Annotated in this window: 41 protein-coding genes and 1 tRNA gene; 14 read left to right on the forward strand and 28 right to left on the reverse strand. The window is 64.2% G+C overall.

The window, feature by feature from the left end:
* The coding region (locus tag ABEI27_RS12650; protein WP_375799764.1) for an NAD-binding protein at positions 1-1,257 on the reverse strand (1,257 nt) is incomplete at its 3' end.
* 173 nt (positions 1,258-1,430) lie between these two features.
* On the opposite strand from ABEI27_RS12650, the gene ABEI27_RS12655 reads away from it, so the two are divergent.
* Positions 1,431-1,721 (forward strand): ubiquitin-like small modifier protein 1, encoded by a 291-nt coding sequence (locus ABEI27_RS12655; RefSeq protein WP_375799765.1) that lies wholly within the window; start codon positions 1,431-1,433, stop codon positions 1,719-1,721.
* 27 nt (positions 1,722-1,748) lie between these two features.
* Here ABEI27_RS12655 and ABEI27_RS12660 read toward each other — a convergent pair whose 3' ends face one another.
* Genes ABEI27_RS12660 through ABEI27_RS12675 form a run of 4 tightly spaced genes read right to left on the reverse strand, consistent with a single transcriptional unit; the run spans position 1,749 to position 9,451 of the window.
* Positions 1,749-3,761, reverse strand: coding sequence for a SpoVR family protein (locus tag ABEI27_RS12660; RefSeq protein WP_375799766.1), 2,013 nt, complete (start codon positions 3,759-3,761; stop codon positions 1,749-1,751).
* Positions 3,758-5,104, reverse strand: a complete 1,347-nt coding sequence (locus ABEI27_RS12665) for a YeaH/YhbH family protein (RefSeq protein WP_375799767.1) — start codon at positions 5,102-5,104, stop codon at positions 3,758-3,760. The genes ABEI27_RS12660 and ABEI27_RS12665 overlap by 4 nt, the downstream gene beginning before the upstream one ends.
* Positions 5,095-7,380, reverse strand: coding sequence for a PrkA family serine protein kinase (locus tag ABEI27_RS12670; RefSeq protein WP_375799768.1), 2,286 nt, complete (start codon positions 7,378-7,380; stop codon positions 5,095-5,097). The genes ABEI27_RS12665 and ABEI27_RS12670 overlap by 10 nt, the downstream gene beginning before the upstream one ends.
* A 1-nt stretch (position 7,381) precedes the next feature.
* Positions 7,382-9,451: a PrkA family serine protein kinase gene (locus ABEI27_RS12675; RefSeq protein WP_375799769.1), complete on the reverse strand. Its 2,070-nt coding sequence runs from the start codon at positions 9,449-9,451 to the stop codon at positions 7,382-7,384.
* 339 nt (positions 9,452-9,790) lie between these two features.
* Between ABEI27_RS12675 and ABEI27_RS12680 the strand changes: the two genes are divergently transcribed.
* The gene (locus ABEI27_RS12680) at positions 9,791-10,201 is read left to right on the forward strand and encodes a DUF5820 family protein (RefSeq protein ID WP_375799770.1); all 411 of its coding nucleotides are present in this window, start codon (positions 9,791-9,793) and stop codon (positions 10,199-10,201) included.
* Positions 10,202-10,226: 25 nt separating this feature from the next.
* On the opposite strand, the gene ABEI27_RS12685 is transcribed toward ABEI27_RS12680, so the two are convergent.
* Genes ABEI27_RS12685 through ABEI27_RS12695 form a run of 3 tightly spaced genes read right to left on the reverse strand, consistent with a single transcriptional unit; the run spans position 10,227 to position 13,857 of the window.
* The gene (locus ABEI27_RS12685) at positions 10,227-11,825 is read right to left on the reverse strand and encodes a hypothetical protein (RefSeq protein ID WP_375799771.1); all 1,599 of its coding nucleotides are present in this window, start codon (positions 11,823-11,825) and stop codon (positions 10,227-10,229) included.
* Positions 11,826-11,871: 46 nt separating this feature from the next.
* On the reverse strand, positions 11,872-12,969 hold the full coding sequence (locus ABEI27_RS12690) for a hypothetical protein (RefSeq protein WP_375799772.1): 1,098 nt from the start codon (positions 12,967-12,969) through the stop codon (positions 11,872-11,874).
* Between the two features lie 45 nt (positions 12,970-13,014).
* Positions 13,015-13,857 carry a PspA/IM30 family protein gene (locus tag ABEI27_RS12695; RefSeq protein WP_375799773.1) on the reverse strand — a complete coding sequence of 281 codons (843 nt, stop codon included), beginning with the start codon at positions 13,855-13,857 and terminating at the stop codon, positions 13,015-13,017.
* Between the two features lie 215 nt (positions 13,858-14,072).
* Here ABEI27_RS12695 and ABEI27_RS12700 point away from each other — a divergent pair, with 215 nt between their 5' ends.
* Positions 14,073-14,588, forward strand: coding sequence for an AcvB/VirJ family lysyl-phosphatidylglycerol hydrolase (locus ABEI27_RS12700; protein WP_405002942.1), 516 nt, complete (start codon positions 14,073-14,075; stop codon positions 14,586-14,588).
* Here the strand turns inward: ABEI27_RS12700 and ABEI27_RS12705 are convergent.
* From ABEI27_RS12705 to ABEI27_RS12730, 6 genes are all read right to left on the reverse strand, one after another.
* Positions 14,567-14,995, reverse strand: coding sequence for a hypothetical protein (locus ABEI27_RS12705; protein WP_375799775.1), 429 nt, complete (start codon positions 14,993-14,995; stop codon positions 14,567-14,569). The genes ABEI27_RS12700 and ABEI27_RS12705 overlap by 22 nt on opposite strands.
* 56 nt (positions 14,996-15,051) lie before the next feature.
* Positions 15,052-15,381 carry a transcription factor S gene (locus tag ABEI27_RS12710; protein ID WP_375799776.1) on the reverse strand — a complete coding sequence of 110 codons (330 nt, stop codon included), beginning with the start codon at positions 15,379-15,381 and terminating at the stop codon, positions 15,052-15,054.
* Positions 15,382-15,438: 57 nt separating this feature from the next.
* A complete protein-coding gene (locus ABEI27_RS12715) occupies positions 15,439-16,608 on the reverse strand; it encodes a lycopene cyclase domain-containing protein (RefSeq protein ID WP_375799777.1) in 1,170 nt (389 codons plus the stop codon).
* A gap of 86 nt (positions 16,609-16,694) precedes the next feature.
* Positions 16,695-17,264, reverse strand: coding sequence for a hypothetical protein (locus tag ABEI27_RS12720; RefSeq protein ID WP_375799778.1), 570 nt, complete (start codon positions 17,262-17,264; stop codon positions 16,695-16,697).
* Positions 17,261-18,235 carry a CopG family transcriptional regulator gene (locus ABEI27_RS12725; protein WP_375799779.1) on the reverse strand — a complete coding sequence of 325 codons (975 nt, stop codon included), beginning with the start codon at positions 18,233-18,235 and terminating at the stop codon, positions 17,261-17,263. Before ABEI27_RS12725 ends, ABEI27_RS12720 begins: the two co-directional genes overlap by 4 nt.
* A 268-nt stretch (positions 18,236-18,503) precedes the next feature.
* The gene (locus ABEI27_RS12730) at positions 18,504-19,868 is read right to left on the reverse strand and encodes a RimK/LysX family protein (protein WP_375799780.1); all 1,365 of its coding nucleotides are present in this window, start codon (positions 19,866-19,868) and stop codon (positions 18,504-18,506) included.
* Positions 19,869-19,987: 119 nt separating this feature from the next.
* Here ABEI27_RS12730 and ABEI27_RS12735 point away from each other — a divergent pair, with 119 nt between their 5' ends.
* The 7 genes from ABEI27_RS12735 (at position 19,988) to ABEI27_RS12765 (ending at position 25,240) form a co-directional block, all read left to right on the forward strand.
* Positions 19,988-21,019 carry a succinylglutamate desuccinylase/aspartoacylase family protein gene (locus ABEI27_RS12735; protein WP_375799781.1) on the forward strand — a complete coding sequence of 344 codons (1,032 nt, stop codon included), beginning with the start codon at positions 19,988-19,990 and terminating at the stop codon, positions 21,017-21,019.
* A 123-nt stretch (positions 21,020-21,142) separates the two neighbouring features.
* Positions 21,143-21,538 (forward strand): succinate dehydrogenase, cytochrome b556 subunit, encoded by a 396-nt coding sequence (sdhC, locus tag ABEI27_RS12740; RefSeq protein ID WP_375799782.1) that lies wholly within the window; start codon positions 21,143-21,145, stop codon positions 21,536-21,538.
* A complete protein-coding gene (locus ABEI27_RS12745) occupies positions 21,538-21,909 on the forward strand; it encodes a succinate dehydrogenase hydrophobic membrane anchor subunit (protein ID WP_375799783.1) in 372 nt (123 codons plus the stop codon). Before sdhC ends, ABEI27_RS12745 begins: the two co-directional genes overlap by 1 nt.
* Positions 21,910-21,913: 4 nt before the next feature.
* A complete protein-coding gene (locus ABEI27_RS12750; RefSeq protein WP_375799784.1) occupies positions 21,914-22,798 on the forward strand; it encodes a succinate dehydrogenase/fumarate reductase iron-sulfur subunit in 885 nt (294 codons plus the stop codon).
* 14 nt (positions 22,799-22,812) lie between these two features.
* Complete coding sequence (locus ABEI27_RS12755) at positions 22,813-24,651, forward strand: FAD-binding protein (RefSeq protein WP_375799785.1); 1,839 nt, start codon at positions 22,813-22,815, stop codon at positions 24,649-24,651.
* A gap of 53 nt (positions 24,652-24,704) precedes the next feature.
* Positions 24,705-24,798: transfer RNA gene (locus tag ABEI27_RS12760), tRNA-Ser, on the forward strand.
* Positions 24,799-25,000: 202 nt separating this feature from the next.
* Positions 25,001-25,240, forward strand: a complete 240-nt coding sequence (locus ABEI27_RS12765) for a TrmB family transcriptional regulator (RefSeq protein ID WP_375799786.1) — start codon at positions 25,001-25,003, stop codon at positions 25,238-25,240.
* A 102-nt stretch (positions 25,241-25,342) separates the two neighbouring features.
* Here ABEI27_RS12765 and ABEI27_RS12770 read toward each other — a convergent pair whose 3' ends face one another.
* The gene (locus tag ABEI27_RS12770) at positions 25,343-25,492 is read right to left on the reverse strand and encodes a hypothetical protein (protein ID WP_375799787.1); all 150 of its coding nucleotides are present in this window, start codon (positions 25,490-25,492) and stop codon (positions 25,343-25,345) included.
* A gap of 290 nt (positions 25,493-25,782) precedes the next feature.
* Between ABEI27_RS12770 and ABEI27_RS12775 the strand changes: the two genes are divergently transcribed.
* Entirely contained in the window at positions 25,783-26,580 is a 798-nt protein-coding gene (locus ABEI27_RS12775; RefSeq protein ID WP_375799788.1) for a class I fructose-bisphosphate aldolase, read from the forward strand.
* Between the two features lie 107 nt (positions 26,581-26,687).
* Here the strand turns inward: ABEI27_RS12775 and ptsP are convergent, their stop codons facing one another.
* The 11 genes from ptsP to ABEI27_RS12830 all read right to left on the reverse strand — a co-directional run bounded on the left by ptsP (position 26,688) and on the right by ABEI27_RS12830 (position 38,020).
* The gene (gene ptsP / locus ABEI27_RS12780) at positions 26,688-28,388 is read right to left on the reverse strand and encodes a phosphoenolpyruvate--protein phosphotransferase (protein WP_375799789.1); all 1,701 of its coding nucleotides are present in this window, start codon (positions 28,386-28,388) and stop codon (positions 26,688-26,690) included.
* 4 nt (positions 28,389-28,392) lie between these two features.
* Positions 28,393-28,662, reverse strand: coding sequence for an HPr family phosphocarrier protein (locus tag ABEI27_RS12785; protein ID WP_375799790.1), 270 nt, complete (start codon positions 28,660-28,662; stop codon positions 28,393-28,395).
* Between the two features lie 158 nt (positions 28,663-28,820).
* Positions 28,821-29,594 carry an HTH-type transcriptional regulator GlpR gene (gene glpR, locus ABEI27_RS12790; RefSeq protein WP_375799791.1) on the reverse strand — a complete coding sequence of 258 codons (774 nt, stop codon included), beginning with the start codon at positions 29,592-29,594 and terminating at the stop codon, positions 28,821-28,823.
* Positions 29,595-29,867: 273 nt separating this feature from the next.
* Positions 29,868-30,848: a 3-isopropylmalate dehydrogenase gene (leuB, locus tag ABEI27_RS12795; protein ID WP_375799792.1), complete on the reverse strand. Its 981-nt coding sequence runs from the start codon at positions 30,846-30,848 to the stop codon at positions 29,868-29,870.
* Positions 30,845-31,453, reverse strand: a complete 609-nt coding sequence (gene leuD, locus ABEI27_RS12800; protein ID WP_375799793.1) for a 3-isopropylmalate dehydratase small subunit — start codon at positions 31,451-31,453, stop codon at positions 30,845-30,847. The genes leuB and leuD overlap by 4 nt, the downstream gene beginning before the upstream one ends.
* The gene (gene leuC / locus ABEI27_RS12805) at positions 31,453-32,877 is read right to left on the reverse strand and encodes a 3-isopropylmalate dehydratase large subunit (RefSeq protein WP_375799794.1); all 1,425 of its coding nucleotides are present in this window, start codon (positions 32,875-32,877) and stop codon (positions 31,453-31,455) included. The genes leuD and leuC overlap by 1 nt, the downstream gene beginning before the upstream one ends.
* Position 32,878: 1 nt before the next feature.
* Positions 32,879-33,922: a ketol-acid reductoisomerase gene (gene ilvC / locus ABEI27_RS12810; RefSeq protein ID WP_375799795.1), complete on the reverse strand. Its 1,044-nt coding sequence runs from the start codon at positions 33,920-33,922 to the stop codon at positions 32,879-32,881.
* Between the two features lie 3 nt (positions 33,923-33,925).
* On the reverse strand, positions 33,926-34,621 hold the full coding sequence (ilvN, locus tag ABEI27_RS12815; protein ID WP_375799796.1) for an acetolactate synthase small subunit: 696 nt from the start codon (positions 34,619-34,621) through the stop codon (positions 33,926-33,928).
* Positions 34,618-36,375 (reverse strand): biosynthetic-type acetolactate synthase large subunit, encoded by a 1,758-nt coding sequence (gene ilvB, locus ABEI27_RS12820; protein WP_375799797.1) that lies wholly within the window; start codon positions 36,373-36,375, stop codon positions 34,618-34,620. Before ilvB ends, ilvN begins: the two co-directional genes overlap by 4 nt.
* 157 nt (positions 36,376-36,532) lie before the next feature.
* A complete protein-coding gene (locus ABEI27_RS12825) occupies positions 36,533-36,664 on the reverse strand; it encodes a hypothetical protein (protein ID WP_375799798.1) in 132 nt (43 codons plus the stop codon).
* A gap of 111 nt (positions 36,665-36,775) precedes the next feature.
* Positions 36,776-38,020 carry a LeuA family protein gene (locus ABEI27_RS12830; RefSeq protein WP_375799804.1) on the reverse strand — a complete coding sequence of 415 codons (1,245 nt, stop codon included), beginning with the start codon at positions 38,018-38,020 and terminating at the stop codon, positions 36,776-36,778.
* Positions 38,021-38,367: 347 nt separating this feature from the next.
* Between ABEI27_RS12830 and ABEI27_RS12835 the strand changes: the two genes are divergently transcribed.
* Entirely contained in the window at positions 38,368-38,652 is a 285-nt protein-coding gene (locus tag ABEI27_RS12835; RefSeq protein ID WP_375799799.1) for a DUF5779 family protein, read from the forward strand.
* Positions 38,653-38,691: 39 nt separating this feature from the next.
* Here ABEI27_RS12835 and ABEI27_RS12840 read toward each other — a convergent pair whose 3' ends face one another.
* On the reverse strand, positions 38,692-39,183 hold the full coding sequence (locus tag ABEI27_RS12840; RefSeq protein WP_375799800.1) for an Lrp/AsnC family transcriptional regulator: 492 nt from the start codon (positions 39,181-39,183) through the stop codon (positions 38,692-38,694).
* Positions 39,184-39,399: 216 nt separating this feature from the next.
* Between ABEI27_RS12840 and ABEI27_RS12845 the strand changes: the two genes are divergently transcribed.
* Positions 39,400-39,822, forward strand: a complete 423-nt coding sequence (locus ABEI27_RS12845) for an NAD-binding protein (protein WP_375799801.1) — start codon at positions 39,400-39,402, stop codon at positions 39,820-39,822.
* Positions 39,819-41,996, forward strand: a complete 2,178-nt coding sequence (locus ABEI27_RS12850; RefSeq protein ID WP_375799802.1) for an amino acid permease — start codon at positions 39,819-39,821, stop codon at positions 41,994-41,996. The genes ABEI27_RS12845 and ABEI27_RS12850 overlap by 4 nt, the downstream gene beginning before the upstream one ends.
* Before the next feature lie 18 nt (positions 41,997-42,014).
* Here ABEI27_RS12850 and ABEI27_RS12855 read toward each other — a convergent pair whose 3' ends face one another.
* Positions 42,015-42,785, reverse strand: a complete 771-nt coding sequence (locus tag ABEI27_RS12855) for a VOC family protein (RefSeq protein ID WP_375799803.1) — start codon at positions 42,783-42,785, stop codon at positions 42,015-42,017.
* Positions 42,786-42,864 lie beyond the last annotated feature (79 nt).

Below are 42,864 nucleotides of genomic sequence, written 5' to 3' on the forward strand. Positions count from 1 at the left end.
CCCGTCAGGTTCGCAATCGCCCGCGTCGCCGCCGTCCGTCGCAGACTCCGGCACGTCACTGACTGCCTCTGCGGCGGCCTCCAGGTCGTCGGAGGTGCCGCCAGCCCCGAGCAGGCGCTGCTCGAGCGCTTCGGCTCCCTGGCCGCCGAGCGCGGACTCCGCGAGGAAATGCGCGCCGAGCGCCGCCGGACTGATAACGGTATCCGCCCCGGCGCGCTTGAGTTTGGCCACGTTCTCGCGCTGGGTCGCGGCGGCGACAATCGTCACCCCCGGATTGAGTTGTCGAGCCGTCAGGATCGCCAGCGCGTCTTCGGCGTCGTCGTTCGTCGCCGCCACGACGGCCTGTGCGACTTCGACTCGGCCACGGTACTGGGCTTCCTCGTCGCTCGGGTCGTCCGTGAGGACGGTGTAGCCTCGATCGGAGAGCCGACGCGCGCGCTCCTCGTCCGGCACGACGACGAGGACATCGGCCTTCGACGAGAGTTCTTCGAGAATCGGTTCCGTCAGGTCCCCGTGCCCGAGCACGAGGACGTGGTGTTCCAGCACGTCGAGTTGCTCTTCTGTCATATTTCCGAGTGCTTTTGAGAACTGCGCTTCGATGAGTGGCGTGAAGACGACTCCCAGCACCACGGCAAACGACGAGACGGTTACTAAAAGAACCGACATCGCAAACAGTTCGCCGATTGCTGAGTTCGGTGTGATGTCGCCGTAGCCGACGGTGCTACCGGTGACGAGCGTGAAGTAGAACGCGTCCAGCGGCGTCGAAACGCCGTTGAAATGTTCTTGCAGACTAAAGGCTCCCGCGGTCCCGTATCCCTGTGCACCCGCCAGCGCTGTCAGCGCCGCGATCTGCGTCGTCGTCAGCGAGACCTCCCGGTCGAACGCGCGGACGTTGGGTCCCACTACGAGCAGCGCGACGACAGAGAGCACGACGAGCGGTAGGGAAAACTGCGAGGACTGAAGCACCCCCTGCACCGCGGTGATCGGGAAGAGGACCAATCCCGCATACCACGCGGCCCGGAGACGTCGTCGGAGTCCGAACGCACACAACAGGAGGACGAACCCCGTGAGCGTCCCGGTGAAGGCGGCCACCTGCCTGGCGACGCCGGGGACGAGAGCGCCGAACACGACGAAGTCCGGACCCGCACCCGTGCCGATGTTGGCGATGCCCGTCACGACCGAGAGGGCACCGACGAGTAGCGTCAGCACTACTGCGGCACGAGCGCCAATCCAGTCCCAATCCCATACGGTCGCCATACCTGCTCATCTATTGTCGCCATCTTAAGCGTCTCGTCATTCACCCCATCGGTGGGAGACCCGAAGGTCACAAGTCGGGCCAGAGGCGCAGTAGACGATGATCGGATCGCGTGACGAGCGCAGTTTGCGACCGACTGCGTAACGCTCAACTCCGCCGGGACGAGAAAGGGGGTATGGACACGGTACACTGGCGGCTGTTCGCGGATCTCGCCGAGGTTGCTGGCGGCCGAGAGCACACGGTGTCGATCGAATCCGGCGCTACCGTCGAGGACGCCCTCGCGGCCCTGTTGAACGGTCGAGAGGACCTCAGTCAACGGATTCTCGACGGCGACGACCTCGCAGACGACGTGAACCTGATGCGGAACGGGACGCCGGTCTCCGAGTCGGACGACGTCGAAGAAGGTGACGAACTCGCAATGTTCCCGCCTGTCACGGGCGGGAGTCGGACGCGAGCCGGCTGGTAATTCGCTCGGCCGCGTCGGCGACTGTCGTTACGACAGCCACTCGTCGGGCTTGGTGTCGTAGTCGATGTCAGACGCCTGGATCCGCTCTTCCAGTTCCGGATCGAGGTCGAACTCCTCGAACTCCGAGCCGTCGTACCGGATCCGCACGCCGACCTCGGACGGTTCGGGCTCGCGGTTCCGGCGTCTGGCCACCTCCACGTCGTGTTCGTCGTACTCCTTCCGGATCGTCATCAGGTTCACCGGGCGACCCCACAGTTGGTGGACCCGTTCGAGGACATCCTCGGCCTGATCGAGATCCAGCATCACGCCGTTGTACCGGTGGCCCAGCAGGAGTTCACCACGGTTCTCGAAGTTGTCGTCGAAGACGGCGACCGTCGGCTTGCCGAAGTTGGTGAACCGGAGCAGGAGCTTCTTTTTCACGTCGTCGGGATCGGTCGAGGCGACGCGGAAGTCGCCGGTCGAACGAGTGTACTCGTACGTGAAGTAGTCGTTCGACTCGACGAACTCCGGCGAGAGGAACGCGTCGACGAACGTCACATCGTTGTGGCTCTCACGGACCTCGCGCATCCGTTCCCAGCCCGCGGTCCGGTCGACGGCGGCGACTGCCGCTTCGACGCTCTCGAACCTCGCGTCGTCGAACATGTATCTGGAGAGCTGTTCGAGTTCCGAGCGCCGGATCCGTTCGAGAAAGCCCCGGTACTGAGGCTTCACCAGCGAGAAGTGCCGCTCGGCTAGCCCCTCGTAGGCCAGAACCTTCCACGGATAACTGTCCACGTCCACGGCGTCCGGATCCGAGAGTGCCCGGTCCAGCGTTTCCCAGTCGACTCGCGAGTCGTCGTCCGGGAGCGCTGCGAGGTCCGAGAGGGTGTCCGAGCGGATCTCGTTGATCGCCGGCGCAGGCTCCAGCAGGGACTGCACCGCTTCGAAGTCGACCGCGTCGTGGAAGTTTCGCCAGGTGATCCCCTCGACGCGGAGCAGTTTGTCGGCGACCTCTCGCCTGTTGGTCGTGTTCTCGACGTACTCCCACAGTTGTTTCCCGAGTTTGTAGGGGTTCATCCCCGGCGAGCCGAGAACTCGCGACTGGTGGTCGGCGTAAGTGAGGAACTCGTCTTTGCCGGCGAAGCGCTCTTCACCCATCATCAGCGACTCCCAGTAGGCCGCCCACCCCTCGTTCATCGTCTTCGTCATCTTCTGGGGGGCGAAGTAGTACGCCTCGCGGCGGAGTAGGTCCAGAACGTCCTTCTGCCAGGACTCCATCTCGGTGGCCTCGCCCGCTTCCTCGTCGTAGACCATCCCGTGATCGCTGAGGAAGCCGAGCACGTCCGATCTGGGACGGTCGAGGTCCGCGGCGGCAGCCTCTGCCTCGGCGAGTTCGTCGAGCCACTCGTCGTCGAACACCTCACCCTGGACCGTATCGGAGAGGTCCATCCCGTCGAGCCGTTCGCGGAGATCCTCGGGTTGTGTCCGCTCAGTGTCGCGATCGGCCGAGAGCGGTTGGTGCTGATCGATCGTATCTTCGAGACAGGTGACGGCGTCGACGAACCGCTCGATGTCCTCCTGATCGATGTCGGGATCGTCCACGTATCGCTGGATGGTCTCGGCGTGGCGCTCCAGCATCGCGGCGGCGTCGAGTTCGCTGTCGCCGGAGAACCGCGAGAACCACTCGTTGTTGCGGAAGAAGTCCGCGTGGGCCTCGACGTGCGTGATGACGGCTTTCTGGTCCGCCAGCGAGTTCGACTCCTGCAGGAAGGCGTGGCTCGGGTCGTCGTTGTTGACGATCTCGAACGCCTTGCCCATCCCGAACTGGTCTTGTTTCTTCTGCCGGTCGTAAGTCATTCCCCACCGCCAGTGCGGATAGCGGCGCTGGAAGCCGCCGTAGGCGATCAACTGATTCATCTCGTCGTGGTCGACCACCCAGTAGTTCACCGGGTAGGGGTCGAGCCCGAGTTTGATAGCGAGGGCAGCGGCCTCTTCGACCGGCTCTTCCAGCCGGGTGGCCTCGTCCCTGGCGATCCGTCTGAAGCGATTCGGTGGCGTCATCGGGTCCCTCCTGTAGCGTTGGATTCCGTCTGCAGCACGTCGTAGATCGCGCCAGTCACGTCTTCGGCCGCGCCGACGCGTGCGACGACGACGTCGCCGCTGTCCTCGAACGCGTCTTCGACTTCCTCGGCGTGGGTCGCGTTGATCGCGGTGCCGCCGGGTTGCGTCTCCACGTACGCGTGAAGGTTCGCGGGGATCTCCTGCATCAGCGGGATCACCCGCTCTGTGGTGTCGTTCGAGGAGTTCTCGGAGTCGCCCGCGGCGAAGACGTATCGGTTCCACTCCGACCAGGGGTACTCTTCGAGAATCTCCTCCGCGAGTTCGTACGCGCTTGAGATTCGCGTACCGCCGCCGGAGCGGATGCCGAAGAACTCCTCGCGGTCGACTTCCCAGGCGTCGGCGTCGTGGGCGATGTAGACGAACTCGGCGTTGTCGTACTTGCCCTGGAGGTACCAGTCCAGCGGCGTGAACGTCCGTTCGACCAGTTCGCGCTTGGTCTCGCGCATCGACCCCGAGACGTCGCGGATGTTGACGACGACGACGTTCTTCTGCTTCTTCTCTTCGATTTCGGGGTGACGGTACCGCTCGTCGTCCCGGCGGAACGGGACTTCGTCGAGTCCCTTCCGACGGATGCGCTGAACCGACGTCGTGCGCTCGACGTTCTCAGTCATCTCCTCGAAGGAGGCCCACCGGTCGCGTTCGTCCTCGTCGATCTCCTTCCACTCGGACTCGATCCACGCGAGCGAAACCAGGATGTTCTTCTCGCGACACCACTCGTAGACGGACTCCGGCGTCGTGCCCTCGATGCGCATCGCCTCGCGCACGAACTCCTCGTCGAAGTCGGTCGCGAGTTTCCGTTTGAGCCCCTGTTTGAACAACCGCTCGAAGTCGAGAGTGCTGTTGGGGCCCGTCCGCGTGACGTCGGTGAAGTCGCCCTCAACCTCCTCGATCACCTCTTTGCCTTTTGGTTCGAGGTCGAGGCCGAGTTCCTCGTCGAGTTCCTGGGCGAACTCCTCGGGATCCATCTCGTAGTGCCCGTGCTCGCCCCCTTCTTCGCCAGGGTCGCCCTCCTCGCCGTCTTCGTCACCGTCTCCGTCGCCGGGTTGCGGTTCGGGCTGGCCGATCGGCTGACCGACGTCCGGCGTGCCGTCGCCTCCCTGACCGACGCCGCCTTTGTCCAGGCGGTCGTACGCGAACTCCGGAAGGTCGACGATCTTGATCGGGATCTGGATTTTGTCCGATTGAGAGCCGCTTAAGTCGCCGTAGCGGATGAACGACTCCAGATCCTCACGCCGCTCCTCACCGATTTCGCGGAACCGTTCGAGATCTTCTCTCAGTCCCATCGGTGACGCACCTCCCGGACCACCGCGCGACTCGTCAGTTCGGCGGACGCCTCGGTGTAGCCGCGATCAGTCAGTTCGTCGATCGTCTGTGCCTTCAGCCGCGCCGTCTCGGTGTTCTCCGGCGGATCTTCCCACTGATCCGGATCGAAGTCCTCATACAGCCGCTTGACGTCGTCCCAGTCGTAGGCGTCGAGCACGGATCTGATGACGGGGATCTCCGAGAGTTCCACGTCGTCGACGGTGAAGCCCTCGTCGCGGTTCTCCCAGGCGTAGCGGTTCAGCGCCGTGATGACCTTATCCCGACGGAAGTCTTTGACTTCCTTCGTCGGCTGATTCGACAGGTAGTCGCCATCGGTGAAGCGACCTAACTGTTCGGTCTCGAACAGTTTCATCAGGAGCGGGTCGGGATCGACCGGCCCGCGTGCTGTCTCGACCTGCTCGTCGCCAGCCCAAGCGTACACGTGCTCGACATACTCGGCGACGGTATCCCGATCGACCGAGCGGTCCGCTAACAGCGCCGAGAGGACGTCTGACTCCTGTTGTTCGAGGACGTGCTCTTTGGCCTGGGTCACGCGGCCCTCGTACTCCGCGCGCTCAGAGCGCGAGAAGACGGGGGCATCGCGGAGGCCGTCGGCCATCGCATCGAGGACATCCTCGGGGAGGACGACGCGCTCGACGTCGAGATCAGCGTGACGGCGGCCCGTGTCCTCGTGAAGCAAGTCCGCGATGATGTCGCGGGTGTAAGTGACCGGGATGCCGTGGACGCCCTCTTCGCCCTCGAAATCGAACTCGTCGATGACCGTCCGGGTGTCGCCCTCCTGAATGTAGCCGAAGTCAAAGAGCAACGCCTTGTCGACGAGGTCGTATCCGTTGGGGACGTCGTCGCCGTCGAGTCGCGTGAGGACGCTGTACATCGCCGCCGCTTCGATCGTGTGCGGGGCGAGTTCTCGGGTGTCGACCGTGCCCGCGGCACTCCGAACGTCGATTTCGAGCGGCGCGCGGATCTGCTCGCGCAGGTCCGCTTCGTCCTCGACGTCCCAGACGGCGGTCTCGTCGGTGAGTTCCCGGCGGATCAACTCTGCTTCCAGCGAGATGTTCGTGAGATAGCGGAACTCGCGCTTGTCGAGTCGGCGCTTGAGCGCCTTCAGCGGGTCGCGGCCGTTTCGATCAGCGTACTTATCGAGTTCGGCGTCGAGGTCGGGGTTCGAGATGATCAGCAGTTGGGTGTCGACGTCCATCCCGATCCCCTTGTCGAGTTTGACGTGGCCCTCGTCGGGGACGTTCAGGAGTTTCTGCAGCAGGTCCGCGTGCTGGGCGGCGTCCTCGACGATGGTGAGGAGGCCGTTGCCCTGCGAGAGAACGCCGTCGTAACTGAACGCCTGCGGGTTCTTCCGCCCCCGCGAATCGAGTTCGCGGAGCATCCCCGGCATCCACGACCCGACGAGTCGCTCTTTCGGCGAACCGTCGTCCTCGGAGTGGAGAACGCCGATTCCCTTTCCGACGTCGACGACGTAGTTCTTCACGCGGAGGTGCGTCGGGTCCGTGACGGCCGAGAACAGATCTCGCGTGCCGTCCCGGCGGTACTGCTCTTCGAGGTGTTCGTAGGCCTCGCGTGAGAACGGATCGAGGTCGTTTTCGACCGTGACCGGAACGTGGTCGCCGGACTTGTCGTTCAGGCCGTCGAGCACCTCCGAACGGACGTCGTCGGGGAACACCGAGAGCGGATGTGCCTGCACGGGGCTCTCGTACCAGTCGTCCTCCCGCTCCGGTCCGGCCTCGCCGCCGTAGGAGAGGCCGCGGGTCTCGCTGCCGGTGGCGACGTTCCACTCGACGGTGTAGCGCCGCCCGGCGTCGGTTCGGGAGTACGCGCGGAGCCCGTTAATCAGACACCGCTTCAGTTCCGACTTCCCGGTGGCGGTCGGGCCGTCGAACCAGAGGATCTTCTCGGATTTACCCCGTCCGGCGGCGATCGTCCGGAGGTCGTCGACGAAGCGGTTCAAGACCTCCGTGTTCCCCAGCACGGCGTGCTCGCCCTCGTTCGCGGGGTCGTCGAAGAAGCGGTAGCGCTCGCGCGTCTCCCCTTCTTCCAGCACCTCGCGCGTCCCCATTGACTCGATGGCGTCAAGTAGGTACTTCGAGGCGTGCGCAGCGATCGACGGCCGCTCGAAGGCGGCATCGACGTAGGCTGCGAGGCTCATCGGCTCCTCGTACGTCCCGCGGAGGTGGTCATCGGCGCGATCGAGATACTCTCGCGCAACGTCGGTGTGTGAACTCATCTTACCCCTCAAGTTCGCTCTTTGCCACCTCCGCGCCGGCGAACTCGAGCACCTCCTTGGCTCCCTCGGGCGAGTAGCCCTGTCCGATCAGCGCGTCGATCCAAGCGCTACGCTCGTCGTCGTCGAGTTCGTTCGCGCTGACCAGCGCCGAGAAGTTGATGTTGTGCTTCTTGTCTTCCCAGAGTTTGCGCTCGAGCGCTCGGCGCAGCCGGTCGTTGTCCTGCGGGTCGAAGGACGTGCCGTCGCGGGCGCGACGGGACACCCAGTTCGAGACCTCCTGCCGGAAGTCGTCCTTGCGATCCTCCGGAATATCGAGTTTCTCCTCGACGGAGCGGAGGAACGTCTCGTCGGGGTCCTGCTCCCGGCCGGTGAGTTCGTCCTCGACCGTGTCGTCGTCGATGTACGCCATCACGTGATCCATATACTTCTCGCCCTGCCGCTGGATCTCGTCGAGGTCGTACGCAAGCGCGTGGCGAACGTCCTCGATCGCCCGCTCTTTGTACTCCTCGCGGACGAGTTCGAGATAGCGGTAGTAGCGATCGAGGTTCTCCTCGGGGATCGATCCGTGGTTCTCGAGGTTCGCCTCGAAGTGTGAGAACACCGACAGCGGCGAGAGGTACGACCGGTCGCGATGGGTCGAGTCCATAATCGCCTCAGCGATCTCGTCGCCGATGAAGCGCGCGGAGACGCCGTTCATTCCTTCGGCGATGTCGGCGCTTTCCTCCCCGCTCTCTCTGAGTTTTCTGACGTCGACGTCGTCGCCTTCGTCAACCTCGCCGTTGTACGCCTTCGCTTTCTGGACGAGCGAGACGTTGTCATCGGGTTCCGTGATCCGGGTGAGCACGCCGAACAGCCCCGCCATCTCCAGGGCGTGGGGTTCGATGTGCATATCGGGCACGTCGGCGTTCCGGAGCATTTTCCGGTAGATCTCGGCTTCCTCGTCGTACTCGAGCACGTAGGGGAAGTCGATCCGCTTCGTCCGGTCGTTGAACGCCTCCATCTTCTCGTCGCCCTTTTTCTCTCTGTACTCGGGCATATTGGTCCGGCCGACGATCACCTGGTCGATGTCGATGCGGGGGTTGTTCTTCGGCTTGATCGTCTGTTCCTGGGAGGCGTGCAGGAAGTCGTAGAGGAACTCTCGCTGCAGCTTCAGCAGTTCCTCGCCCGAGAACAGCCCGCGGTTGGCGTTACAGAAGGCGCCGGAGTAATCGAACGCTCGCGGGTCGGACTCCCCGTAGACGGCCAACTTCGAGTAGTTGACGTCGCCGGTGAGTTCGGTTTCGTCCTGGTTCTTCTTGTCTTTCGGTTCGAACGTCTCGACGCACTGGCGCTTGTTCTCGCTCGCGACGAGTCTGACGATCTCGACGTGGTTATTCAGGACTTCCTCGAGGTCGTCGTCGTAGTGTGCGAGTAGTTTGTCGAGGTAGAACTCCGAAGCTGGATCGAGCGTCTGGTCGTTCCGGATCGTGTACGGGGCGTCCAGCGTCTCGTTGAGTCGCTCGATCACTCCGTCGCGCTGCTCTTGCGGGAGGAGGACGAGCGGATCCTGATTCATCGGCGATGTCACGACGTCGTCTTCGGGATCCTGATCCCGGATGACGTCGCAGAGATCCGTCCACCGGAAGGTGTACATCCGGCCCGCGTCGGTCGTCGTGTAGTCCTCGAAGTATCGGCGAACCATCCAGTCGAAGTGCGACTTCCCGGAGCCCACCGGGCCCAGAAGCAGTTTGATCCGCTTCTCGGGGCCGAGACCCCGCGCACCGGATTTCACTTTGTTCACGAACTCGTGGATCGACTCGTGGACCTCCCGACCGTAGAAGGTGTTCTCGCCGTCGTGCAGTGGGTCCTCCGCGGCCATTCGATACTCGACCACACCGGCGTCTTCGTCGTATTCAGTGCCGTAGTGATCGAACATATCGGCCACCCGTTGGTGGGCGTTGCGAGCGATCCGGGGGTCCTCGTATACCGCGTCGAGGTACCAGCCGAACGATTTCGCTTCGCGAAGGTCTTCGGGCACCGAGTCCTTGTACTGCCGACTCAGGGATTCGAGGGTTGCTCTGTCACCGTTCATTGTTTCTCCGTCTCGGGAGCGACGTGGGCCGGCGTTCGGGCGGCCGGCGGCGAGCAGCGTCGCGCGTTCACGATATCGGTGGAACGCGGACGGTTATATGTTCACGCGGCAACGGTACGGCGCAAGGCGACAGCGACTAAGGCGTCGTAGAGCGACAAAACGTCGGGATCCGACATTTGGTGCGTGCTGGGTAGTCGCTCGATCCGATCGACCGAGACTGGATGTGTGTGAGGGGCACACACACATAAGCCTTCCCTCGATTCCGCCATCCGTGCCCACGCGGTCACCGAATCGGCGCTGAGGCCACGATATTTGTAGCGCCAGACAGAACTGAGGCGTATGCGTGAGTCACCTGACGAGTCGCCGGTCGACGAGCCACCGGACGGATGGACGCTCTGGAACGACGAACCGCGGGGCCGACGGATCCTCGTGTTCCGCCCGGACGTTTTCAACGAGCGGGAAGGGCTCCCTGCGGAGTGCCTCCCGACGATCCTGATCTCGAACCGATCGCGAGCACCGCGTCCGGGCGCATCCCGACGGCCGACGTCGACCTGGCACGTCGTCCTCACGCTGGAACCGGAAATCGAGGCAGTCACTGAGTCCTACGAAAGCCGGGACGCGGCGATCGACGGGGCCTACGACCTCGCGAGGCGCTTCGCCGCGGGGGCGGTCGATTACCGCGACGCATACCAGATCCCACGAGAGTCGTATTTCGAGCGCCTCGACGAAGTGACCGGGGAGAGCGCGTAGTCCGCGGTCCCCGCGCCAAGCAGCGTTACCACTCCGCGAACGGAACGCCATCCGCCGCCCGGTCGACGTAGGCCGCCTGCATCTCCCGAATCGCGTCCGGAAGCGAGGCCCCCTCCCGTCGTGCGTCTCGGGCCCGGGCGCGCTTCCACGCACTCGGCGACGGGAACCTCGCTTGTCGTCGCGCCTCGATCGGATCGAGTGCCCAGTCGATCGACGCCGCATCGACACCGAACGCCGTCAGTCCGCGACGGGCCAGCGAGAACAGTTCGTCGTAGATATCCGCTGTCGTCGTCGTCGCGTCGCCGTCGGCCGTCACCCAGTGAAGATCCGCGTCCGGGCCGTCATCGACCGCCGCGTAAAAAGACGCCCGGGCATCTTCCCACGGGAGTTCCGCGAGCGGATGATCCGCCACGTCAACCCCACGAAGCACGCCCACGACCAGGGCCTGAACGCCGACAGTGTCCCTGAGCGTCGGTTGCGTCGGGAGCGGTCGGTACTCGAGTCGGACCGAATTCCGGTCGGCCGCAGCGAGGTGTTCCCCGTCCGGATCGCGGGGGATGTCGCCGCCAAAGACCGGCCTGACCCAGCGCCAGTACGTGCCGCGTTTCGCTGCGAAAGCGGAGAACTCGTCGGCGTCGTCCCCATCAGCGGCCTCGTCAGCGTCGTTCTCGACATCTTCGGAGTCCTTGACGCTCCTCACGGCAGCTTCTGTGTGCTCGTCGATGAGGTCCGGTACGGCCACGAGGGTCGGATCGTCGGCCATTCGGTCGATCACGGCGTCGATCGAGTCCACGTCACGAGGAAGTCGACACTTGCTCGACCCCTCCTCGACGGACCGCTCGAAGATCGGCACCCGCAACTCGTGCGGCGTGCGGTCGAGCACGTCGGATCCCAGGTCGGACTCGTATCGGTCCGCCGGCAGGAACGGCGAATTGGCCGTCAGCGAGAGAATCGGGCCCATCGTCCGGGTCGCGACGTTCAGATACGCGGGGATGTCGTCGGGATCGGGGACCTGAAGATGTGGCTGCATCGAGGTCGCCAGCGACTCGACGAGCATCGAACTGGTCTCTGAGAGCCCCGGGAGGTCCATCTCGATCACCCCGCCGTTTCGCCGCCGGATCTCCTGATCGAGCGCGATGTACCGCGGCACCGTACGCATATGTGTCGAGAGGAAGACACCGTCAGTTTCCTCGCCTACCTCGAGATACTCGAGCGAGCCCATCTCAGGTTCGCGTGTCCACATCGCGTCGAGAACGAAATCCAGACCGTCGTCTTCGAGCGCCGCTCGAACGTTCCGGTGCGTCGCACGCAACTCCTCGAACTGTCGGCGGAGTCCCGCGCCCGAGACCACGTCGGGGTCGGTGTGTAACTCGGCGTTGTGTACCCCTAACTCGCGGCTGCACCCGTCAGTGTCGAAAAGGCGTTCAGGTGCCGTTGCGAGTCGCCCCGCGCCATCGACGACGTACCCCTCAAGTTCGAGGCCGACAGCGAAGTGTGACGCGTCGAAAGCGCCCTCACGGATCGCCCGCTGGAGCGCCGCCGCCTCGGCCCCGACCCGCGCTTCAAACGCCGCGCAGTGGTCCGGATCGAGTGCCGCGCGGACCGCGTCGGTCGTTTCAGTCATACGTTGGAGTGGAGACCGGTGGGTACTGATACTATCGACTGCGTGGCTATTCGTCGGCGTCCGGGGTTCCGTCACTGCTGTCGGACGCGACCGTCTCGCTTCCGCCGGTCGTCCTGAGGATGAAGGGGCCGATCGAGAGCGTCCGTTTTGCGACTGTCCCGATCCGGAGGACGAACGAGAGCAGAATCGCGAACGGGACGAGCGAGACCGACGCCGCGAGCGTAACGATCCAGACGGAGTGGTCGATACCCAGCGTCGATCCCGCGAGCGAGACGAGCGCATCGTGAAACAAAAGTGTGCTCGCGGCGACTGCAAGCGCGGGGATCGCGCTGTAGAGCATCGCTCGCGAGAGGTCCACGAGGGCCCACTGGAAATACAGCGTTTTGAAATGCTCCCGCGCGGGACCGAAGGTCGTCAGCACCGACACGATGTCGTCGAGACGCGCCCTGAGGTCGTCGACGCCACTGGTCCCCTCGGTATCGGCCGCCCCGTCGGAGCGAGCGGTCGGGAGTTCCCCTCGCAGACGACGCGCCTCCTGAACCTTCCAGGAGTAGTTGAAATCGAGCGCTACCGAGAGTACTCCGAAGGTGCCGAACTGCTGGCCCGAGAGATCGTCGCTGATCTCGGTGGCGTGTCGGCGGAGGTCGTCGGCGTATGTGCTGATGCGGCCGTCGACCGTCACCCCGTCTGCTGCGTCCTGGAGTCGCTCTGCGCGTGTCTCGACAGCCCCGACGAGCCGTTGCAGGAAGGCCGCGGGCGTCGCGGGCGCAGCATCGAGACCGAGTTCGTCTTCGACGTCGCGGCGGAACGACATCGCGCCCTTCATACGGTCGCGCTGGTCTCCGAGCGTGCCGAGTTCCTGTGAGAGGACGAGCGAGTTGATCGACACGACGAGCGTCACACTGGTGATCGTCGCGGTCACGAGACCCTGAAACAGCGTCTCGACCGGGTCGCCCGAGTCGGCGAGTCGTCCTGGTGCAATCGCCGCCGCCGCGATCACCCCAGCAAAGAAGACCGCGCTGGCGGCTCCGGCGACGACCCAGCGGTTCGCTTCGAGCAGAATCCAGAGTTTCAGTCGATTCTCCTCGCCGCGCTGTCGCATCGTATCGTCCGGTTCCGACTCCGAGCGCGAGGAGGTTCCCATCTGATCCGCCGTTGCAGAACCGGACATAAAGAAGCCAGGGTTGGCCTACGCGTCGTCGTCTTTCAGTTCCTCAAGTTCGGCCTCGACCGCCGAGTCGGAGACGTCGACCTCGTCGACGCTCTCGACGTCTTCGACAGAACTGTCGCTCGATTCCGCGGACGCCTCGGCGTCGGCGTCTCCGGAACTTCCGCCCCCGTCAACATCGGCTTTCAACGTTTCCAGTTCAGTGTCAACTTCCGATGCCGTCCGCCCGCTCTCCAGTTCGCGGTCGATGTTGTCCTTATCAGACATCGCGTCGTCGAACGCCCCCGTGTCGACGAGTTCGTCCATCGCTTCCGAGCGCGCCTCCATCTCGTCGGTGCGCTCCTCGGCGCGCTCGATGGCGCGCGAGGTGTCCTCCATCTCATCGCCGACACCGGTCAGTGCCTCCGAGACCCGAGAAGACGCTTCGGCCGCCTCGTAGCGAGCCTTCATCGTCTCCTTCTTCGTGCGGAACTCCTCAATGCGGTTCTGGAGTTCGTTCTTCTTGTCGACGAGATTCTCCTGAGTCGACTGGAGTTCGGCGATCTGTCCCTCCAGTTCTTCGATCTGGTTCATTTTCGCCTGCTTCTTTTCTAGCGCCTGCCGGGCGAGGTCGTCGCGGTCTTGCCGGACAGCCTCGCGGGCCTGCTCGTTGTGCTTCTCGACGTTCTCCTCAAGCCGGCGCTTCTGGATCTCGAGTCGCTTCTTCTGCGTCGTCAGATCCGCGATTCCCTGCTTTACGTCCTGCAGTTCGTCACGCATCTGCTCGTAGGAGTAATCGAGCGTCTCCGAAGGGTCCTCGGCGCGGTTGAGGAGGGAGTTCAGTTTCGATCGGACCACGTAGGACGCGCGTGAGAGGATTCCCATAGTCTCGTTAGGGCACGCCGGAGTTAAAAGCCCACGTGCCGAACGCGGGGGAAGTGACCGAGACGATATTCGTTCCCGGCTCCCGCGACGCTCGCGGAACGCTCGACCGGGCGCGAGAGAGAGACAGCGACGAAACGCAGTCGAGCAGGTGTGTCGTCGCGTGCCCGCCACATCCGCGACACGGCGGCAGTCGGAGCGACCAGCGGTTGACCGCGATGAGCGACGGGCTCGGCAGCCGCGGCGTCGACTGCCTGCGCTTCGATTACGGCGCGTGGGATCGGGGGCGAGGTGAGCGGGTCGACGCCACCGCCGTCGTCGAGTGGGCCCGAGAGCGATACGACAGCGTGGCGCTGTTCGGCTACAGTTTCGGTGCTGGGGTCGCGCTCGCAGCGGCGGCCCGTGGCGCAAACGTCGACGCCGTGGCCGCGGTGGCACCGCCGGCCAGTCTGGGTAGTCAAGAGAGCCGTGACTCGGAAACGGCCGCTTCGTCCGGCACCGTCGAGACGGACGTCGTCGCCGAACTCAGGGAGGTTCCTCCTGACCTGCGAGTTGGCGTGTTCTACGGCACCCGCGACCACGTCGTTGACGCCGACGCTGTCGCCGCTGTTGCCCGAGAGTCCGGCCACACCGTTACCGAATTCGATGCAGGACACTTCTTCGTGAGTCGAGAGACGGCAGTCGCCTCCGCAGTCGTGGCGTTTCTGCTGGATCAAGCCGACGCTTCGCGGTAGCCCGTGGCGAGGTGGACGACGATTCCGACCCCGACCGCCCCGAAAGCGAACGTCCAGAAACCCGCCCACGCCGCCGTGCCGAGACTCGACGTCGCGACGTAGGCGACGATCGCACCCGCGGCGCCGATACCAAAGGTAGCGAGAAACGGCAGATCAGTCCACTCGCCGCCGGCGTTCGCGTATTCGACAGCGTACCCCCAGAGGTTCCCGACTGTGACGCGGAGGATGAAAACCGCCAACAGGCCAGAGACGGTCGCGAGGGCGATCAACAACGGGTCCAGAGAGAGCAGGTCGGCTACCGAATCCGACGACTGTCGGAACCAGGTCCAGACGCCGACGACGAACGCGGCGACGTCGAGGAGGTACCAGAGGCGGAACTCGTCGGGGAGCGGGCGGGGGAGGGCCATAGGCGGACGTTCGCGAGCCGGGAGTAATAATCCCCCGTTCGGATCACTCCGACGGGTCAGTTGTACCCCCGCCAGCGGTGGCCGCACTCGGTGCACTTGAAGAAACGCGTCGGCGGCTCGTCGGCCGACCCGGTCTGTTTGATCGTGTACCACGCTTCGCCGTTGCCACACTGATCGCAGGTCACGTCGGTGGCCGTTGGCTTGCCCTCGAAGTTCGCGTCCTCGGTCGTCTCGATGACGTCGCCGTCGGTCTGGGACTCGGTCGAAACGAACTGTTCGGCCAGTTCCTGATCCTGTGCGGCACGCGCGTCGCAGTCCTCGTTGGTGCAGACCATCTCTCCGTCTTTCGAAACCATCATCGAGCCGCACTCGTCGCAGAACTGCATTTACCGACCCTTCCGCACCGAGACACAAGTGTCTCTCGGGACGGTCGTCGTCTGCGGTCACGCTTCCGGTCGAAGATGACCGTGCAGCGTCTCGTGCAATCCGATCACCAGTGCCGGGACCACGATCATAAACAGGTGTTCCTCGATCGGAATGCCGAACAGGTCCACCCCGGTTCGCAGGCGGATCGCGAACACGCCGACCGTGAGCGTGTACCAGTCCCAAACGTACGCGAGCGGATAGAGCGCCAGCACCGTCACCCCTGCGCGGACGAGCGCCTTGGCGCGGAGTAGCAACGCGAGCGCGAACAGGCCGAACACGAATTCGGTCGCGAGATACGTGAACGGACCGAGCACGCCGATGTCCGGAAGCGGGACCCCGACAAGCGGGCGGTACCAGACGGCAGCGACGAGGAACGCGAGAAAGACGTACGTCCCCCGGACGAGCAGCATCGTCGCTACCGTCGCTCCGGCCCGATCAGCGAACAGGACGACGGCGGCGAACGCGACCACCGCCAGCGACGCCGCAGCCGGGAATATGCTCGAGACGCTGAAAATCACGACCAGGGTCCCACCGGCGTAGAAGAGGGCGTACGCCAGTCTACGGGCGCGCGTTTGCCCCAGCGCGACGGCGACCGTCCGCTTGCCGATTGAGCGATCGTACGCGTAGTCCTGGGAGTCGTCGACGATCTTCACCCCGGCCAGAATCACGAGAAAGACCAGCGAGAACGCGAGCGGGCGGACAGCGATCTGACCGGTCTGGGCGGCATACCCGCCGAGGATGGCGAGCCCGATACCCAGGGGATACCCCAGGGTCGTCGTCACCGGGTGGGTGTCGAACTGCGGTGCGTGAAGGAAGCCAAGCAGCCACATCGGAACGGTGAGTACCGCAGCCACGAGGCCAACGAGCGACCCGATTGCGACTGTCACCCCCGCGAAGCCGAGCGTCGCAAGCAGAATGGCGCGCCGACAACCGGTCTCAGTCATTGGGTGATCGTCGTCCTCGTCGCGGACGTAGAAGTCGACGTAGCCGTCTTTCAGGTGTGCAGTGTATACGGCGAAGAACGCCGCGAAAGCGTGGAGGACGAGCGGCGCCGGTGCGACGGTCCCCGCGAGCAGCGCGCCGAATGCACTGGAGGCAAGCGGCGGCATCATAAACACCGGGTGAACCTGCGAAGCGAGGGCCCCGAGTTCGGCCCGCACGTCGTCCCCCCGGCGAGCGAACGACATATAATATGATGTGCCTATAGGAGCAAAAGCGTTCGGTGATTGCCCGATCAGATCAGCGAAACCCCCGGGGCCGGACGGACCCCGAATCACTCGTCGACCATCGGGCAGTTCCGCACTCGGAAGTGATCGGAGTCGGTGACCGCCACGATTTCGGTCCCCGAGTGAGTGCACGCCAGGTCCGGCGGGTCGTCGAGGTGTGGACACCGCTGGCAGTATACTTCCTTGGCGACGACGTGTTCGGTCGCTTCCACGGACGGACCGGCGTCCGGCGTCACCGCCTCGGCGGATGCGTCCGCCCCGATTGCGGCCGTCGGCTCGTCGGACTCCTCAAGCGACGCCCACAGCTCCTCTTCGTCGATGTCGCCCACGGACACCTCCTCGAACGGCCCCTCCTCAACGTCGGCCGTCGGGCCGTCCCCCTCGGTTTCGTTGACTGACATTGCACCCCGCGTGGTGTTTGGCTCCCCGTGACGCTCCGAGACGCGTTCCGCCAGGTCGGCGAGCGGTGCCGCTTCCGACGGGGCTTCGTATTCGGATTCTTGCTCGTCGAGGCGACGATCGGACACGTCGTCGACGTGAGATTCGGACGCATCGTCGTCGCCGTCATTCGGGTCGCTCGGGAGCGTCGGATCCGACCCGTTCGGCTCGTCACTCATCGATCGGTCGCCCCCGTTCTCCCGTCGGGATCGATCCCGTGGTCACGTTCGTCGTCGCGTTCTGACTCGGGCGGGTCGTCCGCCACTGTCTGCTGGTCGAACGTGAACGGGGCCTTGGCTTCTGCAGTTGCCCTGTCTGCGGGTTCGTCGTCTTTCGTGGACTCCTCCTGCTCACCGGATTCGGCCGATTCCCCGTCTGCAACCTGCTCGACCGGGGACCCTTCGTCGGTCGGTGTCGAGTCCGCTGCGACAAGCGCCGGACGCTGTCCGACGGTGAGCGTATTGGACCCAAAGAAGCCACGCTTGGGGTCGACTTCCTCGAACGTGGCCTCACAGTGGGGACAACGCGGACTGTCGAGTAGTCCGAGTCGGACGGTTTCGCCGCAGGATTCGCACTCTGCGGCCACGATTCCGTGTCGGTTGGCCTCGCGTCGTAACTCGGCGGCTGCGGACCGCTCGTTCGACCGTTGTTCGAGTTCGGTGAGTCGATCGCGCAGATCGACGATGGTTCCAGCCAGCCGGCTCAGTTTATGATTGTGGTCCTCCGTGGCGTCCGTCAGATGGGTCAGAATCTCCTCGTAGTTCTCGAAGCCCTCGGTCATCCGGCGGTCCAGTTCCGGGTGATCGTGATCGACCGGTGCCTTCGCGTCGGCCTCACGCTTGACCTGAATCACCCGGTCGCGGACGTCGGCGATCTGCTCGTCGAGGTCGGCTTCGAGCGCAGCCACGCGAGACTCGATGCTGTTGATCTCCGCCGCAAGCGACCCTGACGCAATCTCCAACGCGCCGTCGACGGCAACGTCGTCAGCCGACTCGTCGCCGTCGAGCAGTTCGGGATGCTCGTCGAGTAACCGGTGTGCTGCGAGCAGTTGGCGGAGCACCTCCTGACGCGACTCGCCCGTTGCAGTCGCTCGCTCTGCCACCCAGGCGTCGAGTTTCTCGGGCAGTCCATCGGCCTGCTCCTTGGCCATCTACGCAAGGGTTGGGCCCTCTTAACTTAAGAATGTGCGCCCGATTTCGGAAATGAGAACTGATTCCATCCGGACACAGTGGTGAAATCTGCCGACCACGGTCGCCGGTGTCCGGCGATCGACCGACTTTTGAACCTGTGGAACCGTCCCGCTGTGCCACTCGACTGAACAATCTGACTGCTCACCACAGTTCGCCTCCTGATCCGTCGGGCGGGGCGATTACGGCTGACCCTCGGAGACCGCGTTCGGGAGCCGAACGTCCCGAGCGTTACTCCAGATACTCCTCTTCCCGGTCAGCGCCGTCGGCTCCGGGATGATCGGTTCGGCGTGTGACGTCGACCTGATAATGTTGGAGGATGTCGCGGCCCAGGAGGAGCGGGTACTCCATATGTGAGCGGTCCTCAACGCTCCCCGTCACGGTGTGCTGGGTGCCGCCGATGCCGATCACGAGGTCGACCACCGGTCGGGCCTTTCCGGACTTCACCGACCCGGATCGAACCCGCGTCATACTCTTGATCGGTCCTGCGCCGATTTCGGCCGCCAGCGACGTGTCGATGCTCGTGCGGGTCGCGCCGGTGTCGGACTTCGCGAGCGCCTGCGTCGACCCGCTGGTCCCGGAGACGACGACTTCCTCGATGTATCCGATCGTCGGACGCTCTCCGGCCGATCCGGCGTCGGTGCGCGGCATTCCCGCGGGCCGGGAGTCGTCGAGCGTCGCGGACAGTTCTTCCACCCGGTCGTCGTCGACCTCGCCGCCCACCTGCTCGATTGCGAGTTTGGCGATGTAGGGCGCGGGGCTCTGCCCGGTCGCACGGTGGAGGCCGCGGAACCCGGCAGTGGGATTGACCTCGAGAACGAACCAGCCGTCCTCGCCCTCGATGAGGTCGACACCGACGTAGTCCAGCCCCATCACTTCTGTCGCGTAGAGGGCGGTCTCGCGCGCCTTCGTCGGCATATCGTCGGTGGCGTTGAGAACGTCGCCGCCGAGCGCAACGTTGGTTCGCCACTCTCCCTCCGGTGCGTACCGGTACATCGCGCCGATGACCTGTCCATCGACGACGTACACCCGGAGGTCGCGGTGTTTCTGATCGTCGCGGTCGATGAGGTCCTGAAGGAACGCCTGACGATTGCCGACCTTCGGGTTCACGGGGTCCGTGAGATCGACCTTCCAGGTCCCTCCGCCGTGGGTGCCGATCGCGGACTTGTAGACGCCCACGTCCCCGAACCGCTCACGGCTCTGGTTCAGGCGGTTGTTCGACAGAGCCAGCAGCGCGTCGGGCACCCTAATGTTCCAGTTGGCGAGCGTCGCCGCCGTTGCGAACTTGTGGACCGCGGTGAGGACGGCGGCGGGATCGTTCAGCATCGGGCGGATTCGCTCGAAGGTGGTCGCCAGTCCGAGCAGTTCGGCCGGTTCCTCGGTGTTCGAGAGCAGCAACCGGTTTGCGACGATGTCGACCTCGGGTTCGATTGTGACGTCCCCATCCTCGACAGACACCGCGGTGTTCTCGCGGCGAAGCCAGATCCCGTCGTGCCCCAGATCGTCGACGGCGTTGAGAATAGCCTTCGTCTCTTTGCTGTTGTGCAGCGAGAGGACGCCGACTCGGACGGGGTCGTCCTCCGTGGAGGCAGACATATACAATCGTGTGTCACCAGGCGAGCAAAGAGGTGCCGGTACGAGTCGAGTTCCGGGGCAGTTCGAGTGATGGAGGTGGCGGTACGAGCGTTTAAGAAGTCGGGTATCTGATGGCGGGTATGAGCAGCGACGGGACCTTCACGTACGACGGCGGGAAGGTCCGTCAGGGCGAGCGGCAGAACGTCCGGTACGGAATCAGCGAGACCTACCTCGGGGACCCGGTTCGTATCCCCGTGACGATCATCAACGGCGAACGCTCGGGGCCCAGGATATTCCTCTCGGCGGCGGCTCACGGAGACGAACTCAACGGAATCGAGGTCGTCCGCGAGGTGGCCCACGAGTGGGACCTCTCGGAGTTGGCGGGGACGCTGGTCTGTCTGCCGGTCCTCAACGTTCCGGGGTTCCTGGCCCAGCAACGCTACCTGCCGATTTACGATCGGGATCTGAACCGCTCGTTCCCCGGTCACGAGGACTCCACCAGCGCCAGACGGATGGCCGCGAGGATCTTCGAGAATTTCATCAAGCCCTGCGATTACGGCCTGGACTTTCACACCTCTACCCGCGGGCGAACGAATATGTTGCACGTCCGGGCGGATATGTCCGACACGGACGTGGCACGCCTGGCGCGGGCCTTCGGGTCGAACGTCATCATCGACAGCGAGGGGTCGAGCGGGATGCTCCGGACCGAGGCGGCCGCAGTGGGCGTCCCCACCGTGACAATCGAGATGGGTGAGGCCCACCGGTTTCAGCGCGGCCTGATCGACGAGGCGCTCCGGGGCGTCGAAAGCGTCTTCGCCGAGTACGGATTCCGAGAGTCCTCGGCTGTTCGCTGGCCGGGATGGCGAACCGTCATCGACGACGGGAATGAGAAGACGTGGATTCGCGCGGACGCGGGTGGGATCGTCGATATGCACGCCGACCGCGGGTCGCTGGTGGAGGAAGGCGAGCGGATCTGCACGCTCACCGACCCGTTCAAGAGCGACAACGTCGCGGTCGAAGCACCGTTCACTGGGCTGCTCGTCGGCGTCCTCGAAAACCCGGTCGTCTATCCGGGGAACCCCCTGTGTCACCTCGTCGAACTCGAGCCGAGCGTGCAGGCGGTCGTCGAGCGGGTCCAGTCGGGTGACACTGCGCCGGTCACCAGCCTCTAGTGCGAACCGACTCGGTGGGCCAGAGTTCCGGCGAGAGTGCCGCGTGCTCGGAGAATTGTCGGACCTGAGAGGGCCCCGTACACGTAAGGTCTATAGTGGGTCCGTCCACAGGTTCACAAGAGTATGAGTCAGTCTTACAATCGGGGCCTCATCGAGGACTTCGGTCGCTGGCGGGAGTTCTCGGCCGGAATGTGGGCCTGGGTGTTCCACAAGTTCACGGGCTGGGTGCTCGTGGGCTATCTCTTCACTCACATTGCCGTGCTGTCGACGGCGCTGACGAGCCCGGATGCGTACACGACGACTATCCAGTCGCTGGAGAGTTTACTCGTCGTCCGACTTCTGGAAGTCGGCCTCCTCGCTGTCGCCGTCTTCCACATCCTGAACGGGCTTCGACTGCTGTTCGTCGACCTCGGCATCGGACTCGGGTCTCAGGACAAGAGCTTCTACGCGTCGCTGCTCCTGACGGGCGCAATCGTCGTCGCGAGCGTGCCGACGTTCCTCGCGGGGGTGTTCGGCTGATGGCCGAACGATACTCATCGTTCCGGCGCGGCGGCCGCCGGTGGCTCTGGCAACGCCTTACGGCCGCGTTCCTCGTGGTCGTGTTGGCGTTCCACTTCTTCCTCCTGCACTTCGTGCACCACGCCGACGAGGTGACCTTCGCGATGTCGCAAGGGCGGATGCAGGAACTCACGTACTTCTCGCTGATGATCCTCTTTCTCCTGACAGCGACGTTCCACGGCGTCAACGGAGTCTACAACGCCCTCGTGAACCAGGGCATCTCCGGGACCCAGAAGACCGCCACCAAAGTGGTCCTCGGGGCCGCGAGCGTCGTCCTGATCGTCCAGGGTGTCAGAACCGCACTCGCGTGGGCCGGAGGCGTCCCGATCTAACACAATGAGCACGCAACTTCCAGAACAGGCCGACGAGGAATCGTCCGCCGCCGAGGTCGAACCGACGTCGCAGGCACGAGAGCGTCGTCTACAGAAGAAGCGCGAGCGCGCCGAAGAGGGCGAAGGCCAGGCGGAGGACGCCGAGAAAGCCCTCGACGGCGAGGACACGTACCAGCTGAAAGTGTTCCGCTACGACCCCGAGATTGCGGGGAAGAAAGAGCCGCGCTTCGACGACTTCCACGTTCCCTTCGAGAAGGGGATGACCGTCCTCGACGCGCTGATGTACGCCCGCGACACGTACGATTCGAGCCTCACGTTCCGGCACTCCTGCCGGCAGGCGATCTGTGGCTCGGATGCGATGTTCGTCAACGGGAAACAGCGACTCTGCTGTAAGACGCAACTCGCGGATCTCGAAGAACCGGTCCGCATCGAACCGCTGCCTCACGCCGAGGTCGTGAAGGATCTGGTCGTGGATATGGAGCACTTCTACGACCAGATGGAAGCCGTCGAGCCGTACTTCCAGACGAACGACCTCCCCGAAGGTGAACTCGAAGAGCAGAAGCAGAGCCGGGAGAACCGCGAGAAGGTGAAGATGTCGACGCGATGTATCTGGTGTGGGGCGTGTATGTCCTCCTGTAATATCGCCGCCGGCGATAACGAGTATCTGGGCCCGGCCGCGCTCAACAAGGCGTATCGCTTCACGATGGACGAGCGCGAGGGCGAGGATATGAAACAACAGCGGCTCGAGATCCTCGAACAGGAACACGGTGTCTGGCGCTGCCAGACGCAGTTCTCCTGTACGGAGGTCTGTCCGAAGGACATTCCGCTCACGGAACACATCCAGGAACTCAAGCGCGAAGCGGTCAAGAACAATCTCAAGTTTTGGTAACCCTACGATCAACTATGCACGAACACGACGTCATCGTGGTGGGCGCCGGGGGCGCGGGGCTCCGGGCGGCCATCGCGGCACAGGAAGAAGGGGCCGACGTGGCTATCGTCTCGAAACTACACCCGGTGCGCAGCCACACCGGGGCGGCCGAGGGCGGTATCAACGCGGCGCTCCGGGAGGGCGACTCCTGGCAGGACCACGCGTACGACACGATGAAGGGGTCGGATTACCTCGGCGACGCGCCGGCCATCGAGACGCTGGCGCAGGACAGCCCCGAGGAGGTCATCCAACTCGAACACTGGGGGATGGCCTTCTCCAGAGAGGACGACGGCACCGTCAGTCAGCGACCGTTCGGCGGCCTCTCGTTCCCGCGGACGACCTACGCGGGCGCAGAGACGGGGCACCAACTGCTTCACACGATGTACGAACAGTTGGTCAAGCGCGGGATCGAGGTCTACGACGAGTGGTACGTCCTGGACCTCGCGGTGAGCGACGAACCCGACCCCGAGGAACGGGACTGCCACGGCGTTGTCGGCTATGACATCCAGTCGGGATCGATCGAGGGCTTCCGCGCCCGCGACGGCGTCATCCTCGCCACGGGTGGCCTCGGACAGGTGTACAACCACACGACGAACGCCGTCGCAAACACCGGTGACGGCGTCGCGATGGCCTACCGCGCCGGCGTGCCGATCGAGGATATGGAGTTCATCCAGTTCCACCCGACGACGCTCCCGTCCACCGGGGTGCTGATCACTGAGGGCGTCCGTGGCGAGGGCGGCATCCTTTATAATGCCGAGGGGGAGCGATTTATGTTCGAGCACGGCTACGCCAACAACGACGGTGAACTCGCCTCTCGGGACGTCGTCTCCCGGGCGGAACTGACCGAGGTCAACGAGGGCCGCGGGATCGAAGACGAGTACGTCCACCTGGATATGCGGCACCTCGGCGAGGAACGGATCGTCGATCGCTTGGAGAACATCATCCACCTCTCGGAGGACTTCGAGGGCGTCAATCCGCTCGAGGAACCGATGCCGGTCAAGCCCGGGCAGCACTATGCGATGGGCGGCATCGAGACCGACGAGAACGGCGAGACGTGCGTCTCCGGACTGTACGCCGCCGGCGAGTGTGCGTGTGCCTCGGTTCACGGGTCGAACCGACTCGGCGGGAACGCGCTGCCGGAACTGATCGTCTTCGGGGCGCGCGCGGGTCACCACGCCGCCGGCCGCGATATGAAGACGGCCGAGATCCCGACCGGCAAGCGCGGCGAGTGGGACGCTGGCGACATCGACACGCCGGTCGATCCGGGAGACATCTCCGGCGGTGCCGGGGACGCGGTCGCCGACGGCGGAGCCACCGCGAACCTCGCGCCCGACGAGCTGGTCGAGCGCGCGACCGACCGGGCGATGGCACGCGTGGAGTCGCTCCTCGACAACGAGGACGGACGGAACCACGCCGAGATCCGCTCGAAAGTGCAGGAGTCGATGACGGAGCAGGTCAACGTCTTCCGAGAGGAAGACAGTCTGAAGCAGGCGCTTCGGGACATCCGTGAGGCCCGCGAAGACTACGAAGACGTCGGCGTCGCCGACCAGTCGCGGACGTTCAACACCGATCTGCTCCACACGATCGAGACGCGGAACATCATCGACCTGGCGGAGGCGATCACGCTCGGTGCGCTCGCCCGCGAGGAGTTCCGTGGTGCCCACTGGCGGAAGGAGTACCAGGAGCGCAATGACGAGGACTGGCTGCGACACACGTTGCTCTCGTGGAACGGCGGCTCGCCCGAACTGTGGTTCAAGCCGGTCATCCTCGAAGGCGAGAACAAGCGCTACGAGCCGAAGATCCGTAGCTACTGACGACCACGCCCTCTGCCGTTATTCATATACGGCGGGGTCGCGTAGCCTCAATCGGAAGGGTGGCTCAGTGGTAGAGCAATTCGGCAGCGACCGTCGAACGGTCGCTCCGGCTTACGGCTTCGCGTGGTTCGATTCCCGCCCCTTCCATTCCCCTGTGATACCCTCTCACTATATCGTCAGGAGTCGAAACGAGTGGGTCGATTCGAGCGCGAAACCGGAATGAACGTTCGTTCGAAAATCCTCAATCCGTCTTCTGAGGGCCGCTCGCGCCCGAACAACGTGTTACCTGTTTCGACAATCGTTGTAGGCGGGTTTTATTATCGTCGAAGACAAGATTGGAATAACAACGATGCAGCACACAGTTTCCTCACGACCGACAGCCGGTCTCGAAACGCCGTCGATGCCGACTGAACTCGAATCGCCACGGGCGAAGTTGGTCTATCTATTCCTTTCAACTCACGGCGAAGCGACGATCTCCGAACTCGAATCCTCACTGAATATGAAGAAAATCTCGCTGTACAGTATTCTCTCGACGCTTTGTGAACGAGAACTCATCGACCAGGACGCAGAGCGCTACGAACTCTGCTGAGTCGCGCAACTGACCGAGAGCACGGCGGTTTTTCTTCCGTAGTGAACCGTCTCGGTCGTCGTACCGCCCGACCGCGTGCGCCGCCGACCCCGCAAAGAGCGCCTACACTTCGTCGCCGGTGCGGAACAGGGTCAGTTCTTCGGCCTCGTAGATGTTGATGAGCTCGGTGACGATCTCGTCGTAGTCCTCCTCCCCGCGCCGGAGAGAATCCAGCCGCGCGACCGTGTCGTCGTCGAGGTGGATCTGTGGCATATGCGGAATCACGCTATGAGGGAACTTAAACGCCCGGTCGCAACTGTGCAGGCACGAAAAGATCGCTTGACTGCACGGGGGCAATTGCGGAACGCCGGATATGGCGCGGCCAGACAGCCGAAAACTGACTTGTTGAGAGACGACCAGTCCGCTGGACGCCGATCAGTCGGTCAGGGGTCGATGTCGTTTGGGCGTCCGTCACCTCGGTGCGCCCGCCCGTCGCAGGCCGAATGACCCCGGTATTTTGAGGGACGGTAAATTGAAACCATTTGCCAGAGATACGTTCTGGTATGAGAAACATCGACGACTCCCCAATAACTCACAACGGAAATTCGCTCATTCTCGCCTACGACCACGGAACGGAACACGGCCCCGTCGACTTCGAACCGCTCCCAGCGAGCGCCGACCCGACGCACGTCTTCGAGGTCGGACGACACAGTGCGGTAACGGCAATCGCACTGCAGAAGGGCAATGCCGAGTACTACCGCTCCTGGGAGATGGAAAACGGCGTCGACGACGGTGCCCCGTTGCTCGTCAAACTGAACGGCAACTCGAACCTCGCGAAACGTGACGACTACTACTCCCCGAAGCAGTGCTCGGTGCAGTATGCCGTCGAAGAACTCGACGCCGACGCAATCGGCTATACGATGTACGGGGGCTCTCTCCACGAAGACGAGATGTGGACGGAGTTCCGCGACGTGCAGGAAGCCTCGCGGAAGTACGGCATTCCCGTGGTTATGTGGAGTTATCCGCGCGGTCAGGGGATCCAGGAGAACGACAACTACACCGGTCAGGAGGACCCGGACGTCGTCGCGTACGGCGCTCGCCTTGGACTCGAACTCGGTGCCGATATGGTGAAGTGCAAATACCCCGGCACGCAGGCGGGTTGGCAGCAGGTCGAAGACGCCGTCAGCGGACTAAAGACGGTCATGAGCGGGGGATCGAAGCGGAGCGACGAGGCGTTTCTCGAAGACGTACGCTCGACGGTCGAAGTCGGCGGAAACGGCCTCGCAGTCGGGCGAAACATCTTCCAGCGCGATGATCCGGTCCCGCTGCTGGACGAACTTGAAACGGTCGTCTTCGAGTAATCGCTTCATAACCCGTTGGGCACTGACTGTTCTGTTGCAAACGCGCTCCGGAGTGAACTCCTCAAGCCTGCCGTACGGGAAGGACTGTCAGTCCCCGCAGCGATCGGTTACGATCGGTGCTCCTCGAGAAGTCGCTCGACCTCGTCGCTGGTGCTTGCGTCGAGCGCACGCGATGCGAGGTCGCGCGCGGCGGCGTCCTGCACCTCGGTCACGGCCCGTTTTACCGCCGGAATCGACACTGGACTCATACTCAGTTCGTCGAGGCCGAGCCCGACGAGTAGCGCGGTCAGATCCGGGTCGCCCGCCATTTCGCCACACATACCGACCCAGGCGTCTTCGCCGTTGGCGGCCTCGACGGTCGCGTGAATCGCCCTGAGCACCGCCGGTTGGCGGGCGTCCGCGAGTGCGTCCACCCGCTCGTTGCCGCGCTCGACGGCCATCACGTACTGTGTGAGATCGTTCGTCCCGATACTGAGGAAGTCGACGTGGCCGACGATGTCTTTGGCAAGTAACGCCGCGGCCGGCGTTTCGACCATCACGCCGAACTCCGGGCGGTCGCGGTCGTCGGTATCCAGGTCGGCCGCGATTGACGATAGCGTCTCCTGTGCTGTCGTTACCTCGCCGACGGTCGTAACGAACGGAAGCATCACCGAGAGGTCGCCCGCTCCGCGTTCGGCATCGGCCGCAGCCCGCAGCAGCGCTCTGAGTTGCGTCTCGAAGAGGCCTCCGTCGGGGCCGAGTGAGCGGCGGACCCCGCGCTCTCCGAGAAAGGGATTCGCTTCGTCAGGGAGATCGAGAAAGTCGATGCGCTTGTCGCCGCCGGCGTCGAGCGTCCGAATCACGACTCGACCGTCCGGGAAGGCCTCCAGCGCTCTACGATAGGCCTGATACTGCTCGTCCCCGTCCGGTGGTGCGGACCGGTCGAGAAAGAGGAACTCCGTCCGGAGTAACCCGATCCCGTCGGCGCCGTACTCGACTGCGGGGTCGAGGTCGGCGGCAGTGCCGACGTTCGCCGCCACCTCGATCGAGGTCCCGTCTGTCGTCGCGACCGTCGCCTCGTAGACCTCGGTTTCGTGGTCGCGTTCGGCCGCGTTCCGGGTCGTTGCACTCGGGTCGATCACGACAGCGTCCTCGGAGCCGTCGACGGCGACACGCGCCCCTGCCTCGACATCGCGAAGCGGTTCGCCGACGCCGACGACGGCCGGAATCGCGAGCGAGCGAGCGAAAATCGCGGCGTGCGAGGTCGAACCGCCGGTGACGGTCGCAAAGCCGGCGACGCGACTTTGATCGAGTTTGGCCGTGTCGCTCGGGGTCAACCGTTCGGCCAGAATGACACTCCCGGCTGGTAACGTGGCGAGATCGAACCGTCCCTCCCCCGAGAGCGCACAGACGAGACGATCTCGAACGTCCCGAAGGTCGTCTGCCCGCTCGCTCATTCGCCCGTCCGACGCCTCGAACTGGTCGATGAATTCGGCGAACGTTCGATCGACCGCCTGCTCTGCAGGGGCCCCTTTATCGATCTCGTCTTCGACCCCCGCTGTCACCTGCGGGTCCTCGAGAAACCGGACGTGCGCGTCGAAAACCGCCGCCTCTGACTCGCCGACCCGCTCGGCTGCGCGCTCGCGGTCGGCCTCGATCGCTGCCCGGACGTCTTCCCGGGCGTTCTCGAATCGCGTCAGTTCCACGGCGGAGTCCATCGACTCGTCGTCGTACGAGTCGCCGACTCCCCGATCAGGCGTATACCAGACCGCACGACCGACTCCCGAGAGCGGTGTGACACCGGTCCCAGAGAGCCGTTGTTCAGTCACTGCCTCAGAGTTCGTCTTCCGGCGTTCGCAGAATCCGCTCCAGTTGGTCCAGGGCGGTCTCCGCGCCGTCGCCCTCGGCCACCACCTGTACCTCCTCGCCGGGGCCGACGTCGAGTCCCGTGACAGAAAGCATACTCGCCGCGTTCACGAGTTCTTCGCCCGGACGGCCGACCTGGACGTCGGCGTCGGATTCGGTCGCCGTCTCGACGAACTTCGAGGCGGGGCGCGCGTGGATTCCGTCCTCTGGGACGACAGTCACGACTCGTTCCGGCATCAGTCCTCGGCCTCCCAGATCTGGGGAGCGGCCGTCGACGATCCCGGGCGAGCGGCCGCAGAGCAGTCTCTATACATCAGTGGATTACAGAGGTGCGCTATATGTGTAAGTGTTTTTCGCCGTTCGGGGAATCGGTCGGGTCCCTACGCGGGGCAAGATCACGAACAATCCGGTTCGGCGGTAACGACCGCGACTTCCTCGGCCTGGAACCGCCCACGGTCCCGTTCGGCGATACCGTCGTCGGTAACGAACAGATCGACATCGTCGAGGCCGGCGAAGGTGACGAACGAGCGATCGCCGATTTTCGAGCTGTCGGCGACGAGGACGACCCGGGACGCCCGCTGGACCATCAGTTCCTTCGCGCGCGCTTCGTCCTCGTTCGGCGTCGTCAGTCCGGTCTCGACGTCGATCGCGTTCGCCCCCAGGAACAGCAAATCGAAATTCATTCGACCGAGAAACGACTCGGCGGTCGGCCCCACGAGCGACCGCGTGCGGGGGCGAACCGTCCCGCCAGTAAGTTTCACCGTTCTGTCCTCCACTCCGAGTTCGAGCGCGATCTCTGGCGAGTTCGTCACCGCCGTCATCGATCCATCGTCCGGAGCGGCCTCCGCGACCTGCATCGTCGTCGTCCCCGCGTCGAAGAACACGACGTGTCCGTGGCCGATCTCCTCGACTGCACGTCCGGCGATCGCGCGCTTCGCGTCGAGGTTTCTGACCTCCTTCTGTCCGTACGCCGCCTCGTGTCCGACGTTCGTGACTGGAACCGCACCGCCGTGTGAGCGCTCGATCCGGCCACGCTCCGCCAGTTCGTGGAGATCGCGACGGATGGTCGCTTTCGAGTAGCCCAGTTCCTCGGCGAGGCTCTCAACGGATCGGCCGTTGTCCGCCGTGACGAGTTCGACGATGCGTCGTTGTCGTTCAGCGGGGAGCATACGGTCTTCGTTCGACGGTTCGACCCGTCTGCTCGTAATGGTTGGTGTTCGTCCGGCGCGGTCTGCTGCCGTCCGTTCGCTCGTCCCCGACGACGGGCGATCGTTCCTGTCAGATGTCCACGTGCGAGAGGGGTGCGGTGCTGCGACATTGCAGTTCTGCTCGGTGAGAGGAATCTATAGACAGCGAACGGGACAGCATCGTCTCGAGCTGAATCGGGCCGAAGATACAGAGCCATACCGAACTGAATCAGGCCGAAGAACCGAACCGGCGTCTCAGTCCAGTCGATCGAGAACGGCGGCGGTGACGTCGTCGGTGCCCGCGTCCCCGCCGAGATCCGGGGTCCGGGGCCCCGATTCGAGAACAGATTCGACTGCCGTTCGAACGGTCGCCGCCGCGTCGTCGTGTCCCAGGTGTTCAAGCAACATCGATGTCGAGAGAATCGCCGCCGAGGGGTTGGCCACACCCTCACCAGCGATGTCGGGGGCCGTTCCGTGGACGGGTTCGAAGAGCGCGTTCTTCGGCCCGACGTTCGCGGAGGGAAGCAGTCCCAGTCCGCCGACGAGACCGGCGGCCAGATCCGAGAGCACGTCGCCAGCGAGATTCGGACAGACGACGACGTCGAACTGTCCGGGGTCGAGACAGATGCGCGTCGCGAAGGCGTCCATCAGGACTTCCTCGGTCTCGACGCCTTCGCGTTCGGCCACGCCGACGACCGCGTCGCGGAAGCGGCCATCGGTCTCGCGCATCACGTTCGCCTTGTGGGCGACGTGGAAGCCTGACTCGCCGCGGTCGGACACGTACTCGCAGGCGAACTCCGCGAGTTGTTCGGAAGCGGATGTCGTGATGACGCGCGTCAACGTCGAGAGGTCCCCGGAGAGTCGGTCCTCGTGACCCGAGTAGACGCCCTCGGTGTTCTCCCGTAGGAAGACCAGATCCGTCTCCGGCCGGACCGCGTCGACGCCCGGATACGCCCGCGCCGGGCGGATGTTGACGAACGAGCCGACTGCTTCCCGAAGCGGGAGAATGACGTCGGCAGCCGTCTCGCCCGCCGCGCCGAACAGAGTCGCGTCGGCGTCGGCGACGGTGTCGTATGTCGCCTGCGGCAGCGCCTCACCGGTTTCGGCTTTCACCGCGTCGCCGGCCTCGGCCTCGACGAACTCGAAGTCGGCGACGGCCTCGAGGACCGACACGGCCGCAGGAATGACTTCCTGACCGATACCGTCGCCTTCGATGACGACGATCTCCGCCGTCATCGGTCCTCGACGTACGGGAGCGCGTTCGCAGTGTCGCGGACGCGGTCCATATTAGAGTGCATCACCGCGGTCGTGTCCCAGATCCCCTCGACGAGGGCCTCCTTCATCGCGTGGTCGATGTCGATCTCGACCTCCTTGTTGTCGTAGACGACGCGTTCGTCTTCGACGTCGATCTCCAAGCCTGCCTCTGGGTTCTCCTCGATGAACGTCTGGAGTTCCTGGACGGTCTCCTGGTCGGCGGTCATCGCCGGGATCCCCAGCGATTTGCAGTTGTCCTCGAAGATCTCCGCGTAGGACTCGCCGATGACGCCGCGAACGCCCCAGCGCATCAGCCCTTGCGGGGCGTGTTCACGGGAGGATCCGCAGCCGAAGTTCTTGTTGACGACCAGAATGTTCGCGCCCTTGTACTCGTTGAATGGGTGATCGTTGGGGTCGCCCTCGTCGTCCCGGCGGGCGTCGTAGAAGACATACTCGCCCATATTCTCGAAGGTGACTTCCTTCATAAACCGGGCGGGCATAATCTGGTCAGTGTCGATGTCGTTACCGCGGACCGGGACGCCGGTGCCGGCGACCCGCCTGATCTCCATTTTGTCTTGGACTGCCATCAGTTCCCAACCTCCGGGTAATCGCGTACGTCTGTCACTTCGCCCTCGACGGCCGCAGCGGCGACCATCGCGGGGGACATCAGCACTGTCCGTCCGTCCTTGTCGCCCTGCCGGCCGATGAAGTTCCGGTTCGAGGACGACGCACAGACTTCGCCCGCGCCGAGTGCGTCGTCGTTCATCGCCAGACACATCGAACAGCCCGCGCGCCGCCACTCGAAGCCGGCCTCGCGGAAGACCTCGTCGAGGTCCTCGGCCTCGCACTGCTGTCGAACGGATTCGGAACCGGGGACAGCAAGCGCCCACACGTCGTCGTCTACTGTCCGTCCGTCGAGGATGCGGGCGGCCTCTCGGAAGTCCGAGAGTCGGCCGTTCGTGCAGGTGCCGAGGAACGCCACGTCCACGTCGTAGCCCTCCATCGTCTGGCCGGGTTCGACTTCCATATGATCGAAGGCCTTCTGTGCGGCTTTCCGGGCGGTGTCGTCCGGCAACGAGTCCAGCGAGGGGATCTCCTCGTCGATGGTTCCGACCTGTCCGGGATTGATCCCCCAGGTGACCATCGGGGCGAGGCCGTTGGCGTCGATTTCGACGACGTCGTCGTACTCGGCGTCCTCGTCGGAGCGGATCGAGTCCCAGTACTCCACGTACTCGTCCCACTCGTCGTCGTCGGGGGCGTACTCGCGGCCCTTTAGGTAGTCGTACGTCGTCTGGTCGGGGTTGACGTAGCCGGCGCGAGCGCCGCCCTCGATCGACATATTGCAGATCGCGAGGCGACCTTCCATATCGAGGTCGCGGATGGCCTCGCCACCGTACTCGTAGACGTGGCCGACGCCGCCGTCGACGCCGAGGTCCTTGATGATCTTCAGGATCACGTCTTTCGCGTACACGCCCGGGGCCAGCGACCCCGAAACGTCGATCCGGCGGACTTTCTGCTTCTCGGCTGCGATACAGCCTGTCGCCAGCACGTCCCTGATCTGCGTGGTGCCGATACCGACGCCGATCGAGCCGAACGCGCCGTGGGTGGCGGTGTGAGAGTCGCCGCAGGCGACGGTCATCCCGGGCTGACTCAATCCGAGTTCGGGGGCCACCACGTGCGTGATCCCCTGTTTATCGCCGTCGAGACCAAAGAACGTGATGCCGTTCTCGGAGGTGTTGCGTTCGAGCGCCTGCAGCATATTCTCGGCCTGGTCGTCCTGCAGCGGTCGTTCGCGGCCCTCGGGCGTCGTCGGAACGATGTGGTCCGTCGTCGCGAACGTCCGGTCCGGGAACGCGACGTCGATGTCTCGCTCGCGGATCATTCCGAACGCCTGCGGACTCGTCACCTCGTGGACGAGGTGCAGGCCGATGAACAGTTGATCCTGTCCGTTCGGCAGGTCGGCTACCTTGTGCTTCTCCCAGACGTCGTCGTACAGCGTGTTCTGGCTCATCTCAGTCGTCCGCAGCCGCCTCTGCGGCCTCTTGTTCACTCTCGTCGCCCCACGCGAACAGGTCGCGCAGCGGTTCGCCGACCTGTTCGATCTGGTGCGTCTCTTCGGCTTGCTTCAATTGGGTGTAGGAGGGGCGTCCGGCCTGGTTCTCCGCGATCCACTCCCGGGCGAACGTCCCGTCTTGGACCTCCTCGAGGACCTGTTCCATTTTTTCGCGTGCGTGATCGTCGATGATGTCGTCGCCGCGGGAGAGGCCGCCGTACTCGGCGGTGTCGGAGACCGAGTCCCACATATTCGAGAGGCCGCCCTCGTACATCAGATCGACGATGAGTTTCATCTCATTCAAGCACTCGAAGTACGCCATCTCGGGTGAGTAGCCGGCGTCGACGAGCGTCTCGTAGCCCTCTTTCACCAGCGCGGTCATCCCACCACAGAGCACCGCCTGCTCGCCGAAGAGGTCGGTCTCGGTCTCCTCGCGGAACGTCGTCTCGATGACGCCGGCGCGGGTGCAACCGATGCCGTATGCGTACGCGAGCGCCTCTTCTTTCGCCTCGCCCGTCTCGTCCTGATAGACCGCCAGGAGTCCGGGCGTCCCCTCACCGTTCTCGTAGTTCCGGCGGACGAGGTGTCCCGGCGACTTCGGCGCGACCATCGTCACGTCGACGTTTTCGGGCGGCTGGATCTGGTTGTAGTGGATGTTGAAGCCGTGGGCGAACTGCAGCGTGTCGCCAGGTTCCAGACCGTCCTCGATCTGCTCGAACACCGCAGGCTGGACCGTGTCGGGGACCAGCACGGAGACGATGTCGGCCTCGGCGGCGGCCGCTGCAGGCGTAGCGACGCGCAGTCCGTCGGCCTTCGCGGCCTCACGCGAGGAGGAACTCTCTCGGAGACCGACAATCACGTCGACTCCGGATTCAGAGAGGTTCTGCGAGTGGGCGTGGCCCTGGCTGCCGTAGCCGAGAACGGCTACCGTCTTGTCTTCGATGGCGGAGCGATCCGCGTCGTCGTCGTAGTATACTGTCGTGTCCAAATTTTCGTCTGTCATATGTTATCGTTGTGCGTTCTTCGGCCGCGTCGGTTCGTTTGCAGTGCCCGGCTTTTCGCCCGGCACGGTCGCTTGATCGCCACGCGCCAGCGCCGTGTAGCCTGTCCGAGCGATCTCGATGATGCCGAACTGGCGGTACGCGTCGATCGCGTCGTCGATCTCCTGTTCGTCGCCGGTGAGTTGAACCGTGATGGTCTTCGGTCCGGCGTCGAGCGTCTGGCCGTCGTACATCTCGGTGATGGCGTGGACCTTGTCGGGTTCGTCGCCCTCGATCTTCAGCAGGACGAGTTCGGTCCGGACGGCGTCGTCGTCGAGTTCACCGACGGAGATCACGGGCTTTAGTTTAGCGAGTTGCTTCTCGATCTGGTCGATCCCGGGTTCGGGTTCCTCGACGACCAGCGTGATCCGCGAGTGGTTGTCCACGGTAGTCGGCCCGACGGTGAGGCTCTCGATGTTGAACTGTCTCCGGGAGAACAGGCCCGAAACGCGCGAGAGGACGCCGGGATCGTTCTCAACCAGGGCGGAGATGACCGCGGGGCGCGGTTCGTGTTCGGCCTCCGCCTCCGGATCGATGCGGATCCCCTGTGAGTTACGCCGACCCTCGGGATGCGGTCGTTCCTCGGGTTCCGGTCCTTTCAGGCCGTGTTTCGGCAGGTCCTCGTCTGATTCGTCCGTCGCGTGGAAGTCGTCCGAACTCATAGTTGATCCTCCGTGAGAGCGAATTTCCCGTTCGCGCCGCCAGAGGGGACCATCGGATAGACGTTCTCCGCCGGATCGATGTGGAAGTCGATGACCGACGGTCCGTCGTACTCGAGGGCTGCCTCGACGACGTCTGCGACCTCGTCGTAATCGTCAACGCGCCACCCGCGCGCCCCGAACGCCTCGGCGAGCATATCGAACTCTGGACACCAGTTGTACTCGGCGGCCATCCGACGCCCCTCGAAGAAGGCGTCCTGCCACTGACGGACCATCCCGATGTACTCGTTGTTCAGGACTGCGACGGTGATGTCGAGGTCCTCGCGGACAGCGACCGAGAGTTCCTGAATCGTCATCAGGAACGAGCCGTCGCCGTCGACGCAGACCACCTGCTGATCATCGTCTGCCGCGATTCGCGCGCCGATGGCGGCGGGGAGTCCGTATCCCATCGTGCCGAGACCGTGGCTGGAAACCCACGTTCGCGGTTCGGTGTAGTCCCAGTACTGCGACGCCCACATCTGGTGTTGGCCGACACCAGTCGTGACGATGGTGTCGTCTTCGGTCGCCTCGTCGAGCACCTCGACGACGAACTGCGGCTTGAGCGGTTCGTCGTCCGGCGTCGCGTAGTCCATCGGGTACTCGTCCTGCCACGTGAGACACTGCTCGCGCCACGCTGTGGCTTCCGGGGGAGCGTCGATCGCGTCGTCCAGTTGGTCGAGAACGATTCCCGCGTCGCCGATGAGCGGATAGTCGGCGTGCACGTTCTTCGAGATCTCGGCGGGGTCGATGTCGATGTGGATGACCTCCGCCTCGGGAGCGAACGTGTCGATCCCACCGGTAAGGCGGTCGTCGAACCGCGTCCCCACCGCGATGAGGAGATCGGTGTGGGTAATCGCCATATTAGCGTAGCCCGTACCGTGCATCCCCGCCCACGACAGGCAGAGGTCGTCGTCTTCGGGGAACGAGCCGATGCCCGGCATCGTCGTGACGACAGGGATCTCGTACTCGGAGGCGAACGAGCGAGCCTCGTCGGTCGCGTCGGCCTTGATCACGCCGCCACCGAAAAGCAGCAGCGGGCGCTCTGCGGCCTCAATCGTGTCGGCGGCTGTCTGCACGCTCTCTTCGTCGGCGACATACTGCGGTTGTGTGGTCTCCGGCGGGGTCGCCGGCCCTGGACCGGCGTCCGTCTCGCCGAGCGTCACGTCTTTCGGAAGGTCGACAAGCGTCGGACCCGGCCGTCCTTCGTCAGCGAGTGCGAGCGCCTCGCCGACGACATCGCCGACGCTGTCGGGGTCGTCAGCGAAGTAGTTGTGCTTCGTAATCGGCGCGGTCACGCCCGTAGTGTCGGTCTCCTGGAACGCGTCGGAGCCGACCATATCCGCCGGGACCTGACCGGTGAGTGCGAGCACCCCGTCTGAGTCCATATTGGCGTCGGCGATGCCGGTGACGAGGTTCGTCGCGCCCGGGCCCGACGTCGCGAGACAGACGCCCGGTCCGTTGCGAACGACGCTGAACGCGTCGGCCGCGTGAGCCGCGCCCTGCTCGTGCGCCATCGTGACGTGGCGGATGTCGGAGTGATACAGTGCGTCGTAGACGGGCATAATCGCCCCGCCCTGGACGCCGAAGGCGGCCTCGACGCCTTCGTTTTCGAGGGCGCGAACGACCGATTCGGAACCGGTCGTGACCGGCGACTTGTTCGCGTCGTCGCTCTCTGTCGACTCGGGTTCCGTCTCGGGCGGTTGTTCCTGTTTGCTCATCGGTGTTCACCTCGGGGCGTGACTGCGGTTCGTGTGCGATACATCGGACGTGGTGTCTGTCGAGCAGTGTGCTCCATTGGCCTGGTAGTGGGGTCAGTGGTCGATCTGGCGGCGGGCGCGAACTGGGTCGGAGAAGCGAAGACGGGTGTGTACGGGGCTAGGATGCCCCTACAATGATCCGCGAAGCGACGTCGAGACTGGCGTTCTCGACGCCGATCGACCGCCCCGTTCGGACGGGAGCCACCACTCCAGAGCGGTAGGCTCCGGCGGTCGTGTGCGGTGATCGCATCGTACCACACAGATTCTTCTGACCCATTATGAACGTTTCGCGCCGCGGTTCCGGTCCGCGGTCGGCGGCGCGCCCGTGGCTCGGGAAAGCGAGCGAACGGGGCGCGCGCCATCAGGCGCGGACCTCCTCCTCCTCGTCCGCGCGGTCGACGCCCTGCTCGCGGGCGAATCGGGTCAGGACGTCGACGGTGACGCGCTCTTTCTCTGCGCCGAAATCCTTAACGCGGCGGGTGACCTCGCGGACGTCCGCGTCTGTCGGCGTGAAACCGGACTCCTCCAGCCGTTTGCGGACGGAGTGCGTACCGGTGTGCTTGCCGAGGACGAACTCGCGCTGGGCGCCGACCATCTCCGGGGTCATCACGCCCGGCTCGAAGGTGTCGGAGTTCTCGATGACACCCGCGGCGTGGATGCCGCTCTCGTGTGAGAAGGCGTTCCGTCCCACGACCGGCTTGTTCGCCGGGACCGGGATGTCGCTCGCCTCCTCGACCATTCGCGACAGTTCGGTGATTCGGGTGGTGTCGATCCCCGTGTCGACGTCATAAAGCGATTCGGCGGACATCACGACTTCCTCGAACGCGGCGTTGCCGGCGCGCTCGCCGATACCGTTGACCGAGACTTGCGCCTGCGATGCGCCCGCCTCGTAACCAGCCATCGCGTTTGCGGCCGCCAGTCCGAAATCGTCGTGCGCGTGGACGTCGATGTCCGCGTCGGTGTACTTGCGTACCTCGCGAACCATCTCGCCGAAGCGCGTCGGGGTCGCGACCCCGGTCGTGTCCGGGATGTTGACCCAGTCGACGCCCGCCTCGTCGACCGCGGAGAGAATCTCCGCTAGGAAGTCGATGTCGGTCCTGGTGGCGTCCATCGGAGAGAACATTACTTCGACACCCGCGTCTTTCACGCGCTCGACGCACGTCACCGCCCGATCGACCGCCTCCTGTTGAGAGGCGTGCATCGAGTCGGCCAGTTGGACGTCGCTCGTGCTGACGAACACGTGGACCAGTTCCACGCCCGAGTCCAGCGCGGCCTCGACGTCTTTGTCGACGACGCGCGCAAGGCCACAGACGGTCGTGTCCGTCCCGGAGGCGATGTCACTCACGGATTCGAACTCCGCGTCAGAGTTGACCGGGAACCCCGCCTCGATGACGTGCGTCCCCATCTCGTCCAGCGTTGCCGCTATGTTCCGCTTCTCCTCGTAGCTGAACGACGTACGTGGTGACTGTTCACCGTCCCGGAGCGTCGTGTCGAAAATCCGTACCTCGTCGATCTCGGATTCAGTTATTTGGGCTAAAGTGCCCTGGAAGAACTCGACCAGCCGGGGTGTCCGACTGAGCCTCCATATCGTCGTTAGACATTGTATCTGATGCCTATCCGGATAGATATTAAAGGGTTTCGCTGTGGACCGCAGACTGACCGGGACCCTAAACCAGGCAGAAACCTCCAGAGAGGAGCGCTAGCGGGAATATATCGCTATCGAGGTCGGTGGAGCCGAATGGCGCACGGGCCGGTCGACCCATCTCAAACGGTGTGGTATCATCGCGCTCCCGCCGCAAGTACTGCCGCAGAACCGGGCGAACGCCCACCGAAAGTGGTCGCGCGCGGGGCAGAAGTGAACGATCGGTCGAGCCCGGATTCACACTCCCGTCCGGTGTCGTCTCACCGAGTGGCGTCCGAACGCTTTTCGTCCCGCTTTCCGTTGCAGTGGGTATGAGCGATTTCAAACTGAACCTCTCGGAGGCCGAAGAGCACCTCGACGAAGCAGTAGACGGCGACGTGGTCCTGGGCGTCCTCAACGGGTCGACGCCGGATCGAGAGTGGATCGAAGCCGTCGAGGGTGGGAGCGTGCTGGTCCTCGCGGTCGAGGGGGACCTGAACGAACTCGCAAACGGCTTCGCCCGGCCGATCAAGGAGTTAGGCGGGAGTCTGACACACTTCCGTCGGTTCCTGGTCGTCGCGCCCCCAGGGCTGGAGATTGACACCGATCGGTTGTAACCGTCGCTGCCGACGTTCCCCGGCCGGGCCACGACGGGATCACATCCCTTCGTCGTCGGGCAGTTCCTCGTCGTCGAGGAACCCGTGATACGGGCAGACGTACTCGTCTCGGATCAACTGCTCGTCGACGATACTGAGTCCGAGTTCGTCCAGTTCCTTGCTGATCCGATTCAGTTCGTCGTGATCTCGGCCGATGGCGTTGACGTAGATGTTTCGCTCGCCGGTCATAATCTCTCTGACGGCCGTCACACCGGGGATCTCTCGGGCCGATTCCGCGAGCGTGTCTCGCTTGGGAACCGGCGCAGTGCAGATAATCTTGGTGTACAGCGGGTAGCCAGCGAGATCGTAGTCGATGTCGATGTGGTATCCACGGATGATCCCGCTCTCCTCCAGTTTGTTGAGACGGGTTCGAACCGTGCTGGAAGACAGATCGAGTTTCTCCGCGATGTCAGTCGACGAGGTGGCTCTCGCATCCTGCTGAAGGTAGTACAGAATGTGTTTGTCGATGGAATCCAGTTCACCATCTTTCATCGATGATAGGACTGCTTCTCTGGAGGAATATAGTCCTATTCAGTCGCCCGTCGAGACGCCCGCCACCGACGATAGACGAATTTTCCATTATTGATGACGGTATATGATGTTTAGACAGTTTCAATTGACGAGTCGTCAAAATAACCGACTAATTTATTGCTTCCCGTCATATATGCTGGTGTGTAGCCGGGCAACCGACGACACGAGGACCCAACAATGATGAACCCGACTCCATCCAACGGAACAGACACCGCCGACGCCGCAGCGGCGACGCACTACATCCTCGGTGGCGACCACGTCGGGGTCGCCATCGCCGAACGGTTACGAACCGAAGGGCAGCGAGTAGTGATCGTCGACGAACCGTCGCCGCCGGAAGGGATTCCGGGCGTCACCGGGGATCCGGCTGCCGCAGAGGTACTCGCGGAGGCCGGCATCGAGGACGCATCGACGGTGATCGTCGCAACGTCCAGAGACCGTCGAAACCTGCTCATCGCCCAACTCGTGCGGGTCCGGTTCGATGTCCAACGCGTTCTCGCCCTGGTCAACGACCCGAGCCGACGCACGGCCTTCGCCGACGCGGGGCACGAGCCCCTCTGCGTGACGACGGTGCTGTCCGAGGCAGTTGGTGAGGTCGTATGAAGGAACTGGAGCGAGATCTGGGACTCCCTTCGGTGCTGGCAATCAGCATCGGCGCAATGATCGGTAGTGGTATCTTCATCCTTCCCGCGCTCGCGCTGGAAATCGCCGGGCCCGCGGTGATCGTCGCCTACGCGCTCGCTGGACTGCTCGTCGTTCCGGCCGCGCTCTCGAAATCCGAAATGGCGACCGCGATGCCAGAGGCCGGGGGGACGTACATCTACATCGAGCGAGGGATGGGGCCCCTGCTCGGGACGGTCGCCGGAATCGGCACGTGGTTCTCGCTCTCGTTCAAGGGCGCGCTCGCGCTCGTGGGCGGCGTTCCCTACTTGCTCTTGCTGTTCGATCTCCCGTTGAAACCGGTCGCACTGGGACTCGCTGCGGTGTTGATCCTCATCAACGTCGTCGGAGCGAAGCAGACGGGACGGCTCCAGGTCGCCATCGTGGTCGTGATGCTGGCCGCCTTGGGATGGTTCGCTGCGGGGAGCGCTCCCGGCGTGCAGTCGGCTAACTACGTCGACTTCTTCGGGTCCGGTATCGGCGGACTGCTGGCAGCCACGGGGCTGGTGTTCGTCTCATACGCCGGCGTCACGAAGGTGGCTAGCGTCGCCGAGGAGGTCGAGAACCCGGGCCGGAATATCCCGCTGGGGATTCTCGGCTCGCTCGTGTTCACGACGCTGTTGTACGTCGCAATCGTTGCGGTACTGGTCGGAGTAACCGATCCGGGGAGCGTCGCCGGGACGCTGACACCCGTGGCTGTCGCCGCGGAGGCAACTCTCGGGCAAGCCGGGGTCATCGCGGTCATTCTCGCGGCCATCCTCGCTCTCATCTCGACGGCGAACGCGGGGATCCTCTCCTCGTCTCGGTATCCATTCGCGATGAGCCGGGATCGGCTCGCGCCGCCGTCGCTATCGACGGTCAGCGAGCGGTTCGGAACCCCGGTGACCTCGATCACGCTCACTGGCGCGGTCCTGCTGATGCTCATCGCGTTCGTGCCGATCCTCGAGATCGCAAAACTCGCCAGCGGGTTCCAGATTCTGGTGTTCGCGCTCATCAATCTGGCCGTCGTCGCCTTCCGCGAGGGGAGCACGGAGTACGAACCGGAGTTCACCTCGCCGCTGTATCCCTGGGTTCAGGTCTTCGGGGCGATCACCGGAATCCTCCTGTTGACACAAATGGGAACGGTCGCCCTCGTCGGCGCGGTCGTTATCACGGTCGGAAGCGTCGCCTGGTACTTCCTGTACGTCCGGCCACGCGTGAGCCGCGAAGGGGCCGCGACTGACGCTGTTCGGCGTCGCATCGGCCGGGACGTGATCACTGAGACGGAATCCGTCGTTAACGACGTGCCACGGGAAGTGCTCGTCGCGCTCACGAAGAACGTCGACGAGGGACGCGAGCGCTCGCTGGTCGAGATTGCGGCCGATCTCGTCCGTCGGGACGGCGGCCGGGTGGTCGCCGTTCGGTTCCAGGAGATCCCCGATCAGGTCCCGCTCACCGAGGACGTGACGACACAGTCCTCGTCGGATCTCTCCTACGAGTCCCGGATGGAGGCGCTTGCTACGGAACTCGATATCGACATCGAGGCCGACGAGATCGTGAGCCACGACACCAAACACGCGGTGGTCAACTTTGCGGCCGACCGCGGCGTCGACTCGATTGTTGCGGAACACGAACCGCTCCGGCTCCGATCTCGACTGATCGGTGATCCGATCGACTGGATCGTGCGACACGCCCCCTGCGACGTGCTGCTCGTGGACAACCTCGGTTACGACGACCCCGCACAGGTGTCGCTTTCGGGCGAGAGCGGTCCGTACCCGCCGGTGGCGGTGAACGTCGCCGGAGCCATCGCCGAAGCGAACGGGGGCGACGTGTCGCTCCGGTATCCGCCCGGGCAGAACCGCACTGATCAGTACGCACGGACGATCGACGAGTACCAGTCCGAACTCGCTGCGCTGCTCTCGGTTCCCGTTCGGACGGAGCCGTTCAGGCCGGATGGGGGACGGTTGGCACCCCCAGATCTCGTAGTGCGTCGGGGGACCGACGGCGGGGTCCACGGCCTCCTGTTCGACGATCAACCGACCCTGCCGTCACCGGGCTGTACGACGATTACGGTCTACCCGCGCGAATCACGCCAACCGTCGCTCTGGCGGCGATTCCTGGAGCGACTGGCGTTCTGACCAGCGAGTGTTTCGCAATTAGGACCGGCTGTCACAGAACGTCAGGACGTGCCCGTCATCGTCGACGACGCGGAGGCCGCCATCGACGGCCGTCGGGCCGGCGGCCCACGGTTGGCCCGCTTCGACGACGGCATCGGGATCGGCCGTCCGGAACAGCAGATCGACGTGGAGGCCGCCGCGGCCGTCGGCGATGCCGAGTTGTGGTTCCCAGAGTTCCAGGTCGACCGGGCCAGACAGCCGAACTCGCCGGCGGTCCTCGCCGTGGTCGACGGTCTCGAACCCGAGCCGTCGGTACCGGTCTTCTGCTCGGCTGAGGTCAGTCACTTCGAGGACGACCTCGAAGAGGCCCGAAAGCGGCGGAGCGTCGTTCGCTTCCCCCGAAGTGTCGCCGTCCAGACTGTCGTGAAAGCCGCCGATCTCGACACAGTTTCCCGCCGGGTCGTAGACGTACAGTGACGTGGTGGAGCCGAAAGAGAACTCCACGGGGTCGAGATCCGCGAGACGCGATCGCCACCGTGGATAGGCCGCTCGCGACGTCGAAAACGCGTAGTGCGTGTGCACGCCACCGCGGGGTCGGCCCATCGGACGACGCAAGACGAGTCTGGTACCGGGTGGAGTCTCCACCGCGTCCGCGCCCGCACTGTCTCCGGCGTCGAAGCCCACGTCGTAGTGAACCTCCGAGTCGGGGCTGATGTCTGCGGGGACGAGTCCGAGTCGATCCTCGTAGAACGAGCGGGCGGCTGCAAGATCTTTCACTTCGAGACCGAGACGGCCGAGTCCGCTGAGCATACGGGCGTGTCGGACCGCAATGGGCAAAGAGGTAGCGCTGACGAGCCGTTCTCGGCCTCACGGATGGAGGCGTTCAGTC

The organism is Halobellus sp. (genome assembly GCF_042218505.1).
Taxonomy (GTDB): Archaea; Halobacteriota; Halobacteria; order Halobacteriales; family Haloferacaceae; genus Haloquadratum.

What these genes read in the sequence shown, in the direction of transcription:
- ABEI27_RS12850 (WP_375799802.1), top strand. Translation starts at nt 39,819, where the DNA reads ATGAAGGAACTGGAGCGAGATCTGGGACTCCCTTCGGTGCTGGCAATC.
- ABEI27_RS12770 (WP_375799787.1), bottom strand. Translation starts at nt 25,492, where the DNA reads ATGCCACAGATCCACCTCGACGACGACACGGTCGCGCGGCTGGATTCT.
- ABEI27_RS12680 (WP_375799770.1), top strand. Translation starts at nt 9,791, where the DNA reads ATGCGTGAGTCACCTGACGAGTCGCCGGTCGACGAGCCACCGGACGGA.
- ABEI27_RS12710 (WP_375799776.1), bottom strand. Translation starts at nt 15,381, where the DNA reads ATGCAGTTCTGCGACGAGTGCGGCTCGATGATGGTTTCGAAAGACGGA.
- sdhC (WP_375799782.1), top strand. Translation starts at nt 21,143, where the DNA reads ATGAGTCAGTCTTACAATCGGGGCCTCATCGAGGACTTCGGTCGCTGG.
- ABEI27_RS12750 (WP_375799784.1), top strand. Translation starts at nt 21,914, where the DNA reads ATGAGCACGCAACTTCCAGAACAGGCCGACGAGGAATCGTCCGCCGCC.
- ABEI27_RS12730 (WP_375799780.1), bottom strand. Translation starts at nt 19,868, where the DNA reads ATGTCTGCCTCCACGGAGGACGACCCCGTCCGAGTCGGCGTCCTCTCG.
- ABEI27_RS12835 (WP_375799799.1), top strand. Translation starts at nt 38,368, where the DNA reads ATGAGCGATTTCAAACTGAACCTCTCGGAGGCCGAAGAGCACCTCGAC.
- ABEI27_RS12700 (WP_405002942.1), top strand. Translation starts at nt 14,073, where the DNA reads ATGAGCGACGGGCTCGGCAGCCGCGGCGTCGACTGCCTGCGCTTCGAT.
- glpR (WP_375799791.1), bottom strand. Translation starts at nt 29,594, where the DNA reads ATGCTCCCCGCTGAACGACAACGACGCATCGTCGAACTCGTCACGGCG.
- ABEI27_RS12685 (WP_375799771.1), bottom strand. Translation starts at nt 11,825, where the DNA reads ATGACTGAAACGACCGACGCGGTCCGCGCGGCACTCGATCCGGACCAC.
- ABEI27_RS12845 (WP_375799801.1), top strand. Translation starts at nt 39,400, where the DNA reads ATGATGAACCCGACTCCATCCAACGGAACAGACACCGCCGACGCCGCA.
- ABEI27_RS12665 (WP_375799767.1), bottom strand. Translation starts at nt 5,104, where the DNA reads ATGGGACTGAGAGAAGATCTCGAACGGTTCCGCGAAATCGGTGAGGAG.
- ABEI27_RS12725 (WP_375799779.1), bottom strand. Translation starts at nt 18,235, where the DNA reads ATGGCCAAGGAGCAGGCCGATGGACTGCCCGAGAAACTCGACGCCTGG.
- leuB (WP_375799792.1), bottom strand. Translation starts at nt 30,848, where the DNA reads ATGACGGCGGAGATCGTCGTCATCGAAGGCGACGGTATCGGTCAGGAA.
- ABEI27_RS12855 (WP_375799803.1), bottom strand. Translation starts at nt 42,785, where the DNA reads ATGCTCAGCGGACTCGGCCGTCTCGGTCTCGAAGTGAAAGATCTTGCA.
- ABEI27_RS12720 (WP_375799778.1), bottom strand. Translation starts at nt 17,264, where the DNA reads ATGAGTGACGAGCCGAACGGGTCGGATCCGACGCTCCCGAGCGACCCG.
- ABEI27_RS12775 (WP_375799788.1), top strand. Translation starts at nt 25,783, where the DNA reads ATGAGAAACATCGACGACTCCCCAATAACTCACAACGGAAATTCGCTC.
- ABEI27_RS12655 (WP_375799765.1), top strand. Translation starts at nt 1,431, where the DNA reads ATGGACACGGTACACTGGCGGCTGTTCGCGGATCTCGCCGAGGTTGCT.
- ABEI27_RS12785 (WP_375799790.1), bottom strand. Translation starts at nt 28,662, where the DNA reads ATGCCGGAACGAGTCGTGACTGTCGTCCCAGAGGACGGAATCCACGCG.
- ABEI27_RS12825 (WP_375799798.1), bottom strand. Translation starts at nt 36,664, where the DNA reads ATGCGATCACCGCACACGACCGCCGGAGCCTACCGCTCTGGAGTGGTG.
- ABEI27_RS12675 (WP_375799769.1), bottom strand. Translation starts at nt 9,451, where the DNA reads ATGAACGGTGACAGAGCAACCCTCGAATCCCTGAGTCGGCAGTACAAG.
- ABEI27_RS12670 (WP_375799768.1), bottom strand. Translation starts at nt 7,380, where the DNA reads ATGAGTTCACACACCGACGTTGCGCGAGAGTATCTCGATCGCGCCGAT.
- ilvN (WP_375799796.1), bottom strand. Translation starts at nt 34,621, where the DNA reads ATGAGTTCGGACGACTTCCACGCGACGGACGAATCAGACGAGGACCTG.
- ABEI27_RS12690 (WP_375799772.1), bottom strand. Translation starts at nt 12,969, where the DNA reads ATGGGAACCTCCTCGCGCTCGGAGTCGGAACCGGACGATACGATGCGA.
- leuC (WP_375799794.1), bottom strand. Translation starts at nt 32,877, where the DNA reads ATGAGCCAGAACACGCTGTACGACGACGTCTGGGAGAAGCACAAGGTA.
- ABEI27_RS12705 (WP_375799775.1), bottom strand. Translation starts at nt 14,995, where the DNA reads ATGGCCCTCCCCCGCCCGCTCCCCGACGAGTTCCGCCTCTGGTACCTC.
- ABEI27_RS12840 (WP_375799800.1), bottom strand. Translation starts at nt 39,183, where the DNA reads ATGAAAGATGGTGAACTGGATTCCATCGACAAACACATTCTGTACTAC.
- leuD (WP_375799793.1), bottom strand. Translation starts at nt 31,453, where the DNA reads ATGGCAGTCCAAGACAAAATGGAGATCAGGCGGGTCGCCGGCACCGGC.
- ABEI27_RS12695 (WP_375799773.1), bottom strand. Translation starts at nt 13,857, where the DNA reads ATGGGAATCCTCTCACGCGCGTCCTACGTGGTCCGATCGAAACTGAAC.
- ABEI27_RS12745 (WP_375799783.1), top strand. Translation starts at nt 21,538, where the DNA reads ATGGCCGAACGATACTCATCGTTCCGGCGCGGCGGCCGCCGGTGGCTC.
- ABEI27_RS12660 (WP_375799766.1), bottom strand. Translation starts at nt 3,761, where the DNA reads ATGACGCCACCGAATCGCTTCAGACGGATCGCCAGGGACGAGGCCACC.
- ABEI27_RS12765 (WP_375799786.1), top strand. Translation starts at nt 25,001, where the DNA reads ATGCAGCACACAGTTTCCTCACGACCGACAGCCGGTCTCGAAACGCCG.
- ABEI27_RS12735 (WP_375799781.1), top strand. Translation starts at nt 19,988, where the DNA reads ATGAGCAGCGACGGGACCTTCACGTACGACGGCGGGAAGGTCCGTCAG.
- ABEI27_RS12755 (WP_375799785.1), top strand. Translation starts at nt 22,813, where the DNA reads ATGCACGAACACGACGTCATCGTGGTGGGCGCCGGGGGCGCGGGGCTC.
- ilvB (WP_375799797.1), bottom strand. Translation starts at nt 36,375, where the DNA reads ATGAGCAAACAGGAACAACCGCCCGAGACGGAACCCGAGTCGACAGAG.
- ABEI27_RS12715 (WP_375799777.1), bottom strand. Translation starts at nt 16,608, where the DNA reads ATGTCGTTCGCTCGCCGGGGGGACGACGTGCGGGCCGAACTCGGGGCC.
- ilvC (WP_375799795.1), bottom strand. Translation starts at nt 33,922, where the DNA reads ATGACAGACGAAAATTTGGACACGACAGTATACTACGACGACGACGCG.